Below are 48,016 nucleotides of genomic sequence, written 5' to 3'. Positions count from 1 at the left end.
TGTACGCCGCCAGCAGTTCATCCATATGGTCCTTCCGTCGATTTCGAAGAACAGCGGGGTTTCAGGCAAGGCGCCGAGGCTACGGAAGTGGTCGACTATTCTCGGTGAACCTCGATCGCAGCCCACGCGAAAGCTGAAGAGACCGGACCAGCCTCAGTAGAAGGAGGAAGCGTTCCCCTGCGTCCGAGCCGGTCGAACTCGGCCGCCCCTTCTTCGAGCCCGCTGTCCCGCAACGCCCGCTTGTGGCATCGACCTGACTTTCAGAAGGTTCGCCGCGCTTTCGCGGCTGAGACAATCCGTACGAGCGCTCGAACCGCTGCCGTCAGAGTACAACATCGTAGAAGATCGTACTTTAGCGTACAAAGTCGTTGCCATGTTGGTGGCGATACGACTCGAATCCCGACCCGAACATTCTGGTTTTGGTTCTGCATCAACGGTATCTTTCTGCGACAGACAGAACAGATCGTCCGTTTTGCCCGCTGCAATAGCCCCGCACGTCCGAACAATCCTTGCACCGCATGTAACACTCCAACTCGTGGATCGGCGTCGTCTTCGTTCGTCGCACGAGTGCGCTCACACCGTCTAATGGGACGTAAGCTCTGACAGATTACGACAGGCGCAAGCAGGAGCCAGCGTGCAGCTTTAAACGTTTATGGGCGTGGATCGATCTCGAAGATGATCGACATGGACCGGACCGAGCGCTTCTTTGCCGGATGACTGTCGTGGGCACGATCTGCCTCTGCGCCGCGTTTACGATGTGGATGCTCGTTTGAGCCGCCACTCATGCCGCCAACGGAGGCGCCCTATTTCGGTGGCTGCCATCTTGGCAAGGTCAGCCACTCGGTTACTGACAAGGTCAGCCACTCGGTTACTGAGACGTGATTTCGTTCTGCCGGACCTTCCTAAGCAGACTGTCTCGTTTGTGTCCTGGCGGAAATGACCGGGCTTCATCACGTAGCTGTTGAGCTTCTAGGTCAAGCCGAGCCCACACTTGCGAGATCGCCGCGGCGTTTGCCGCATCCCGGAAAGCGGAACTCCCTATGGTGTTACCCATGCGCATTTCGCAATTGTGCAGCGGGGCGCTGGGACCTAACTCCTAAAACACCCTGAGAGACAACAATTCGCCTCCGAGCGCGTGTGGTTGGAGTTTTTCTTTTGAGCTTGAGAGCTTCCGCAGCTGAATTGGACTTCGGGGCGCGAGGCGTAGGCGGATTCAAACAAAGTTCGAGTTGGCCGCCCTATGACGCTCGAAATGCGATGCGGCGGATCGTTCGAGGAGGCCGCAGTGACGCTTCCCGGCGAAATTGGTAACCGACTTCTGGCAGCACTACCGGCAGCGGACCTCGATCTGCTGGCGCCCGAGCTAGAGATGGTAGCGCTCGATCGAGATGCGGTCGTCTCGCAGGCGGGTGACCAGACCGAGCACGTCCTCTTTCCTCATAGTGGCGTCATTTCTGTGATGATCGACATGGCCAACGGACAGACGGTCGCCAGCGCCGCAATAGGGCGCGAGGGAGCAGTAGGCACTCTTTCCGTGCTAGGGCCGTCCCCTTCGGCCGTTACCGCCGTCGTTCGTGCCGCGGGCATCGCCTCGCGGATCCCCTCATCGCGATTCCACGCCGCTTTTAGCCGAAGCCCCGCGATCCGCCACGCAGTCCAGATTCATTTCAAAGCGATGCTGATACAGCTACAAATCGGCGGCGCCTGCAATGCGCTGCATCCGGCCCAAGCCCGCATGGCACGCTGGCTGCTCCATCTTCGCGACCGTGCCGACCACGACGTCCTCGCACTCACCCAAGAGGCGCTTTCGCAAATACTGGGTGTGCGACGAACGACAGTGACGCTCCTGATGCGCAACCTGCGCGCTTCCGGAGCGATCAGATCTGAACGGCGAGGAGAAATCGAGATTGACCCATTGCGGCTCGCAGCGGTGGCGTGCGAATGCCACGATACCATGCGTCTCGAAATCGAGGGGATCTTCTCTATGAATGCAGCCCGGTCTCGCGCTTTGGTTCTGCCGACGTAGTAACTGAAACGGGGGGATGCCGCAAACCATCGCGCCTTTCGGCGTGATAGCCCGTTATCCCGAACATGGACGATGTGGCCAATGTGCAACGGGCGCCTAGCTTCTCCACGGCAATGTCCGCAACCGAACAATCCCGCTCATGAGGTACGCGTACTATCGGCGCGCCATGTACTGGAGGCCTGTGGATGACCTTTTCAAACGAAAGATCAGACCTTATTGTCTCTTTGGGAAAGCGTGCGGCGACAGGTGTTGGCTGATCGCGCAAATGGCGGACGCTCCCGCGTTGTTGGCGACAATCTGCGCACCTATGCTGAATCGCTCCGTTCGGAAATGGATCGGCGGGAGCTCAAGTACGCCTCAATCAGTTCAACTGAATGAAGCCGAGGGTGCCTTTGGGGCACACAGACGATGAGAGACATGCAAGAGCAGCTGGAGAACCTCCTCAAAGACGCAGCCGACTGCAAATCGATCAGCGATCTGGCCACCGACCTGCAAAAGCGAGAGTTGTTCGCGAGGCTTGCCGATCATCTGAGCGTGTTGGCTTCCGAGGTCGAGCGTGCAATTGCTGCGACAGCCTTTGGCACCAAATTGGAGCGATAAGAGGATATGGCCCGACACCGATGATTGGGAATCAGCATGCGATGAGCGGAGGAGGACATGACTGCGGCGCGGCCTCGCGTGCGAGTGTGCAATCGCGCGCTCGCCTGGCCACTAGTCGGAAGGCCTATCTGCGCGTGCAAGGCAATCAGCTAACTTCGATCGTCAGCTGCGACCGCGGGTAGGCGTACAGCCCTGACCTTGCAGGATATCCCCGGCCAGCGCGCTTTGTTACGAAGGCTGCGTCATGCTCATTCGCTATAGGACCTGCGTTGCCCTGTTTCGGCAGCCTCATTCGAGGCCAAGCAACGCCGCGCCCGCTCGATCTGGGCGCCGGTGGCCCCGTGATTACGGGCATACATCTCAGCCAGGGCCGCCGAATACTTAGCAACGTAGTATTTGACCTCTGAGCAAGAAATCCGCTCTCCCGGTCTGTGCTGGCGCGCAGCATAGGCTTCAGAGCTAAGCGTCATCAGAAACAAGGCAGCAGCGCCAATCGCACGCGTGACAGTCATTGTCATCCCCCGCAGCTACTAGGTTCGTTGCAGAGAGCAGGCCTGAATCGTCCCGATCGCGCAAATTAACAGTGGTGCGCTGGTGCAACGTGTTGTGGACTGTTGCTTTCATGCCCCAGCTTCGTGAGCACCGGCCCGCCTATGCTGGCGAACCCCGTACAAATCCAGGCTCGTCGACACAGATGTGCGACAATTGACGTCCCCATGTAAGCTGCATTGCGCAACGGGACAGGCCGCTCTGATCATCTCAGGAACCCAAGGGCGCGACACGCCGGCCGGCGCCGCTGTTAACGGGCACAAACCTCTCCCGCGCCGCCTGGGGAGGACCTCACGATGCCGACCAGCAATTGAACCCTCTGCGCGGATGACCACCGGTACGATCATCCTCTCTCGCTCCAGTCCATCTGGGCAAGTTTGAGCTACTTTCAGGAAGTGTCCTCGGACGTCGTACTATCTCACAAACGTTCGAACCAACGAACCAACGACACAGCCGCATAAGTGCAAATCAGGACCTGCAACTATCTCAAACTGCTATTTGAGGCTGTGGCCTGCACGGTCGACGGATCGGCCGATCCGCGCACAACATGAGAACCGAAACGCCAGCGCCGAAGCCAATCGACCCCGCGAGATGTAAAGGGCGCTGTCAGCGGCTGGCGCGCCTACATCCGATAGCTCTGAATTCTGAATGATGGTGACATTAACCACGGATTGTTACCACTGAGTAGGATGAAGGTCGGCGACCGGAATCAAAGGCGGTGCGCGTCCGCTTTATGAGCCAATCAGCTCGTGGGCCGCACCGCACAGCAATCCGGTGCCCAGACCACACCTGAGCCGCAGAAGCCGTTCGCATTCGAGCCGGTCCGGACGGCCAGCAGAAGTTGTGGCGACGCATCGGGCAGCATATTTCGAGTTCGATACACCGCTGAATTCGCCCGCCGGCTCGCGCGCGATCACGGTTGATGTCCGGCTAGCGCCGCTTCGGCTTTCTCGCCGTCATCTGCCTGGCGCCGCAGCTTACGCTGGGCAGAACCCCGCTTTTATGGCAGTGTCGATGTGGCCACAGAGCGCAACACAGTACCTCCTCACCTGACATTGGTCACGCGGAGGCTTCGGGGTTAAACCCAGTGTTTTGGGTTGATGCGCATGGACAGCAGGTTCCAAGTGCTATGGGAGGACGATGACCGCATCTTTTGTCGGCCATTGCGCCCGGCTTCCGATGGCGCATGCAGAACTGTATTGGCGGTACTTCCCAAGGCGAAACACGCTTCGTCCGGCCTCCTCGATCGTCTTGATCACGAGTTTGCGCTGAAAGACCAATTAGATGAGACCTGGGCAATGCGGCCGCTCGGGCTGAAGTGCGATGGTGACCGTCCAGTGCTGCTGCTTGAGGATCCTGGTGGCCAGCCGCTCGAACAGTTGCTTGGTGCGCCCATGGACATCGGACGCTTTTTGCAGCTCGCGATCGGCATCGCCGCAGCCCTGAACAAGGTGCACCAACGCGGCCTCGTCCACAAGGACGTGAAGCCGGCGCACATTATGGTGAACTGCGAGGACGAACGGGTCCGGTTCACCGGGTTCGGTATCGCCTCGCGCCTCGCCCGCGAGCGACGCGCCCCTGGGCCGCCGGAATTCATCGTGGGCACGCTGCCCTACATGGCGCCCGAACAGACCGGATGGATGAACCGCTCGATCGATTTCCGCAGTGACCTCTATTCACTTGGCGTTACGCTCTATCAGATGCTGACCGGCTCGTTGCCGTTCTCAGCGGCACATTCCATGGAGTGGGTGCATTGCCACATTGCGCGAAAGCCAGTGGCGCCCGGCGAGCGGGTAAGCACTGTACCGGCTGCAATCTCGACCATAGTCCTCAAGCTGCTCGCCAAATCCGCCGAGCAACGCTACCAGAGCGCTTCAGGCCTCGAACATGATCTACGCCGCTGCCTGATCGAATGGGAAACCGGAGGCCGCATCGAAGAGTTTGCGCTCGCACAATACGACACGCCCGACCGACTGCGGATCCCTGAGAAGCTCTACGGACGGGACCGCGAGATTGAAGCCATGCTGGCCGCCTTTGACCGGATGATCAAGAGCGGCGCGCCGGAATTGATGCTGGTTACCGGCTATTCCGGCGTTGGTAAATCCTCGGTAGTCAATGAGCTCCATCGTCGCCTTGTTCCGTCCCACGGGCTGTTCGCATCAGGCAAGTTCGACCAATACAAACGCGATATTCCCTATTCAACGGTAGTGGAGGCTTTTCAGAGCCTCGTGCGGTTCCTTCTGAGCAAGAACGAAGCCGAGCTGACGCACTGGCGCCAAGCGCTTCATGGTGCGCTGGGCGCCAATGGACGACTCGTTACCGACCTGATCCCTGAATTGCGGCTGATCGTGGGAGAGCAGCCACCCGTCCCTGAGCTCCCCCCGCAGCAAGCACAGAACCGCTTCCGTCTCGTGCTCCGGCGCTTCATAGGGGTGTTCGCACAGTCCGAGCATCCATTGGCGTTGTTCCTCGACGATCTCCAGTGGGTCGATGCCGCCACGCTCGATCTGGTTGAGGACCTTTTAACCCGCTCCGATCTGCAATACCTGATGCTCATCGGCGCCTTTCGCGACAACGAGGTCACTTTCGCTCATCCATTGTGGTACAGGCTTGAGGCCATAAAGAGTGCTGGCGCTAACGTGCAGAAGATCATTTTAGCGCCGCTTGCCAGCTCACACATTTCTCGTTTGATTTCCGATGCTCTTCGCTGCGATTCGAAGCGTGCCGCGCCACTCGCGAAGTTGATTCACGATAAGACGGCCGGCAACCCATTCTTTGTGATTCAATTCCTTCAGGCGCTTGCCGAAGAGGGATTGGTCCGCTTCGATCATGACGCACGGTTCTGGTGCTGGGATCTCGCTCGCATTCGCGTCAAGGGCCACACCGACAATGTCGTGGATCTGATGATCGCAAAGCTGACCCGCCTGCCTGCCGAGACGCAGATCACGCTGCAGCGGCTGGCCTGTCTCGGCAACGTCGCCGACACGAGGACAATTTCGATCGTCCTCGGTCGCTCCGAGCAGCGGGTACACGCGGATCTGTGGGAGGCCATTCGCCAGGAATTGGTCGAGCACCAGCCAGGAGTGTATCGGTTTGTCCACGATCGAGTGCACGAAGCCGCCTACTCGCTGATTGCTGATGATCAACGCGCGGCGCTGCATTTGCGAATCGGTCGGGAGCTACTGGCGCAGACCCCCCGGGAGAAGTGGGAGAAGGCTATTTTCGAGATCGTCAACCAGCTCAACCGTGGCGAGTCCTTGATCACCTCGCGAGACGAACGCGAGCAACTCGCAGAGCTTAATCTGACAGCCAGCCTGCGCGCGTGGGAGGCGGCGGCCTACGCGGCATCGCTCAACTATGCCGCTGCCGGTGCCGCATTGTTACCAGACGACTGCTGGGAACAACGCCAGCAGCTTGCCTTTGCGTTCGAGTTGCATCGCGCCGAATGCGAGTTCGTGACTGGCTCGGTCCTGGAGGCAGAACAGCGCTTACAGGAGCTGACGACGCGAACCGCGACCGCTGCCGACCTTGCTGTCGTCGCGCGCCGTCGGGTGGATCTGTATACGGCGCTCAGTGAGCCTGACCGCGCGGTTAGCGCCGGTCTCAGCTATCTGGAACAACTCGGGATTCGATGGGTAGTCCACCCAAGCGATGATCACGTCCGACGCGAATACGAGCACGTCCGATCTCGGCTCGGGAATCGGTCGGTCGAGGAGCTATTGGATCTGCCGCTAATGAGTGATGCACTCGCACTAGCGACCATAGATCTTTTGACGGCGCTCATGCCGCCGGCGTTTTTCACTGATGCGAACCTTCGCTCACTGGTGGCCCTAAAAGCGGTGGAGATCAGCCTCGAGTGGGGGAACAACGATGCTTCATGCGTTCCTTACGTCATGTTCGGCGCCATTGCCGGCGCGCGCTTCGGCGACTATCAGGCGGGCCTTCGATTCAGCCGTATCGGCACTGAGCTGGTCGAGCGGTGCGGATTTTCGCGCGTGCACGCCAGGACCTACCTGAACTATGGCAACCTTGTCCTTTCATGGACCAAGCACCTCCAGCATGCCCGAGACGCCTTTCAGCGGGCATTTGAGGCCGCGAGCAGCAGTGGCGATGTCACGTTCGCGGCCTTCAGTTGCGCCAGCTTGAATACGAATTTCCTTGCGGCGGGCGATGCGCTTGCAGAAGCGCAGCGCGAAGCCGAGCACGGGTTGCAGTTGAGCAAGAAGGCGAAGTTTGCGTTGGTGGCCGACATCATAATGCCGCAGGTTGCGCTAATCCGTATGCTGCGCGGCCTGACGCGGCGTTTCGGCGCTCTGCACGACGACCCGTCCGACGAGCTTCGGTTCGAACGGCGTTTGGCCGCCGATCCGGCATTCGCGCTGCCCGAGAGCTGGTATTGGATCCGCAAGCTGCAAGCGTGCTTCTTTGCCGGCGACTATTCGCTGGCCGTCGACGCCGCATCGAAGGCACGGAGACTGCCGTGGTCACCACCGCAGCTACTCGAGACGGTGGAATACGAGTTCTATGCAGCGCTATCGCACGCTGCATGCTGGAATTCGGCACACCCCGAACAACGTCAAGGGCACCTTGAGGCCCTGACTGGGCACCACACGCAGCTCGATTTGTGGGCACAGAATTGCCCGGAGAATTTCGCGGACCGCGCTATTCTAACCGGCGCCGAGATCGCCCGTCTCCAAGGCAGAGAACTGGACGCGGAGCGTCTCTATGAACAAGCCATCCGCTCCGCTCGCGACAACGGCTTCGTCCACCACGAGGCGCTCGCTTATGAATTGGCCGCGCGGTTTTACGGCGAGCGTGGTTTCGAAGAATTTTCTGGCATCTATTTGCGGAGAGCGCGCGACTGCTATGTTCGTTGGGGGGCAGACGGCAAAGTGCGGCAACTTGAGGATATGCATCCGCACCTCAGGGAGGCGAGATCAGAGCCAGGCCCGATGAGCACGATTGGAGCGCCGGTCGAGTATCTCGACCTCGCCACTGTCATCAAGGTGTCGGAAGCGGTGTCAGGTGAGATGGTTCTGGAGACGCTTATCGAGACGCTCATGCGCACTGCCATCGAACAAGCAGGGGCTGAACGCGGTCTGCTGATCCTGTCGCACGACACCGAGCCGCGCATCGAAGCGGAAGCCACCACAACCGGCGATAAAGTTACTGTTGAAATGCGCAATACAGCGGTGACCGCGGATCTCCTTCCCGAATCCGTTCTCCATTACGTACTGCGAACTAGAGAGTGCGCGGTTTTCGAGGATGCCACGGTCCAGCCTCCCTTTGCCACGGACCCCTACGTTAATCAGCGCAACGCTCGTTCCATTCTCTGCATGCCCCTGATCAACCGTGCGAAAGTTATCGGCGTGCTTTACCTCGAGAATACACTGACGCCCTACGTTGTTGCACCGGCGCGAATTGCGGTGCTGAAGCTGCTCGCCTCACAGGCAGCAATCGCGCTGGAAAATGCGGCTTTGTACCGCGATCTCGGAGAACGGGAAGCGAAAATCCGACGCCTTGTCGATGCCAACATCATCGGAATCATCATCTGGGAGCTTGAAGGTTCGATTCTGGAGGCCAACGATGCGTTTCTCAGCATCGTGGGATACGACCGTGAGGATCTCGTCTCGGGCCGCCTGCGCTGGACTGACCTGACGCCGCCTGAATGGCTCGACCGCCACGAGCGATGGTGGATCCCGGAACTAAAAAAGATGGGTAGCGTGCAGCCGTTCGAGAAAGAGTATTTCCGCAAGGACGGAAGCCGCGTGTCGGTGTTGATCGGCATGGCTGCGTTCGACGAACAACGAGACCAGGGTGTCTCCTTTGTCGTTGACCTGACGGAGCGCAAACGATCGGAAGTGGCTCTGCAGGAGAGCGAGGAGCGTTTCCGGACTCTCGTACAGTTCTCTTTCGACGTGTACTGGGAATCCGATGCGCGGCATCGTTTCATTCGCCAGGAATTCGCCGAAGGCATGGTCGACGCACCCGCGTCGGGCTCTGAACTTGGTAAGACGCGCTGGGAAGTGCCCTACTTGGAGCCCGACGAGGAGGCTTGGCGCAAGCATCGGGAGACGCTCGATGCCCACCTGCCGTTCCGCGATTTCGAGCTCGCGCGCCCTACGCCCGATGGCGGCAAGCGCTACGTGTCCGTCTCCGGGCTACCGGTGCTCGACAAGTCCGGGCACTTCATCGGTTATCGCGGCGTTGGACGGCACATCACCGAACAGAAGCGGGCCGCAGAGGCGCTGCGCGAGATACAGAAGGAGCTTGCGCACGCTAACCGCCTCGCCACCATGGGCGAACTCACGGCCTCGATCGCGCATGAAGTGAGCCAGCCGATTGCCGCGGCATCCATGAATGCTGGTGCGGCCGCGCGCTTCCTGGACAGAAATCCGCCGGATCTTGAGAGGGTCAGGGAATCACTGGACTGGCTTATGAACGATACCGCTCGGGCCAGCGACATCATCCAACGAATTCGCGATCTCGTAAAAAAAGCACCGCCCCGGAAGGATCGCTTGGACATCAATGAGGCGATCAGGGACGTTATTGAGCTTACCCGCGGCGAAGCGATGAAGAACGGCATCTCAGTGCAGACGGAATTTGCAGACAGCTTACCGCTTGTCGAGGGCGACCGCGTCCAATTGCAACAAGTGGTTCTCAACCTGATTATCAACGCTGTCCAGGCAATCGGCACGGTCGCGAATGGAGCCAAGAAAGTGCTGATCACCACCGCGCAGGGTGCACCGGACGGTGTTCTCGTCGAGGTGAAGGACTCGGGACCGGGGATGAGCTCTGAAACCTTCGAGCACGCCTTCGCCCCCTTCTACACGACGAAGCCCAGCGGTTTGGGGTTGGGACTGTCGATCTGTCGTTCGATTATCGAAGCGCATGCCGGACGCTTGTGGGTGACGCGCAACCAGCCCCACGGCGCAATTTTTCACTTCACCGTACCAGCCCACCCTGCCGACGCTTCTTGATTATGGCCGGATTGCTGGTTCCAACTTCGAGCACGCACCTCGCGCTTTGCGATCGAGAAGATCAAGTCGATCGCAGCCCTGCCGATCCTGGCTGCCGCGACGGGGATTAAATCACCAAGCTGTCGCAGAAACGGTCGAGGGATCACGAGGCGACTAGGCAAAACAGGTTGTGCATTTGCGCGCCTTGGTATCCTATTCTACGACGAGCGCGTAATCGACCTGTGCCGTTTAATCTGCACACCGTATCGCATTGCGCGAAGATGCAGAAACAAAGGAAAAGCATAAATCGCACTGCTATCCGGGGCACGATACGCAAAAAACGTCGCACCAGATCCGCCTTGTTCTCGTCGACCCCATCCGTAATTTAATTGAATACGAACAGTTTTGATATGGTTGGCGCACCAGGGCTCGAACCGGGGATCCGCTGATCCAACATCGCCGCTCGTTCTCATCGCTCTGTTCGCGCTCGTCACGTCAGCCACTGCGGCAATCGAGCCTATGGCCGACTCGGTGCCCGTAAGCCGTGCCTCAGGGACGATCACTGGCAATGGATCGATTTCCGCTCTTCCGAATTGCCCCGGCGAAACAGGGCGCGGTTGGGGCGTGATTGATGCGATAGACCAGCGTGTCGATCTTGGCAGTGGACTTGTTGCTGAGCAACGTCAGGCCGCCCCGCAGCGAGCCCTGAACCGCTCGCGCCAGTGCATCACTTCGTCCTAAGTGCATCCGCCTTCCACTAGATCGAGCATGGAAAGGCCATAGATCACGAGGAGGTAAGGATTAGTGGCCGCTCGCACACGGCTTCGATGGCAAACCACATCGATTCGGGGCACGCCCCCCCAATCATCCTCACGCTGATTGGCGCGCGGCGCTGCAAATTGGTTGATCCGGTAACCCTAGGGCCCATTACGGCGCACATAGAGGAAATTGGCGCCCTGCGCGTCGGGCGCCCCTTGACACTCGTGTCAGTCGCCGGCGTTGCACGGCGCACCACATGGCGCGCGGTCGTAGGCGGCGCGGCCGTTGGCGCGGCCGCGGTTGGCACGGCATGTCTCCGCGTTCTGATTAACGGTCGCTACGGCTGCCGCTGATAGCTGTCGGTTCTAGCTTCTGAAGAGCGCATCCTGCGGGATGAGGCTCATGCAGGATGTGCTGTTCAGGTTTCAGGGCGCTAGCGACAGGGGCCAAGGCGCGACAGAGCAGAGATCGAGAACTCCAGCGTCGCCAGCATCGCGAGCATGTCGCGTTGTCCTGCTCCAGGGCGGCGGGGGTCGGCAGAACATCTTGACGCTCTTTGATCTCTGGCCGAGCCGAAAGGCATGAAGCTCGAGGCCGAGTGATCCATAAAGGTCGAACGCAAATTGCGAGCAAGAAGGAACGACGCGGCCACGGAGGGCTTCTGCTCCTCGTTCAAGACCGAATGGACAGTGAGCAAGATCTATTGCACTGCGAACACCGATATTCGCGCCAATGCGTCCCCTCCGGCAAAGCCTTCGCGGCGATATGGGCCCCATGCGGCTTAAATCTGGCAGCGTGATGGATTAATTGCGGGCCTGGCCTCCGAATTCATAAGCTCACTTTGGCGGCAATACGCGGCAGCGCGCTCAATTAATCGAGCCGTCCACGTTTCGCCGGGCGACGATCCTGTCCTCGGTCCGCGACGCAACCACCCGGTTGATGGGCGACGCTGCGGTAAGATTTGGACCGATCTCCACGCTGGCATGGCAATGTGAAAGCGCAACCGGTCGGGAGACAAGATTGTGGATGTGATGCCGGTCTGCCGGCCTGAGCGAGGGTTGTCTCTAGCACTAAGTTAAATGCTCCGCCACGATGAGTTCGAAGACGACGATCATCGCCACGACGATCCTCGATCGCCAGATCAATGTAGTGCTCCTGCTTCCGCGGCCAATCATGAGATCTGACCGATAGCTATCTACAGACCGTCGCTAGAGCAGGTGGACAAGGGCAAGCCAGCACGGATGCGAATCCCTGCCTGGTGGCAAGCGCCGGAGCCAGGGGCTTGGACGGCTTAGCCGGTTCGTATTTTTGGTTAGTCTCAGCAGCCGCGATCGAGTGACCCGAGACTGAAATGGTCGGCACCGGGTCAAACAGGAAAGTGACAGGCAATCGGACGTTTTTCCGTCTGCTCGCTAGGAGCGGACATGATGGCGCTGGCCCGGCAGGTTGGCTCCGGCCAAAAGCTGCCCCCGCCAAATGCAATTTTGTCCCTTTCCGGCTCCGGACGGCATCCCCGTATCGGGGTCGAGATCCTGATGCTAGATTTCCTTCGTCATCCCGGACAGGAGGACGACACGCCTGATAGCGTCTACAAGGTCATTGAACTGGTCGGTACCAGCAACGACTCGTGGGAGAAGGCCGCCGCAAATGCGGTCGAGCAAGCTGCAAAATCTCTCCGAGATCTTCGCATTGCAGAGGTCGTCAAGCTGGATATGCAGCTCGATGGCAAGGGAAAGGTCGAGGCCTATCGCGCCAAGCTCAACGTATCGTTCAAGTTCGAGGGCTCCTGAGCCTCAGCACCTCGCCCCATGCGCAGGGCGAGGAGGACTCATTGGAAAAGGCGCGTTGCCCTGTTCGCCTAGCCGGACACTGTGGCCCGGTCTCGGAAGTTGGCCCTAGTCCGACCGGGACCGATATGCTTTGATGCGTCGAGGCGTGATGGTGGCCTCATGTACATGGTCATTCGCAAGTACACCAAGGTTCGTTCGGTAGCGGACGCCGCTCGCCGCGCCAAGAGCGGCGTCGGCCAGATCCTAAGGCAATCGCACGGCTTCAGATCTTACCAAGTTCTGGATGCGGGCGACGGCGTTGGTATCGCCGTGATGATATTTGACGATCGCGAAAGCGCCAATGCAGCGAACGACAAGATACTCGCGTTTGTTCAAGCAAGTCTACATGACCTCGATCTTGGAGTTCCCGAAATCACCACCGGCGAGGTTTTGGTGAACATAGAGCCGAATGAGTTCTCGGGCATAAAGTAGCTGAAAACGCCGCCATTTGCGTGCCGGTTGCCCTCCTTTGCTCATGTCGTCGACTTGATGTTTCCATCTCGTTTGCACCGATCGCGCCCTGGACGCGCGTGCCGTCCGCCATGAATATGCGAACTACGCGTATTCTCGAGGAGTAGCAGCCACATGAAGCAACATACCTTCAAAGCATTTTCCACCGCCGCGATCTACTGGACACCGCTTGTGCTTATGGGCACCGCGATGCCGCCAAGAGATCCCGATGAAGACGACGAGGACGACGAAGAGAAAGATGACGCCGACGAACCGCCGGTCGTGCGCGAGCCGGACGAAGACTAGACTGGCGTGTTCGGCAGCCGGCGCTATAATATCTCTCATGGGCTGGGATGCGAAAGACATAGCGCTCCTCAACAGGCTCTGGTCCGCAGGACAGAGCGCGGCGCAGATTGCGCGTCGTCTCGGGTGCAGTCGTAACGCGGTCTGCGGCATGCTGACCCGTCTGGGCTTGAAGCGCGGCCACAAGCCGCCCACAGCAACGCCCAAGATAAGGCCGCGCCCGAAGCTGAGGCCGACCTCGTCGGCTGCCTGCGCCCGTCCAGTCGCACGGAAGGTGTCGCGGAACGCAGTGCAGAGGCAGCCGCCCAAGGAATTCAGCAAGCAGCAGCTCTACTCCATGCTGGCAGAGGCGGTCAGAAACACTGGCTAAGAGCTCACCAAGAATGTGGTTGTGCTCCCGCAAGTCCCTGGCCCAGTTCGACGGGTTCGGCAGTCGTATACCCATCCCAAGGCTTCATCTGCTTGGAGTCAACAGCAGCGGTAGATGCTAGGCTGAACTTACTTGTGGTTTGCCGCCGAAAGCCGACATGTCACCGATTCAAGAGATCTTCGACTAAGCGGCACGAAGTGGAAGCCGTAATGCCGGATCTGGCCCTTTGAATGACCTGCCGTCGATATCGATGACGCCGCAACGTCGATGGCGATCGTCGTGCGCTCGAAAAGCGATGCTTGCCAACGATAAGGCGCTGCTTGCGGCCAACTCACCTGTTCCGCCGCGAGGAACGATTGCATCAGCCGTGCTTTAACCGTCCGCACCTTTAATTGTTCGATCAGCCGCGGGGCCAATCAAGAGTGCGAAGTCATTGGATGTCTCAGCAGGCGGTTGCTGGGCCCGGCCCGGGCCTAGCAGAATCCCGCGCTAGCTTCATTGTATGCGGCGCGCGAACCGTTGGGGCTGACTGACATCAGCGCCGAACTGAACCAAGGCTGGAGCCGAGTGACTTCCGCAGTTTGCCCGAAGCTGCAAATCAGAGTCCTCTGCTCTTGTCGCTGTTTGACCCTGAACGGAAGTGCTAGGCATAAACAGCTGGACGCAGTGTGGTGTGAGGTCTTGGCTTTGGTTTGCTCGGACGTCCGCATCACGGACTGACGCGCTCGCACCAAACCCCTGTCTTACTGGGCTTGATCGCAGGCCTGCAGGATCCGGACAAAATCAGCCATGCTGGATCGATCTTCAGCCATAGCTGCAACCTGAGTATTGGACACGCGTGGGCTTCCCCGTCTGAACCACATCAGGAGGTCGGCGATGTTTCTCATGGCGGACTCTCTGCACAAACTACGGCCGTAAGCGTCAGTTGAGCGGCGAAGCGCCGCTAGATCGGGAGAAGGGCCGGCGGGCGCTACGCCGCCGGTCTCGTCCCGCAACTGCCGGCTCGCAGGGCCGGTTCCGTTACTTTTCAGTCTGGATGTATCAGTAACATTAGCCCTTGGTCGGCGCCATCGCGCGCAGGTATGAAGTGACCATACTTAGGTAGACTTGGGTTAGTGAATCGGGATCGGGAGCCATCCCGACCGGTACCGTTCGAATTGGAGGCTGCCGCCGACCAGGCCATCGCTGCCTGAGGTCGAGACACCCGGGAGGCGGTCAAGGCGCTCATTGTCGCGAACGGCTTCCTCGAGGCGCAGGTCGAGGATTGCGAGCCTCGGTTTCCGGCGGCTACTCGCGCGGCCGGTTCGTCGTCCGCGCGACCGTCCCCCGAATTGATCAAGTAGGCACCTCGAAACCGCCGTCGAAAAGGCGTCCTCGATCAAGCTGCAGATCCGAGCTTCATCCTCCACGACCAGAACTCGAATGGCATTACTCGCCTCGGCGACCGATGCGGTCGTCTCGCGTGACGGTAAGTGCGTTGGCCCGCGAATGTCGTGCGCCTCAGCCGTCGCGAGCCGGCACGATATTTGGAAGTCTACCGGCTGTCGGAATTCTCTTCGCGATGTGCGAGGCGGGTCGATGGCGCGGCTCGGATGCGGCCTACGGCAGTGCCGCCGGGTGCCCGGCTACGACGAGGTGGTTCAATTCTCGACGAGAGCGCCCACGCAAAAATTTGCCATGTGCGCGACGGCCTCGGTGCTGTGATAGTCACCGAATTCGGCAGTGGCCTCCTTGCCAGCGTACATTCGTGCGATTCCAGCGCCGCCAGGGTGATGAGGGGCCCACTCGGTGATGTCATAAACTTTTCCCGAGATGATGATCCAGCAGTCGTTCTGTGTGTTGTGCAGAGCGACCTCTTCGCGCGTGACGCGGCGCGTACCCTTCGCCGGATTGGCGGGCATCCAGAGCTTGATCCCACCGTACCTTACCTTGGCGGTTCGGCGGAAGTCCCACGGACCTAGCCTCTTGGCAGGCAACTCGCTGCCGATCTTGCGGGCGTCGTAGGCGTAGATCCAGGAATCGTCCTCGCCGCCGCGCTTATCGTGGGCAAAGGCAGGACTCACACGCTCATCGAGTCTCTCCAGTAGCGCCTTCTGCTCAGCGGTGTCCTTCGCTCGCAAATGGTCGAAGGCGAATTTGGATCCCAATTGAAAGCGGGTAGCGCGGTAATGCCGCACGCGTTCGTAGTGCAACAAGGCTGTAGGCACATCGCGCTGGTGAAGCGCAAACGCGCTGGCAAGGGCGGCGGCGTCTTCGAAGGACTGAGCAGCTCCTTGACCGAATGTGGGAAGCATCGGGTGCGCCGCGTCACCGAGCAGGCAGATGCGGCCCTGCACCCAGGTTTCGAGCGCATCGCGATCGTAGAGACCCCACTTGGTAGGACGAACGATCGCCCCCGACAGAGCGATGAGGTCGTCTCTGCTGGGATGGCCCGCGAATGCCTCGCCGACCTCGCGAACGATCTCCTGCTGACTGACGGGAAACCAGTCGCCCTCCTCCTGCTCGAACGCGGCGGACTCAGGCTCATAATGCGCGATCCACACGTTCAACAACTCGCCGCCGCGTACCCAGTACGTGGTCGCGCCGCTCCTATCCGCCCGATGGCGGTCCATGCTGAAGGAGTTGATGGGATTGTGGTCCAGCGGGTTACCGTTCGCTTTGCGGAGGGACGCAACCCCCGTCCGCGGAATGAGTCCTCGAAAGCAGGTTACCTCCGTCCAACGCTTGGGACGCGAATTCGGCCACGCCAGCTGTAACGTCGCAGAGTTGATCCCGTCCGCACCTACGAGAAGCTCTCCCGTGGCGGTTCGACCATTCGAAAAGGTCGCTAGTACCTCGCCTGCGGTCTGACGCAGCTGCGTCAGTCTGCAGTCCATGTGCACCGCGATCGGGCATGGCGCGCCGCTGTCGATACCGAAGTCGGACACTCGCTTGTACAGGCACATCAAAAGGTCCAGCCTGTGCATGTGATGAAAGCCGGCGCCGTCGCCTGCGGCGGTGACATGATCGAATGGCCTCTTTGTCACGCTCCCATCTGCGTTGAACTGTCGTGTCGACTCCAGGATTGCCGCGCGGCCGCCGTCAATGACCCCGTCGGGGCCTTTGGAATCTCCCCCATCCAGGTCGACGCCTAGCCAACGACATATTCGCGCCCCGTTGGGCGGGATGTTCAACCCGGCGCCTGCGGTGCTAGGCACCTTCGTTTGCTCGTAGACATAGACCGATGCGAACGCTCCCGACTGACGCAGCGCCAAGGCCGTCATCAACCCGCCCATTCCCGCACCGACGATCACTGCCCTCATCCATCTTCCTTCCGATGCAATCGAACGCCCCTCAACTCGCGGCTGGAATAAGTTTAAGGCGCCTCAATGGGCTCGAGACTAGCGCCGGGCTGATTGGCAATAAAGGATCTTGTGGCACGCCAAATAGAGTTCTGGAGTTCCTCGGTCATCGGCCTCCGTGAGCAAACACGCCGACCGAGCGCCAACTTCCATTGAGGATGAGCCAGTCGCGTCGGCTTGGCGCTGCGTTGCAAACCTCGGTCCTCGTCTACGAACCGACATTTGGCGCCGCCTTCCGAAGGGAGCGACCGGGCAGTGCGAAAGGTCGTCGGACCTACCCGATCCTTTCATTGGCCCTCGCAGCCAGCAGCCAGACGGTGCGGTATACTCGGCGGTACAGGCATCATCGGCAGCACCGGCACGAATGGCGGCGCCCTGGCGCCCGGCAGCGGGTCCGGTACCCTGCGGCCCAAGGCAGCCTGGTATTCACGGCAGCATCGAGCCATTTGGTCGAGGTCTCGTCGGCGAGCAGCGACCGCACCGATGTAACGTGCACAGCTACGCTTCCCGGCATCCTCGACTTCGAACGAATGCGACAGCCGAGGATAAAGCATGTAGCGCCCGGTCGCACAGGCAAGCTCGCGCTCCTGAAGGTGAAACCGCGCATGCGCAAATCGGTCGAAATTGCCGGCGTGGTCGTAGTGCAGATGCGTGAGAATCACGTCCTTGACGTGGGCAGCGTCGATATCGAACGCGGCAAGCGTCTCTACCGGGCAGCGCAGGTAATTTCGCCTGCGCTGCTTCGCGACCTCGGCATTGAACCCGGTGTCGATGACGAAGATGCGGCCGCCTCCCCTCGCCAGCCACACGAAATAGTCCATCGGCATTGGTCCAAACGCGCCCTTGATCATGGGCCGTTTCGCTTTTGCATCACCAGTCGCAGCGGGATGTTATGCAGGTTGGCGCGGCCTCGCACGGCCGGCTCTGTCCTGCCGAGCGCCTGGGCGATCTCGTCGGGTCGGCGCCCAGCCGCCGCCATCACCAGTAGCTGTTGATGCTCTTCCGGTGTCCACCTCCGGATCAACGGATAGCTGTGCCATCGTCCCGCGTCCCCAGCCTGTTGCCAGGTTATCGGGCTGCAATTGCTGAGTCGCGCTTTAACATATGATGCCTATCTCGCAGGACGAGGCGAGCGGATGGCGCCGGACTGAGCGAGCACAGGGCTTGGATGGAGGCTCCACGGCGGGGCAAGCCGGTAGTTTTCCGGGCCGTAAATTTTCGTCGGCTTTAATAATTCGAGCGAATGATCGCTCCGATGACCGGAGACCTTGACCATCAAGCAGAGGCCATCGCCGCAATGCGCAAAGCGGTCGCCGCGACCTGTGCTGCCGAGCGTTTGAAGTGGTTGAGGGCCGCTTTGGCGTGGAAACATCTTGAAAGCTTGGCGAAGGGCAAGTTGGCAGCGTGAAACTCCCCGCGAGCGGCCTGTTCGCTGGTCAAGACCTGGCGCAGTTTTCGATCATCTCCGCGAGCGCGGAGCAGAGGACGGGCTTCTCCAATCGGGGAGCATTGCGGAAGCCGCCCGGCAATCCATCGGATGTGTGGCCGGTCAGGAGAAAAATTGCAACCCGCGACCACGAGTGATCTCCGCCACCAGTTCAGTTGTTTCATCGGCAAGCCTCAGGTCGAGAATGGCCAGATCGAAGTCAGCCACCCGCGCGACTTCGATCGCTTCCTTCAGGGTGCCTGCTTCGGCGATGACCTTGTCGCCCAACTCCTCCAGCATGTCGCAGACCATCATGCGGATCGGCGCTACGTCCTCCACCACGGAAGATTGAGAGTGCGCCCATGCTCCGTCTCGTCGGCCTTGATATCCGCCATGCAGCCGGCCAGCTCCCTGGGGCCCTCGGATCGGCCTATGTTCACTTTTGGACACATTTTCAGGGAACAAAGCGCCGCAACATAGTAGGTTCAGCGTTCCGAGACGGAGTGAACATGACAGCGCCGTCGCCTCTCATCTTGGTGGTGGAGGATGAATACCCATTGCAGGCGGTGTCGAGGAAGCCCTGCTGGAGGCAGGCTTCGCGACTGACATCCTCTCGTCTGCCGAGGAAGCCCTGACTCTCTTCAGAAGCGGAATGAAGGAGTACCGGGCGGTCGTCGCGGATGTGAACCTCAAGGGCACGCTCAGCGGCTGGGAATTGGCCAGACAGCTCAGACAACGAGAGCCGACGTTTCCCGTGGTCTACATGACGGGCGCTGCAGCGAACGATTGGGGTTCGCAGGGCGTCCCAAATAGCATCCTGTTGCAGAAGCCGTTTGCACCGGCCCAGCTTGTCACTGCGGTCTCGAAGCTCCTCAATGAGGTCCCACCGACGCACAAGTAAAAACCGCCGCCGTCACTGGCTCGCACAGCAAGCCAGCGTCCCAACCGTCCATGGCGGCAGGAACGAAGCTCGGCAATGAACATTTTTTAGTCTCAGTTGCCTCGTTCGCTCCGCCTGCAATAGCGCAGGGTATGCTCACGTGCGGCAAATGCGATGAGATCGACAACAAGATCGCGCGCCATAGTCGGTTGTTGTCTCTTGTCACTGACAAGATCGCGAGAGACGGTATCGCCGACTTGATCGAGGAAATGACGACGGCGAAAGCGGCACTTCATCCCAACCAGAGGAGAAGTAAGCTCGCACTCGAACGCGCCAATCGGCGGTAGATCCTCGCCGACAGTTCCATCAACATTCTCTTTCTCGCGGCCGCGACCGCAGATCGATGCGAGCAATCAAACTCTCTCCTGAATTCTTGCAAATCTCTGCCATTTACCAAGGGCAGATTTGCTTCCGGTGAACCGTGTCGATCAAGCGTGTCGCAAGACTGGTGCACACGTCAGGCCCGCTACCGACATGAAATGGGAGTTACGCCATGCAGCATCTGCCGAACGATACCTTCGACGTCATCCTTGACCAGTTTGGTCAAATCGAGACCGTGTACGGAGATCTCGGATTTCCCGCAGCCAAGGACGTCTGGGGCGGCAACGACACCGTGACGGCAACCGTCACCGAGCTCAATACGAGGCTCACGATCTTCGGCGATGACCAATCGATGCTGCTTGGTCACTCGCAAGGCGGAAACGACACATTGTTCGCCGATATCGGCGGCGGCTGGAACACCGCTCTCGTGGTAGGCGATGCCCAATCGATGATCGACGACGCCAACGGCGGCAACGACACCATCGTCGCGGATGCCCATGGCACGGTCTACACCACTGTCTCGGCCTTCGGCGACGTCGCGGGCGACATGTCGGGCAACGCGCAGGGCGGCCATGACGACATAACCGGCTCGATCGCGTGGCGCGGTGGCGCCAACCTGTTCGCCGGCGATGCCGGCGGTTCCATGATGACACCTCGCACGGCGGCAACGACACGCTCGATGTCAGCGTGCTCACCACGACGGCGTGGCGACCGTCAGTGGCGACGCCATCGGCGCCTTGCGCGGCCTTGCGCAAGGCGGCAATGACAATATGACGGTCACCTTGAACGGCGACAGCGCCATAGCCGGCGCGACCTTGTCGGGGGACTCGTCGACGTCCCTGATGGATCTTACCGAGGGCGGCGACGATGTCCTGACCGTCAAGATCGAAGGCCAGTACGCGGATGCGGTCTCGTCAGTGTACGGCGACGCGCCGATCATGGCCGGTCATTCTCATGGTGGCAACGATATCAATGGCGGCGTCGGCCGGGATTTCATGTATGGCGATGCAGGAATCTATGAACCGGCGGCGCCAGGCTCGATCACCGGCGGCAGCGACACGCTGAACGGCGGAGCGGGCGACGACTGGATGTGGGGCGGAGGAAACAGCGACTTCTTCGCCTTCAGCACCGGCTCCGGCAACGACACGATCGCCGACTTCGATCAGGGCACAAGGCCGTCGGCAGCACCGCAGCGGAACACGATCTGATCGATGTGCAGGATTACGGCTTCGCGGACTGGGCGGCGCTGTCGAGTCTGATCAGCGACAATGCTTCCGGCGATGTCGTGATTCATCTCTCCGGCAACGACTCGATCACGCTGGACGGGATTCACGCGGCGAACCTGCATCCGACCGACTTCATCATCTGAGGGAATAAATCAAAGCGGCGATGTCGTACCCCGACGCGCGGGGCGACATCGCAATCGCGAGTGCGCAACGACCAGTTTCGCCGCACGGCGCAGCGAAGCCTGTCGCGAACAAACTCTGTCCCGAATTCCAGCAAATCTCCGCCATCGACCAGAACTAGATTCGTCTCCGTGAAGCGTGGTCACAGCACGTCGCGCAAGAGTTTTGCCGATGTCAGGCCCGCCTCCGACAATGAAATGGGAGTTACGCCATGCAGCATCTGCCGAACGACACCATCGACATCCTGCTCGACCAATTTGGCCAAATCGAAACCGTCATCGGAGATCCGAACTTTCCGACCACCACGGACGCCTGGGGCGGCAACGACACCGTGACCGCAACCATCACTCAGCCCGAAGCAGAGGTCACGATCTTTGGCGACGACAACACGACGCTGCATGGCCAGTCCCACGGCGGCAACGACACGCTCACGGTCAACGTCAACTACGGCTGGAACGCCGCCCTCGTGGTCGGCGATGCCCAGGCGATGACCGACGACGCCAAGGGCGGCAACGACACGATCGATACCCAAGACCACTCGATGTACACCAACGTGCATGCTTTCGGCGATGTCGCCGGCGACATGTCCGGCAATTCGCACGGCGGCAGTGACACCATCACGGGCGCTGTGGGCTGGCGAGGCTTCGACAATGTGTACGCCGGCGATGCCGGTGGCTCCATGAGCGGCACGGCGCAGGGTGGCAACGACACGCTCGACATCAGCTTGAACACCCGGGAGGGTTCAGCGAGAGCCAGCGGCGATGCCATCGGCTCCATCAGCGGCGATGCGCATGGCGGCAACGACAACATCATCTTGACCATGAGCGGCGAAAACGTCTGGGCCGGTGCGTCGCTGTCGGGAGATTCCTCCACGTCCCTGACCGACAACGCACAGGGTGGCGATGACATCCTCACGGTCAAGATCAGCACCGAGTACACCGACGATGCGCGCGATCTGCTGTTCGGCGACGCTCCGACCATGTCCGGCAATGCCCATGGCGGCAACGATATCCTCACCGGCGGAGCGGCCACCGACTTTCTGTATGGCGATGCGAAGGTCTATGATCCCGCAACACCGGGCTCGATCACCGGCGGCAAGGATATGCTCAACGGGGGCGCCGGAAATGACCAGCTTTCGGGCGGCGGAAACAGCGACACCTTCGTCTTCAACACCGGGTCCGGCAACGACCTCATCACCGACTTCGATCAAGGAAACAAGGCGGCCGGCAGCACCGTGACCGAGCACGATCTGATCAACCTGCACGATTACGGCTTTACGGACTGGACGGCGCTGTCGAAGCTGATCAGCGACAATGCCGACGGGGATGCCGTGATTCATGTATCGGCGAGCGACACCATTACACTCGACGGTGTCCACGCCGCGAGCCTGCACCCGACCGACTTCCTCATCTGAGAAAAGCAGGCATCTCGCCCCGCATACAGCGGGGCGAGACCCGGGTTATTCCCCGCCCACAGGATCCCTTCAGCTGCCCCCTGACGCTGGCGACCCGCCTTTGGCCGCGACGAGCCAGTTGATGTCGTCGAACTTCTCCGTCAGGTCCGCGACCAGATGCGTCGTGCCGGGATGTAGCGGTCCTGCCTCATTGGCGCTCACCGTTCACAATCGCAACGAGCTTGCCCCATGGGCTCTCAGAACCGCGGATAGTCTAGGATCGCGGCTCGGTCCGGTCAGATGCCGTGCTTGGTGCCGGGTCCAGTTGGCAAGAGCTAAGAAGCACTTCTAATTGCCCGGCCGACCTTCTGCAGAGCCTCGAAGGCTCCCATGCGCTGATCAACCCAGCCCGCCAAAGCGGCCTGGGGTTGATGGATGTCTCCCAAGACCGACATCGCCTGCATCGCCTCACTGAGGTCGGCATGGTCGCCCGAGGCAACTGATCCAAGCATCGCGGAGCCGAGCAGGACGGCCTCCGGAGAGGCTGGCGCAGCGACCGTCAAACTCGTCATATCGGCGAGGACCTGCCGCACGAGGCGGCTCTTTGCGGCACCGCCGCTGACCACGATCGTATCGACCGCAATGCCCTTGTCTTGCTGAGCGCGAACGATCTGCCGGGCCCCGCAGCCGAGGCCGCAAAGCCCGGCAAGATAAAGCGCGAGCAGACTCTCCAGATCCGAGCGCATATCAAGGCCCGCAATCAGTGCGCGCGCGCCGGGATCGGCGAACGGCGCTCGATTGCCGAGGAATTCAGGGACGACATGAAGCTGGCCGACCAACTCCGGGAGCATTTCGGCACCGCCGCGTGATTCGATTTCCGAGGCAAGCCAATCCGCAAGCGTCTGCTGCTTCTGGCCCGCAGCCTGTGTCGCTTGCGCGGAATTCGGATGCATCTGCAACAGATGCTCGATCGCAGCGCCGGCGGCCGACTGTCCGCCTTCATTGAGCCAAAGCCCAGGCACCATGGCCGAGAAATAGGGTCCCCAAACGCCAGGGACGAAGAAGGGGTCCGGTGTGGTCGACATGGTGCAGGCGGACGTTCCGAATACATAGGCCATGCGCGTGAGCACCGTGCCCGCCGCTCCGCGCGCCCCCACCGTACCAACACCGCCGGCATGTGCATCGATGAGGCCGGCGGCGACCGGCGTACCCATCGCGAGTCCGAGATCGGCCGCGGCCTTCGCCGTCAGGCCCGCTGCCAGCCTGGTCCCGCCGGGCACGATCTCGGTGCCGATCCTGCGGAACTGCTCATCCGGCAGCACGCCGAGGCCAATCCTGCGGAAGAATTGATCGTCCCAGCGGTCTTCGTGGCCCAGATAGGTCCACTTGCACGTCACGGTACAAATGGAGCGGGACAAACTCCCTGTTGCACGCCAAGTGAGAAAATCAGTCAAGTCCATAAACTGCCACGCATGGGAGAACGTCTCGGGCATGTTTTCGGCGAGCCACAACAGTTTCGGCGTCTCCATCTCGGGAGAGATCGTTCCGCCGACATAGTCGAGAACTTTCTCGCCCGTCTGGTTGATACGGCGCGCCTGATCCGCAGCGCGGTGATCCATCCATACAACGACGTTGCGAGCAGGATCGCCGGACGGCCCGACGGGCAGCGGCACACCCGCCTCGCCAAGCACCACCAGCGAGCAGGTCGCGTCAAAGCCTATGCCGGCGATACTGTCCGCCGCGATACCCGCCTGCACCACCGCGCTACGCACGCTGCGGCATACGGCACGCCAGATATCCTCGCTCGACTGCTCGACGACGTCGCCAGCCTCCCGCCAAAGTGCAACAGGGGCGCTGTCACTCGCCAGGAGCCTGCCAGAGCGGTCGAAGAGTCCGGCCCGTGCGCTGCCGGTGCCGACATCGATGCCAAGGAAATGGCGGTTATCGGGTTGCTTGTTCATCTCAGGATCGCCGATCGGAAGATGTTACAGATCGTTGCTCTGCGGCAGAATGACGAGGTCGCGGATGGTGACGTTTCTCGGGCGCGTCAACATGAAGAGCACTGCCTGCGCGACTTCCACCGGCTGCATCAAGCCACCGGCCGCCATTTCCTCCTCGATCTTCTCTTTGGGCCAATCCTTGATGAGCGCGGTCACGACTGGACCGGGCGCAACGGCGCCGACGCGCAAACCGTGTTTCGCGACCTGCCGGCGCAGAGTATGCACAAAAGCCTGCACGGCGTGCTTGGACGCGGTATAGATCGGTTCCCAGACGACAGGCACGAGACCTGCGATCGAACTGGTGACGATGATGTCGCCGCTCTTGCGCTCAACCATGTGCGGCAGCACCGCATGGATCGACCGGAACAGCGCATTGACGTTCAAATTGAGCATGCGGTCCCACGCGTCGGGATCGCCGCCAAGCACCTCGCCGCCGACATAGGCACCAGCATTCGCATGGAAGATGTCCAGTTGACCCGCTTTCTCCAGCACCTGCGGCATCATCGCTTCCATGCTCAGGGGATCGGTGAGGTCGATACGTAACGGAATCGCCTGATCGCCCAGCGCAACGCAGGCGCTGCTCAGCGCCTCTTCCGCCCGATCGATCAGCACCACCCGCGCGCCGGCCCCGATCAATGTTCTGGCGCATTCGAGACCGATGCCCGATGCGGCGCCGGTGATCGCCGCGACTTTTTCTGCAAGTTCCTGGGCCAAGGCTTGTCCTTTTCCTATGAGAGTTGTTCAAGCTCGGCCGTGGGAAAGGCGCGAGCGCCGTGCCAGCGAATCGACGATGACTGCAATGGCAAGGACCGCGCCCGTAATCATGTACCGCAGCGACGAGGAGAGATCGAGCAGCGTGAGGCCGCTCGCGATGGACTGGATGACGATGACGCCGAGGAGCGCGGAATAGGCGCTCCCGCGGCCGCCAAACAGGCTTGTGCCACCGATGACCGCGGCGGCGATCGCGTTGAGGTTCACATCCCCGGTCCCGGCCTGCTGGCTGGAAGATGCCAGCCGCGCTGCGGCCAGAATGCCGCCGGCCGCGGCCAGCGTGGAGCACAGCATGAATGCGGTCGAATAGACCCGGCGAACGTTGATGCCAGCCCGACGGGCCGCCTCGCGATTGCCGCCGACGGCAGACATCGAGCGGCCCCATTTGGTTCTCGTCAATGCGTAATTCATGATCACGCACAAGCCGACGAACAGACCAAACATCCAGGGAATGCCGCGCCCGAGATTGAGATAATAGACAACGAATTCGAGCACGATGGTGACCAGCAGCGCCTTCAGCACCATGCGACCAAGCGAACTGGCCGATAGCCCCGCCGCCCGCCGGCGCGCGGCCGTTCGGTAGCCGGTCACGAACATAACCACGCTCGCGACCGCCGCCAGCACGTAGGATACGATCGACGGCATGACGAGCATCTGTCCGAAATTGACCAGCGCCGATCCATACGGAAGGTTGATCGAGCCGGAGGAGCCGAGCAGATACAGCTGCAGGCCGAGCCACGTTAGCAGGCCGGCCAGCGTCGAGACGAAGCTCGGCATACCCAGACGATTGAACAAAAATGCATAGAGCGCGCCGATGGCAGCGCCCAGCACCAACGCCGTGACGATCGCCACGGCGACCGGCCAATCCTGAGCGACCCAAAGCACGCCGACGAGCGCCGAAGAGAACCCGCTCACCGATCCGACCGACAGATCGATCTCGCCGACCATCAGGATACAGACGATGCCCAGCGAGATCACACCCACTGTCGCGCAATCGAAAAGCAAATTGACCAGATTGTTCGGCGCGAGAAAAACAGGGTTGAGAGTCTCGAACGCCGCGCAGATGACGATGAGCCCGACGACCACCGGCAGCGATCCGAGATCGCCCGACCGCACACGGTCCACAAAGGCGCCGATCGTGTTTCCAAGCGTGTCCGCGTGCTTGACTCGTTCGTCACTGCGGTCGAGCAACCGCGCCGTCGAAACCTGTTGCGTGTCGTCGGTCATCGCCCAAGCTCCGGCGACTGATGGGCGCGGCGCCGCCTGGCGCGGCGCGAGACAGAATTTTCGTCCGCTCCGGTAATCGCCGTAACGAGATCCTGATTGGACACGTCGGGATCGAACTCGCCGTTGTTGCGACCGAGGCGCAGCACCACGATCCGATCGGCAACCGCGCGGACGTCCTCCATGTTGTGACTGATCATGATGACGCCGAGACCGCGTGCGCGAACGCGTTCGACGAGGTCTAGCACCTCAGCGGTTTGGGCAACGCCGAGCGCCGCAGTCGGCTCGTCGAGCAGAATGAGTTTCGGCTCAGTCAGCAGCGAGCGCGCGATCGCCACGGTCTGGCGCTGTCCGCCGGAGAGCGACGCCACGGGCTCTCGCACGCTCGGGATCCGCGCTGACAGCTCGTTGAGCAAGGTACAGGCGCGAAGCTCCATGGAGACCTCGTCGAGCCGCAGCGGGTTGAGCTCGCGGCCGAGGAAGATGTTTGCGACCACGTCGAGATTCTCGCAGAGGGCCAAATCCTGGAAAACGGTGGCGATGCCGAGGCCGAGTGCCATGGATGGGTCGGACAGGACAACATGTTCACCGCCGAACGTGATCGTTCCGGAGGTGGGTTGGTGCACGCCGGCAAGGATCTTCACCAGCGTGGATTTTCCTGCACCGTTATCACCCACAAGTGCCACGACTTCGCCGGCATGCACATCGAGATCAACATCGGTCAGGGCGGACACGGCGCCGAAATGCTTGGAAATTCCGCGAAGACTCAAGACCGGCTTGCGCGGTCCGCCCTGCGCGTCATCGGCATCCGAGATCGTGGTCATGTCCCAATTCGCCCTCTCATCCTTCGTCCCGGCCGCCGGAAGCGGCCGGGACCGACGTCGTCACTGCGTGATGCCAAGCTTCTTGCAACCCGCGGCATATCGGCCCGTGCAGAGCTGATCGGCCGTCTGGATCTTCTTATCGATAATCTCCGCCTTCAGGTTCTCCTGAGTGACGACGGCCGGCACGAACAACTTCGATGGCGCATTGAATAGCGTAGCTTCCGCCTTGGGCATCTCTCCGGAGAGGAATTTCACCGCCGCTTGCGCCGCAGCAGCTGCCACGATCTCACTGGGTTTGGAGATCGTGTTGTACTGATCGCCTGCGATGACGAGCTGAAGCGCGGCAATCGTCGCATCGTTGCCCGTCACCGGCGGCACCGGCTCGATACCTGCGGCCTTGAAGGCGGCAATTGCGCCACCGCCCGTGCCGTCATTGGCAGCTACGACGCCGAGGATCTTCTTGCCGAAGCGGGTGATCTGGCCACTCGCCCATTGCTGCGCCTTCGGCGGCGCCCAGTCCGGCGTGTCGTATTCGGCCAGAATTGGATAGCCGCTCTTATCAAGCCCCTCGTGGATCCCCTTCTTGATGAGTCCCGCAGCGGCATCGGTCGGCGATCCATTGATTTCGAGTACGCCTTCGCCCTCCTTCGCCGTCGCGTTGGCGGCCTTAAGATGCTTGACGAGCGATTCGGAGATAGCCTTGCCGATGGCTTGATTGTCGAAGGACACGTAAAAATCGACCTTGGCGTCGGGGACCGGCCGGTCATAGGCAATGACCTTGATGCCTTGCGATTGTGCCATCTTGACCAGGGATGCCGCGGCAGTGGAGTCGACGGGGTCGAGCACGATTACCTTGGCGCCCTGCGAAATCACCGAGTTGAATTGCTGTTGCTGCCGCGCGGCATCCGCGCTGGCGTTCTGGTAGATCACCTTGCAACTGTCGCACAGCTTCTTCATCTCTGCGACGAAGCCCGGATAATCATGTTGTTCATAGCGGGTGGAGGCCTGGTCCGGCATCAGGAAGGCGACGGTCGCGTTCTTCACCTCTGCGGCCCGCGAAGAAATGGCTGTTGTGCCGAGCAGCGAGAGGGCTATGCCAATTGTGCCCGCATATTTAGCAGAGAACTTTCTCATTTCAGATTTCCTTTCCAGACTGGGTGTCAGGGTGTCGTCGTTGATCCTTCGAAGTCAGGCCCTCGCTGCTTCCGTTTCCGACGGCACGATGAGCGCCGGTGCTCGGAGCCGCGCAGAATTCTGGTCGAACGATTGCTGTCGCGGACCGCCGTCGGCGTGTCCGCGTCATTCTTCCGTAACGATCCTCCTTCTTTGCTCCTATGCGGCTAGGCCGCGTGCGCCTCATCGATGTTGTGCGCCAACAATCGTCTGAAGCGCGAAGGGGGCATGCCTTTCTCGGCCAGGAACTGCCGGTTAAAATTGGAGAGATTGTTGAAGCCGACCTCGAAGCAGATGTCGGTGATGGAAGCCTGCTCGTCGCTCATCAATATCTGACAAGCGAGATTGATACGCAGCCGCTTAACGTATTGCACCAATGACATGCCCGTGTGCCGGCGGAACGAGCGCGAAAATGCGCTTTGCGATTGACCGGCGATCGCAGCAAGCTCCGCTTCGCCGAAAGGTTGCGTCAGATTCTTCCGGATGAATGCGAGTGCCTTGTTCATTCCCACGGACATGTAGCCAGACGGATCGGGCAGATAGTTTGGGCTGGACAGCGGACGCGCCTGTCGCGCGGCGCGACAGAGTATCCCCAAGATCATCAAGAACAGCTCGATCCGGCGCACGCCGTTCGCCGTGACGATCTCCTCCATGAGTGGGACGAGCGCATCGCTCGTGCTGCGGGTGAACAGCGCACCACGCCGGGAAAAATCCAGCAGTGCGGCAAGGCCCGAAAGCTCAGGCATGACCTTCATCAGGTCGCCGATGAATTCTTCGCTGAATTGAAGGATGCGTCCGCGTAGCGGGATGGCGCACTCTGCCGGCAGATCGCTCACCCAATTGTGCGGCAAATTGGGGCCGGTGAGCACGAGATTACCTGGTTCGAAGTCGCCGATGAAGTCACCGACGAAATAGCGTCCGCTGGTGGCCACGACCTGATGGAGCTCGTACTCGGGATGGAAATGCCAGCGGACGGTGTGGAATGGGTAGCCGTGCGACCACGCCTTGAATGACTCGCCGCGCCGTATCTGGACAACTTCCAGGTCCGGTTCCATGTCCCCTCCCTTCAGGCCGGTGCGGCTTGTAATGATCCGCCTCCGCTCCCTTATCGGCTGATTGGTTCAGCGCTTCCTCTCGTTGGCAGAGTAGCGACCAGTACCTAGGCACGCCACCACCATTTCAGATGTGAACTGATACTTTTTTGACGTGCAGCACGCCGTCCGGCCAAGTTCCCGGATTGAAGGCAGCGTTCCGCACCAACGGCACTATTACGCCGGCCGCCTCCCCCGCCAATGCCGACGGCGCCGCGGCTCCCATCCTTGCAAAACGCTGTCTCGCCGATCGCGATGGCCTACCCGTGCTGGCACAGATCAAAGGTCATGCCACCCACGCTGCCAAATTGGTCCAGGGGAGGATCTCAGCCGCGCGCCTTCAAATGCATCATCGGGTAATGCTCATAGTGGCCGGCGCCGTTCTTCACGACAGGATCTTCCGAGGTGACCGCCTCGATGTCGAGATCGTCCGGGATCTGATAGAGCGACACGCCATAACCGCCACGCGGGTCCGTGACGGGACCGTGCGCGACGATCTGCCCCTTTGCGAGCAGATCATCCAGGAACGCACCGTGCTGCTTCATCCATTGTTTCTCAGCGGCGCTCATGGTCGCCAGGAAATCCGCCCGGGGCGGAATGTACTTGCAGAGATAGTACTTCATTGGCCGCTCCTCGGTGAAAACGACATTTCAGCTTGCTTGTCGGCCTGGCCCGCCCCCCCAACTTGAGAGATCAATCGGTCACGCCGATCCGCTGCTCAATGCGATCAGCGAGCATTGATCTCGGCACTGAAGCGCTCGCATGCAAACCTTTGTCAAGCAACGGCGCGCGTGGCCAGATCGGCGACAGTACCGTCAAGAAATCCAGTCAGCCGCTGCCGGATGATCTGCTCGGCTTCCCTCATGATGCGGTCGATCAGCTCCTTCACCGTCGGGATATCGTGGATCAGTCCGACCACCATGCCGCAGCTCCAAGCACCGGCATCCATGTCACCATCGACCATCACCCTGGGGTAGACACCCGCGACCTGCTCATGGATGTCCTCGATCTTGAGGCTCGCCCCCTTCTCGCGCTCGACCTCGAGCAATTGATCGACACCCTTGTTCTTCAGCACGCGCTCGGTGTTACGCAGCGCGCGCATGACCAGCACGGTATCGAGTTCGGTGGCTTTGACGAGGGCCTGCTTGACGTTGGCGTGGACGGGAGCTTCCCTGGTTGCGACGAAGCGGGTACCCATGTTCATGCCGGCGGCGCCCATCGACAGCGCAGCAACGAGGCTGCGCGCATCCGCCATGCCACCCGAGGCCACGAACGGAATCTTCAGTTCATCCGCCGCGCGCGGCAGCAGGATCATGTTCGGGATATCGTCCTCGCCGGGATGGCCGCCGCATTCGAAGCCGTCGACGCTGACGGCGTCGCATCCGATCTTCTCGGCTTTCAGCGAATGCCGCACCGAAGTGCATTTGTGGATCACCTTAATGCCGGCAGCCTTCAGCGCGGGCATGTACGCTTCCGGGCTGCGGCCGGCGGTCTCCACCGCCTTGACGCCACCTTCCTTGATGGCGGCGATATATTCCGGATAAGGCGGTGCAGTGAAGCTCGGCAGGAAGGTCAGGTTCACACCGAACGGCTTGTCGGTCATGTCGCGACAGCGCGCGATTTCCTTCGCCAGCAGCTCCGGCGTCCGCTGGGTCAGGCCGGTGATGATGCCGAGACCGCCGGCATTCGAGACCGCGGCGGCAAGCTCGGCAAAGCCGACATAATGCATGCCGCCCTGGATGATCGGATGCTGGATGCCGAACAGTTCAGTGATTGCTGTCTTCACGTGCGCTTTCTCCGCTTTCCGATCAGTTGACGAGTTCAAATAGGCCGGCCGCGCCCATGCCGCCGCCGATGCACATGGTCACCACGCCGTACTTCGCCTTGCGCCGCCGCCCCTCGATCAGGATATGGCCCGCAAGCCGGCTGCCCGTCATGCCGTAGGGATGGCCGATCGCGATCGAGCCGCCATTGACGTTCAGCTTGTCCGGATCGATGCCGAGCTTGTCGCGGCAGTAGATCACCTGGACAGCATAGGCTTCGTTCAGCTCCCAAAGATCGATGTCATCGATCCTCAGGCCGTGGCGCTTGAGAAGGCGCGGGATCGCCGCGACCGGACCGATGCCCATTTCGTCCGGCTCGACTCCGGCGGCGACGAAGCCGCGGAAGATGCCGAGCGGCTTAAGGCCCTTCTTGGTGGCGGTCTTGTCGCTCATGAGCACGCAGGCCGATGCTCCGTCGGAGAGCTGGCTGGCATTGCCGGCCGTGATGGTCTTGCCTTCGAATACCGGCTTGATCTTCGCCAGTCCTTCCGCCGTGGTCTCGGGGCGCGGCCCTTCGTCCTTCGACAGCGTCACCTGCTGATAGGAGACCTCCCTGGTGTCCTTGTTGACGACGGCCATCGTCGTTGTGATCGGGACGATCTCGTCATTGAAGCGACCGGCCTGCATCGCGGCACCAATGCGGCGCTGACATTCGAGGCTGTATTCGTCCTGCCGGTCGCGACCGATCTTGTAGCGCTCGGCGACAATCTCGGCAGTGTCGAGCATCGACATGTACATCTCGGGCTTCATCGCCATCAGCTCGTCGTCGACGGCGTGGAACCTGTTCATGTGGTCGTTCTGCACCAGGCTGATCGATTCGATGCCGCCTCCGATCGCGATCTCGACGCCATCCAGCATGATCGAGCGGGCCGCGACCGCGATCGCCTGCAGGCCGGAGGCGCACTGCCGATCGATCGTGGTGCCGGCGACGGTGACCGGCAGGCCGGCACGAACCGCCCCCTTGCGTGCGACGTTCATCACCATGGTGCCCTGCTGCATCGCGCAACCCATCACCACGTCTTCGACCTCGTCCGGCTCAACGCCCGCGCGCCTCACCGCTTCGGCCATCACATGGCCAGCCATGGTCGGCCCCTCGGTGTTGTTCAGCGCACCGCGATAGGCCTTGCCGACGCCGGTGCGGGCGGTGGAAACGATAACTGCCTCTGTCGTCATGGCTGCCTCTTTGGTTACGCTGCCGCGTCGAGCTGCACATAACGCAGCAAGTGGTGAGCGGGATCGCCGAACTGGATATTGATCGAGGAGATTCGCTTAAAGTAGTGACCGACGTTCAATTCGTCGGTCATGCCCATGCCGCCGTGGAGCTGCACCGCCTGGTCGGCGATGAACTTGCCGGCATAGCCGACCCTCGACTTGGCGCCGGAGGCGAGGCGCGAGATGCCACTTTCGCCGGCACCGAGGCTGAGACTGAGATGCTGCATCAGGGAAAGCGCCTCCTGATGCGCGATGAACATGTCGACCATCCGGTGCTGCAACACCTGGAAGCTGCCGATGGTGACGCCGAACTGCTTTCGGGCCTTGGCGTATTCCAGCGTCGCAGAGTTCAGTTCGGCCATCGCGCCGACCGCCTCGGCGCAGAGCGCGCCGATGGCCCTGTCGCGGCAGCCTTCCAGCAGGGCGACGCCTTCGCCCTCGCTGCCGAGCAACTCGCCGCGAACATCGCGGAAAGTGATCTCCGCGGCACGGCGGCCGTCGATGGTCTTGAAGCTCCGCAATTCGAGATTCGCCGCCCGGGCGTCGACGACGAACAGGCTGACGCCGCCACAATCGTCGCGCTTGCCGGCAGTCCGGGCGGAGACGATGAGATAATCGGCCCAAGGCGCCGCTATGACGGCGGTCTTCTCACCACTAAGCGTGTAGTCCTTTCCCTCTCGCCGCGCCGTGGCCGCGACATTGGCGAGATCGAAGCGCGAGTTTTTTTCGGTCCAGGCCAGCGCCCAGATCTTGTGTCCGGCGATGATATCGGGAATGAAGGCCTGCTTCTGCTCTTTCGTCCCTGCCTGCTCGATCAAGCCGCCGACCAGCACGACCGTCTCCACGTACGGCTCCACGACAAGGTGGCGGCCGAACTCCTGGGCAACGATCATAGTAGAGAGCGGGCCGCCACCAAGTCCGCCGCTCTCCTCGGAGAATGGCGCGGCGAGCAGGCCGAGCTCCGCAAAAGCGCCCCACTGCTTGCGGCTCCAGCCCTCTTCGCTGGCCACGATCTTGCGGCGCGCCTCGAAGCTGTATTGGTCGCGTAGCATACGCTGTACGCTGGAGCGCAACAGTTCCTGCTCTTCCGTGAACTGGATATCCATCCGATCCTCTTGTTGCGCTGTTGCTAGAGACCGAGCACCGCTTTGGCGATGATGTTGCGCTGGATCTCGTTTGATCCACCGTAGATGCTGAGCTTGCGCGCGTTCAGGTATTTCTCCGACGCTGTGTGGCCGTAATCGGCACCCGGCATGAACTGGTTTGCGCCCGACGGTTGCTCGCGAAGCGCCAGGCCATAGTTGCCGATGGCACGATGTGTGAGCTCGGTAATGCCCTGGAAGATCTCGGTGCCGCGGATCTTGAACAGCGAGGCCGCGGGCCCCGGATCGATGCCGCGCGCCATCTGGGCAACGACCCGCAGCTCGGTGGCCTCGAGCGCGAGCACATCGAGCTCGAGCCGGCCGATCTCCTTGCGAAATTCGAGATGCGCCGGATCGTCCGCTGCGATCTCCGCTTTCACGATCTTCTTCAACCGGTCGAGGTAGCGCGTCGACCGGCCGATCCCGGCCATGCTGGTGCGCTCGTTGCCCAGCAGGAATTTTGCGTAGGTCCAGCCCTTGTTCTCCTCGCCGATCAGGTTCTCGACGGGAACGCGGACATCCTCGAGGAAGACGTCATTGACCTCGTGCGAACCGTCGATCGTGATGATCGGACGCACGGTCACGCCTGGCGACTTCATGTCGATCAGGAGGAACGAGATGCCCGCCTGAGGCTTGGCGCTCGAATCAGTACGCACCAGGCAGAAGATCCAGTCGGCGTGCTGCGCCAACGTTGTCCAGGTCTTGTGACCGTTGACGATGTAATGGTCGCCGTCGCGCACAGCCTTGGTCCGGACGGTGGCGAGGTCTGAGCCTGAGCCCGGCTCGGAATAGCCTTGGCACCACCAGTCTTCACCCGACAGTATCCGCGGCAAGAACTTCTGCTTCTGGGCATCATTGCCGAAGGTGTAAATGACCGGACCAACCATGGTGACGCTGAACGCCAACGGCGGCAGCGTCCCGGCCCGGCTGGTCTCCTGCTCGAAGATGAAACGCCGGGTGATCGACCAGCCAGGGCCGCCAAATTCCTTGGGCCAAAGCGGCGCGATCCAGCCCTTCTCGTAGAGAATTTGGTGCCAGAGCAACGATTGCTCTTTGGTCAGGTCGGTCTCCGGATTAGGGACCCGCATTTCCTTCGGATAGTTTTCGGCGATGAAAGCGCGCACCTCATCACGGAAGGCCGCATCTTCGGGAGACAGTGCGAGTTCCATCTGCGCTTCCTACCACTTCTCACCGAAGGGGCGGATTTCCAGCTCAAAGGTCCAGGCGCTCTTCGGCTGCTGATACAGCTGCCAATAGGACGCCGCGACCGAGGCCGGCGGCATCAGCAGATCCGGATCGTCGAGCGCATTAGGCCCGAGCGCTTCCAGGCGCCGCTGGCGGACCCATTCGGTGTCGACGCCGGAATCGATAACGAGGTGCGCGACGTGGATATTCTTCGGGCCGAGTTCGCGCGCCATTGCCTGCGCCACAGCGCGCAGTCCGAATTTGGCGCTGGCAAAGGCGGCATAGCCGCTGCCACCGCGCAATGAAGCGGTCGCACCGGTGAAGAAGATGTTGCCCTGGCCGCGCGGCAGCATCAGCCGGGCCGCCTCGCGCCCGGCGAGGAAGCCGGAGTAGCAGGCCATCTCCCAGACCTTGCGGAACACGCGCTCGGTCGTCTCGAGGATCGGGAAGTTGACGTTGGCACCGATATTGAAGATGCAGACATCCAATGGTGCGTGCTTGTCGGCGTCGCTCAGAAAGGAGACGATCTCCTCCTCCTTGCGCGCGTCGAGCGAACGTGCGTGGATCTCGCCGCCGGCAGCCTCGATCTCCTTGACCAGCGGCGCCAGCTTGTCGCCGTTGCGGCGACCCGCGAAGACAGTAAAGCCCTCGGAGGCAAATTTCTTGGCGATCTCGCCGCCGATGAAATCGCCCGCGCCGATCACGGCGACGGTTGCATTTCTCTTTTTCAAGGAACTTCTCCCAGTTAGGTTAGGCGCGCTGTGTGCGAAGCAGTTCTATCGGCCCTGGTGGACCACATTTTTTGAGCGAGACCAGAACGATCGGGATTCGCCATCGCGCCGATCGAGGCTACCATGGTCGTGGCGCAGTCCTCGATCGGCCCGATCTGGTCCACCGCTTTGGCAAGATGGCGACCTGTCGATTGGTCGATGCGGCCAGCAAACCGAAAAGCGGTTTGATCGAGACCGAGTGCTTGCGACAGCTTCGCCACGACTAACCGCCTCCCGACTGAAAAACATCGGCGCCATTTTCAGCATTGCGCCTCGAAGCGAAACATGCGTTCTTTTTTAGAACTCGTCAATCGCTATTTTGTTGTCACGATCAGATCAGAAAACGGCAAGCTTACTGCCCTGTTCCAGCGCTCTTGAGAACACCGTTTACAACCGGACTTCCAACCGATACCCCTAGCGTATCAAATAAGAACTTATGGGAGAGGCAGCATGGGAGAAAGTCGCGGGGTCGCGATGCTGGTCGGCGCGGGTGATGCCATCGGCGCTGCCGTTGCGCGGCGGTTTGCCAGCGGCGGCTACACTATTTGCATCTGCAGACGCGATCCGACCAAATCTCAGGCGCTTGTCGACGAGCTCAGGGCGAAAGGCCACAACATCCACGCCTTCAGCGTCGACGCCCGTCAGGAAGCAGAAGTCCAGAAGCTATTCGCGGGCGTCGAGCGCGACATCGGTCCGATCGAGATCTGCCTGTTCAATGCCGGTTCGAACGTCAACAAGCCCCTGCTGGAGACTACCGAAAAGCTCTTCTTCAAGGCCTGGGAGCTGGCCTGTTACGCCGGCTTCCTGGTCGGACGCGAAGCCGCGCGCGTCATGCTGCCGCGCCGATGCGGCACCATTCTTTTTACCGGTGCGACCGCAAGCATCCGGGGCAGCAAGGGATTTGTCGCGTTCTCGTCGGCAAAATTCGGCCTTCGCGCGCTGGCCCAGGCGATGGCGCGCGAGCTCGGGCCCAAGAACATTCACGTCGTCCATCTCATCATCGACGCTGGCGTCGATAGCGAGGCTATTCATCAGCGCATGAAAGCGGCCAGGGGGATCGAGGCCAGTGAGATCCCGCCCGACAGCCTGACCAAGACCTCCTCAATTGCCGAAGCGTATTGGTTTGCCCATCAGCAAAGCCGCGACGGCTGGACCCATGAACTCGATCTTCGCCCCGCCGTAGAGAAATGGTGACATGAGCGACAATCCAGACCTCACTTTGTGGGGCGTCGGGACAAGCCGCACCGTTCGGCCGCACTGGGCGATGCACGAGCTGGGGCTGGCCTACGAGATCAAACCGATCGGCCCACGGACCGGCGAGACCAAGACCGCCGAATATACCAGGCTCAATCCGCGCCAGAAGATTCCGCTGCTGCAGGACGGTGATTTCCGCATCGGCGAGAGCGCCGCGATCGTCGCTTATCTGTCGCGGATGTACTCAACGCCGGAGCGTGCATTGATCCCTGAATCCACCCGCGACTATGCCGCGTGGCTGGAATGGTGCTTCTTTATCGTCACCGAGCTCGACTCGACTAGCCTGTATGTGATGCGCCGTCACAGCGCCGATGCGCTCGGCCCAATTTACGGCGTCGCGCCGGAGGTCGTAGCTCAAGCCGCAGAATACTTTCGGGCGCAGCTGCGCCATGTCGAGGTCGCGCTGGCCGACGGCCGACATTTTATCATGGGCGAGCGATTCAGCAGCGCCGACATCCTGCTGACGACGTGCCTGGACTGGGCGGTCGCCTACGGGGTAGGCATCTGCGACAATGCGCAGCCCTATCTCGAGCGCATGCGAAGCCGGGAGGCTTACCAGCGAGCGGTTGCCGCGAATGCTCCGCGCGCACCAATTAAACCGACGCCTGCCAAGGCCTGAGAACCGTTCGCCGGACGCGCGAAGTGCATCGACCTACATGGCCACGCGTAACGTGCGTGCAGCGACCATATCGTCGATCGCGCCATCATCGTAGCCCAGTTCGCGAAGCACCTCGCGCGAGTGCTCCCCGACGCGCGGGGCCGGTCCGCCGATGGCAGCCTGGTTGACCTCGAAGCGAGCCGCGGGCTTGGGCTGGCGCACACGGCCGACCTTCGGTTGGTCGAACTCCGCGATGATTCCGCGCGCCACGACCTGCTCATTGTGGATGATCTCGCCGCGCCGCAGGATCGGCGCGCAAGGGACATCCGCAGCGTCCAACCGCTCCAGCCATTCGGCGGTCGTGTGCCGGCCGATATACTCCGCCATCTTGTTGATGCGCGCCGTGGCGTTCACCGAACGCGCGGACGGGGTCGCAAACCGGGCATCGTTGGCGAGTTCGGGATCGCCGGACGCGCGGCAGAAGCCCTGCCATTCGGAATCTGAGATGGTGCCGGCCGTGATGTAACCATCGCTGGTCTTGAACACGAGATCCGGGCGGTCGTTGGGATCGGCGGCAGCGGCCTCGGCTCCGACCACCGTGTACTGCATCATGCCTTCCGGCCAGAGGTACGAAATCATCGCGTCCAGCATCGCGACCTGGATATGATCCCCCTGCCCCGTCTTCTCACGCGCGTAGAGCGCCGCCGCCACCGCCTGCGCGGTGAACACGGCGGTGGTCTTGTCGCACACGATGGTGCGGATCATCTGCGGGCGATTGGTGACCGGCTGCGACTGGATATCGGCAAAGCCCGACAGGCCCTGAATGATTGGATCGTAGACGCGCTTCTTCACATAGGGCCCGGTGTCGCCGACGCCGCTGATCGAGACATAGATCAAGCGCGGATGACGCCGGCGCAGTTCTTCGACGCCGAGGCCGAGGCGCTCCATGGTGCCGGGCCGGAAGTTCTGCACCAGAACATCGGCCTGCGCGACCAGCTTGGCCAGCACCTCGTGCCCGGCGGGGCTCTTGACGTCGATCGAGAGCGAACGCTTGCCGCGGTTGGACGAGATGAACAGCGCGGAGAACTCGCCGTCCTTGTCGATGGTGGCCCGGCTGCGACGGGTGATATCGCCACCGATCGGCTCGATCTTGAGCACGTCGGCGCCCTGGTCCGCCAGAAACATGGTCGCAAACGGGCCCGACACCACGCCGGTCAGATCGAGGACACGAACGCCGCTAAGCGGACCAGCCATTTCACTCTCCCTGGATTGTTTTTCTGCCGACGGGCTGAGGATAAACTCCGGCTTACCGCCAGCCCTTCGCCTCAACCCGCACGGACCGCAAGTCGGTAACTAGCCGGTCTTGGAAACGGGCTGCCGGGTCTGTTCGACGATCGATTCCTCGACGTCCCGGAGTTGATCCTTGCCGAAAAACATCTCCTTGCCGACGAAGAATGTCGGCGAGCCGAAGGCACCGCGGGCGACGGCGTCATTGGTCAGGTCAATCAGCTTCTTTTTGACGTCATCCTGCTGCGCGCGCGTAACCAGCCTGTCGATGTCGATCCCCGAGGAGGCAAATGCGGTCCGGAACACTTCGGGATCATCCATCTTCTTGGGCTCCTCCCACATGTGATGATAGGCGGCGCGGAAATAGGGTTCGAATACGCCTTCGAACTGGGCCGCGACGGCGCCGCGCATCAGCATCAAAGTGTTGACTGGAAAGAAGGTATTCTGACGAAATTTCGTGATGTTGTGGCGGCGGATAAACCGCTGGGTCTCGAGCGCCTGGTATTCCGGCTTGTTCTTGATCCCGCGAAGCGAGTCGAACGGGGACATGTTGCCGGTCGCCTTGTAGATCCCGCCGAGCAGGACCGGGACGTACTCGAATTTTACCGCGGTCCGCCGCTCGATCCCGGGGATGGCGACCTCCGCCAGATACGCGTTTGGGCTGCCGAAATCGAACTGGAATTCAACCTTGAGGGTCATGACCGCTTTCTCCCGCAGAGCGTATTGGATGGTCAGGGACCGGCGATCCAATCGCATGGCTTGCCTGTTCTCACTTCTACAGTTCTAAAAACGAACTGTCAAATTCGGCTAGATTTATGCTGGTTTGACCGTTTCATCGGGTATTGTTTGGAATTCAGTACCTATCTAGAATGCAAGGCAAATATGGCGGCCTCGGCAGCGATTCGAGCGGGTCTCGCTGGGATGACTGGAGAATACGGATGAAGTGGAAAGAACTGGAGGAAGAGCCGTGTTCGATGGCCCGAACCATCGGCGTGATCGGTGACCGCTGGACCCTTCTGATCCTGCGCGAATGTTTTTTGCGCACGCGGCGCTTCGAAGGATTCCAGTCGGCGCTCGGAATTACACGTCATCTCCTCGCCGAACGGCTGAAGAAGCTGGTCCGGCAGGGCATTCTGCGCCGCATTCCCTACCAGGAGGCGCCAAAGCGGCACGAATATATCCTGACCCAGAAGGGTCTCGACCTTTATCCGATCATGATGGCGCTCGTGCATTGGGGCGACACTCACATGGTCGACGAGCGCGGCCGGCCGCTGCTGCACCAGCACCGCAAGTGCGGAAAGGACTTCGACCCGGTCATGGTGTGCTCTGAATGCGGCGAGCCGCTCTCGGCCAAGGAGGTTCATACCCATCCAGGCCCCGGCGCCCAAAGCCCGCTGACGACAGCCGCACCTGACAAGCCGAAGGCAAAGGCGCGCCGCAGCGCCGCTTGAGCCGGCCACCGGCGTCAGGCACTGAATCAGACTCGAATCACGGCTGCGTCGGGTTCGTTGCAGTGGAGACGGTCCGCTTGTTCAGCCCGGTGCTTGAGCACAGCACGTTGATTGACATAGGCCTTGTCGGTGATTTCTCCCGCGGCCAATGAGGGCGGATCCTTCAGCAGGGTGAACGTGCAGATTTTTTCGCTGCTTCCGACGGCCTCATTGTATTCCTGCAAACGATGTCTCAGGAATTCGATCACCCTGGGGTCGCAGGTCAAATCCGCAGCCGGCGCGTTCGAAATCCGCGCCGCCTCGGTTGGATTCAGCCAGCACAGCAGCGCGCAGGCATCACGGTTTTCTCCGGCAACGACAATGTCCAGTAGGACGCCGCGCGTTGCGGCCAGGATGGCGGCACGCATATTGCCGATCGCAACCCAGGTGCCGTTCGCGAGCTTGAAGTTCTCCGAAATTCTGCCGGTGAAACGCAGACCGAACTCCGGCTTCTCAGGATCGATAAACGACACGGTGTCGCCGATGCGGTAGAACCCCTCCTCGTCGAAAGCCTTCTCCGTCAGATCGGCTCTGCCGAGATAACCGGGGGTGACGTTGGGGCCCTTGACCCTGGCCTCGTACGTGTCGGAAACAGGGATCAGTTTCAGCTGCACGCCCGGCGCGGGAAGGCCAATCTCGCCCGGCCGATCCGTTGCCCAATGCGTCGTGCTGATTGTCGGCGCCGTTTCGGTCGTCCCGTACCCCGACATCACCGGAATCCGCCGGCCCGTGACCGATGAAGTCAGCCGATAGAGTTTTTCGAGCGTTCCTTGCGAAATGGCAGCCCCCGCGTAGCTCAATCGATCCAGCCGTTTGAAGATGCTGGCGCCGAGGGCGAAGTCGTTCTCGATGGCATCGCACAACAGGTTATAGCCGGCGGGAACGTTGAACATCGCCGTCGGCGAGATCTCCTTGAGGTTCGCCACCGATTTGTGAAAGAGCTGAGGCAGCGGCCGACCGTCATCGATGTAGAGCGTCCCGCCGTTCCTGAGAATGCCGTGAAGAATGACGTTGCTGCCCATCGTATGGTGCCACGGCAGCCATTCGACCTGAACCGGCGCCTCCGGAGGCGACACCAGCAGGCTCCCCATTTGCAGCGAGCTCGCCATCATGCGATGCGTGTTCAGCACGCCCTTTGGCAGGCCGGTCGAACCGGAGGTGAAGAGAATTTTTGCAACGGCGTCGCTGGGGATTGCACCCGACGCACGCGTGAATCCTTCACGGTCCGTTCGATCCGTCAGGACCCGGAAGGGCGTCGTCTCCGGCGCGCCATCGACGCTGATCCAGGTCGAGTCTGCCAATTCGGGAATGGAACGGGCCGCGGAAAAGTCGCGTCCACTCTGAACGAAAACGAAGTTCGGACGCAGCACCTGCGCGATGTCCTTGAGGCGCGCAAGGCCGCCGGGCATCAGCGTGTAGTTCGGCGATATAGGCGCCAGAATGACACCTATCGACATCGCCGCAAAGGAGATCACCGCGTTCTCGATGGAGTTGCCCGAAAGCACGGCCAGCCTGTCAGCCGGCTTTGCGCCCATGTCCATCAGACTCTGGCCGACCGCCTGGACCTGCGACCATGCTTCGCCATAGGTGATCTCGTCCCATCCCCCTTTGGCATTGCGCTGTGCGAGGAATATTCGCTGCGGAGCCGCGGCTGCCCAGCGCGGCAGAAAATCGGTGACGCGCCAGTCACATGGCCCCAATTCGAGCGGCGACCTCAATATGAGCGTGCCGTCGGTCCGGCGCTCGACGGAGAGCTCCCTTGGCGCAAACGTCAATGGCTTCGTCGACATCGAAAACGATCTCCTGAATTGCCGCGGATGGATAGAACGGGCTGCGCCAAGCGTCACTCGGACCTGGCGTCCAGGACGTCTCCGAACGCTTGCCACGTCGTGCCGGTCCAGCGCTGCAGCCGCATCTGCGTCCAGATCATGTTCTCGGTCTCGCTGGTGTTGACCTTGATCCCGGGCAGCACAGTCGGAACGACGACGTCTTTCAGGTTCTTCGCCTGCGCCAGGATATTCTTCCGCGACAGATCATCACCGCATTGCTTGAGGATTTGCTCGAGCAGGACGCCTTGCTGATAGCCGGTCAGATAGCTGCCGTTGGTGATATCGGCGCCCTGCAGATACTTGTCGAAAAATGCCCGGTAAGCCCGCATGCCCGGATCGTCCTTCCATGTCTCGTCCAGGACATCCTTGTTGGTCGTGCCGACCATCACGCCGACCGATTTGTCGAGCCCGGCCGGTGCAAGCGTGCCTCCGACCGATCCGGACGGGAAATTGATGATCACGGTCGCCTTCCAGCCGATCACCGAAGCTTGCCGGATGGCCTGCGCCGCGAACTTCGGCGTCCCGGCGATCACCAAGGCCTCGGCACCCGAGCTCTTCAGATTGGTAATCTGCGAATCAATCGTCGGTTCAGTGACCTCGTAGGAAGCACTGACGACCTTGCGGTCGAAATCCTTGCCGAGAAACGCCTTGAAGGCAGCGAGGTAATCTTTGCCGAGATCGTCGTTCTGATAGAGGATGGCATACTTGGCGTTCGGTAGCGTTCTCGTCAGGTATTTGGCGTAGATTTTTCCTTCGGTGTCGTAGCTGACAAGACCCGTGGTGATCAGCGGGTAATTGGCGACGTCCGTGAACTTGGACGAGCCGCTGACGATGGCGACACTCGGTACCCCTTTGGCCCTAAGGTATTTTGCAGTGGCTGAGATGCCGGGGGTTCCGAGCTGGCCGAACATGAACGACACTCCGTCGCTCTCAACGAGCTTGCGGACGTGCTCCACCGCTTTGGGAGGACTATATCCGTCGTCATAGGCGATGTAGTTGATCTTGCGTCCTTTGACGCCGCCGCGGTCGTTCAACGCCTGAACGTAGGCCATGAGCCCCTTGCCCACGAGACCGATCGATGATGCCGGTCCGCTGAAGGGAAAAACCCCGCCAATCTTGATTTCGGTAGCAGAGATTCCCGGCTCGTCGGCGGCGAATGCGGGACCACTCAGGAATAGAGCCAGAGCCGCGACGATCTTCCATCTCACCAGCATTGCGTCCTCCCAAACTTGCACCCCTTCTCGAGTGTGCGGCTTTGTTTTGTTGCGCCGGTGGCGGCTCGTCGCGCCCTTTGCGAAGAGGCATCGCGCAGAACAGGTCCAGCCGTAAATCCGGCACGTCGCGGCCGTTGCGTTCGGCCATCTCGTGCGCAGCCTACAGTTCTTTTTTTGAACTCGTCAAGCGATTAGATGCTCACGTGCCGTGACTTGGACGACAGGCCCCGTCCTCGTACTTGGAAATAATTTGGTCTAGATCCTGCGTATAAGGCCGCGTTTTCGGCTGTTCTAGGACAGGATCGCTGGCGCATTTCCATGCTGCTGCACACATTCTTTTTTTGAACTATAAGGCCGCCGCGAGACCACGCAGTGCCTGGCTTATCTAGCCAGGCACCCACGGCGCAGCAGGGATAGATTTCGCCGAGCCCTACTCGGCGGCGATTGCTGTTCGCAATTCTGCATCCTTCGCCGAACGCTCATAGGGGGCTGGCTTGATGCGAAACCAGGCCACATAAAGCGCAGGAAGGAACAGCAGGATCAGGACCTTGCCAACTGCCGTGCCGCCAATCAGCGTATAAGCCATCGATCCCCAGAACACGGAATGCGTCAGAGGAATGAAGGCCAGCACGGCGGCAAGTGCGGTCAGGATCACCGGCCTGGTGCGTTGCACGGTGGCTTCGATGACGGCGTGATAGTCATCGAGGCCGGCAGCACGATTCTCCTTGATCTGTTCGGTCAGGATCAGGGTATTGCGCATCAGGATGCCTGCCAGTCCGATCAGGCCAAGAATGGCGTTGAACCCGAACGCAGGATGATGAAGACAGGGTAACGGCCCGTTCGCGAACGGCGATCGCGGAAAGATTAAGGTTCATCTGCTAACTTACAATTGGCTGGGCGGCAGCTTCCTTGAGGCCAGCTGCCGCTTGGGCGGCAAGCCCGCGCGCGGCTTCCTGTGAATCTTGAAATTCCTCGAGGGCATGGACTCTGCCCCACCGCAGGGTGAACACGTGGAGACCGCGGTTGACGTACGAGCCGTCGCCATCGAGCAGCGTTGCGGTGCCGTCCCATTCGACAAACACGGTGGTGTTCCAGGGCCAGCCCTTCACCCAGACGTTGTTGACCCTGATATGGAGCGTGGGCAGGACGCGTCCGAGCCGCTCGAACCAGCGGCGCAGGGCCGCTTTGTCGTGGCGCTCCCCGCCCAACGCGTGATGGCCGGAAACACGGTGATGGATGTGCGGCGCGACCGCCTTCACCGCTTCATCCCAGCGATGGTTGTTGACATGGTCGAAGGTCTTTCGGATTTCCTGCTCGACGATGTAGCTGTACATGTGCTTCTCCAGCGGCTGGGGCGGAACGATTGAGACTCTTCAGTTGCTCCGGCTTTCAGCGGCGGTCCTGACACGAGCGCCCTCCTGCAGGAGGTGAGCGCCGAGCGAAACAATTGGATCACCAGAATTCAAGCCGGAGATCACGGCGGTTTCGTCGGTCACCCGAACAAGCTTGATCGGCCGAAAGCGTACGGTTGAGGTGGCGCTGTCGAGGATCCAAACTCCGGTCTTGCGGCCATCATCGAGCACTGCTCGGAGCGGCACCTGAACTTGCGGCTCGCTCGTTTGGCTCGGTAGCCGAATGGTCACCGTCGCGCCAAGTGGTGCGGCCGCGGCTTCACCGTCCAGGACATACCGGGCTTCATAGGTTCGGGTCTGGGCATCGGCGGCGTCGGACAATTGCCGCAAACGCGCCGTATAGCGCCACCCTTCGGCTACTCCGTACACGCTGGCCTCGGCCACGGAGTCGATTGCCGGCCGGATCGTTTCAGGGAGCGCGACCACCGCCTCGCGAGGACCGGCCTTGGCAATCCGAACAACCGTCTGGCCGGCCGAAACGACCTGCCCGGGCTCGCCAAGCGTTTCGACCACCGTTCCGTCCGCGTCCGCGACCAGGATCGAGTACGTCGCCTCGTTCTCGGCAACCCGTGCATCGGCTTCAGCGCTCGCAAGCTGCGCCTCGGCCGTATCCAGCGCGGCCTTGGCTTGCTCGTAGCGCTGTCGGGAAGCCCAGCCGTTGCTCACCAACTTGGCGTATCGCGGTTCGTCCGCTTCGGTCTGCACGACGGACGCGCGCGCGGCAGCAACGGCGTTGCGCTTCGCCGTGACCGCAAGACGAAGGTCGGTTTCGTCGATCCGGATCAGCGGCTGACCGGCTTTGACCTGCTCACCGGTATTCACAAGCCGCTCCACGATCTTGCCGGGAACGCGAAAACCGAGGCTGCTCTGCACCCGCGCCCCGATGATGCCGGTGAAGCCACGCTCCGATCCGGTCACCCGCGCCGCGGCCGTGATCCTGACGATCGGGGCTTCTTGCCTCGGATCGCTCACGGCCGAGGCCGCCGGCGCGCGAAGCGTAACGAATGCGGCCACCGCGCATCCCGCGATCAGGACGCTCCCCAGCACGATCATCTGTCGCTTTTTCATAACGTGGCCTCATGCCAGATAGATTGCGTTCGAGCTCTATATCGGATAATAGATGTCGAACGCAATCTAAAATGGGGAGACCAATGATGCGAGTGAGTCGCATTCAGGCTGAGGAAAACCGGCAAAACGTCATCAATGTCGCAAGCCGCCTGTTTCGGTCGCGGGGATTTGACGGCATCGGCCTCAAGGACCTGATGGAAGCTGCCGGGCTGACCCAAGGCGCATTCTACAAGCAGTTTGAGTCAAAGGAGGACCTGGCCGCGCAGGCGTCGACGCGCGCGCTGGAGAGCGCCACGCTGCGATGGTCGACCGCCATCGCCGCGGCCCCTGAGGATCCCCTCGGGGCGGTGATGGGGTTCTATCTCAGCACGGATCATCGCGACGAAAAGATGGACGGTTGCCCGATCGTGGCGCTCGGCTCGGATGTGGCCAGACAGAGCAGCGAGGTGAAAGCGTCGTTCGAAGGCGGGATCAAAGCGCATATCGAAATCCTCAGCCGCCTGATTGCCGAAACGAGCGACGAGGAATCCAGGAGCAAAGCCATGGCCATTCTTTCGACGATGGTCGGAGCGTTGACACTCTCACGCGTCGTCAACGATCCCGATCTCGCTCAGGCCTTTCTGGAAACGGCGTCGCGACAGATTCGCGACACTGTCGCCGCTTGAAGATCGGTGCTTGATAACTCACAGGGAGAACGCAAATGCGCAAAGCAGGGATACACAATTTTCCGGCGATCGACCGTGTCGTTTACGGCAAAGCTGCGTCTGAGGCCTTGAACGATGAAGCGGTGCGGCTGGATGCCAAGCGCGTCTTCCTGATCGTCAGCCGCACCTTGAATACCAAGACCGACGAGATCGAGAAGATCCGGCGTGCGCTCGGCGAAAGACATGTCGCGACCTTCGATGGAATTGCAGAGCACACCACGCGCAAGCAAGCTGCCGAGGTTGCCCGTCAAGCCAAAGACGCCGGAGCCGACCTGGTGGTCGCCGTCGGGGGAGGCTCGGCGATCGATCTCGCCAAGATCGTCATCATGGCGATGGAACATGACATCCGTGACGAAGCGGGTTTCGATCCATTTCCCATGGGCCCGGGCGTCACCGTCTCTCCGTTCCGATCGCCAAAGGTTCGACAGATCGCGGTGCCATCCACGCTGAACGGCGGCGAATACAATGCAGCAGCGCTCGTCACCGATGAACGCAGCAGGCTGAAGCAGATCTTCTTCCATTCTCTGATGATGCCGGTGGCGATCATTCTCGACCCTGCCCTTACCGTCCATACGCCCTCGAAGCTCTGGATGGGATCGGGAACGCGCTCGATGGACCACGGCATCGAAGCATTGTGCTCACCCGCCGGCACGCCGCTTAGCGACGAGGTGGTCCTGGCCGGCATCCGCACGCTTCGGGAGGGAATGCAACGGACCTTGCAGCAACCCGATGATCTGGAGGCGCGTCGACTGTCTCAATATGGCGCGTGGCTCGCCGCTTTCGGCCTCCAGGCGCGGGTCCCGATGGGAGCCAGTCACGGCATCGGCCACGTGCTTGGCGGGACCTTCGGCGTACCACACTATTATTGCACACCGGTCATCATGCCGAGCCTACTTCGCTACAACAAGGCGTTCACAGAGGATGCGCAAACGCGCTTAGCAGCGGCTCTTGGCGAGCCGGGCATGGAAGCGGCAGCCGCCTTCGCAGAATTCACCAGGAGACTTGGACTACCCGGTCGCCTTGCCGACGTCGGGATCGGCGAAGACAAGTTCGAGCAGATCAGCAAGATTGCGATCAATCATCGCTTCGTGCAGGCCAATCCGCGGCCTTTTAAAAGCGAAGCCGACATCGTCGATCTGTTGCGAATGGCCGCCTAGCCAAATCCGAATGAACTGATACTTGCCCAAATTGACGTGCGGGAGAATCCAGCCATGACATCAGCTCCGCGCCCACGCCGGCAAGTAGGGCCGGCGACGCGCCGGCAACCGTCTAT

General features: G+C 61.0%; 42 protein-coding genes and 3 pseudogenes. 19 read left to right on the top strand and 26 right to left on the bottom strand.

Features of this window, described 5'->3' with window-relative positions; translation table 11 throughout:
- The first annotated feature begins 1,285 nt into the window (after positions 1–1,285).
- From ACIPUD_RS29045 to ACIPUD_RS29015, 7 genes are all read left to right on the top strand, one after another.
- Entirely contained in the window at positions 1,286–2,026 is a 741-nt protein-coding gene (locus tag ACIPUD_RS29045; protein WP_446481997.1) for a Crp/Fnr family transcriptional regulator, read from the top strand.
- 417 nt (positions 2,027–2,443) lie between these two features.
- On the top strand, positions 2,444–2,626 hold the full coding sequence (locus tag ACIPUD_RS29040) for a hypothetical protein (protein ID WP_018458807.1): 183 nt from the start codon (positions 2,444–2,446) through the stop codon (positions 2,624–2,626).
- 1,649 nt (positions 2,627–4,275) lie between these two features.
- Positions 4,276–10,155 carry an AAA family ATPase gene (locus ACIPUD_RS29035; RefSeq protein ID WP_446481992.1) on the top strand — a complete coding sequence of 1,960 codons (5,880 nt, stop codon included), beginning with the start codon at positions 4,276–4,278 and terminating at the stop codon, positions 10,153–10,155.
- A 2,162-nt stretch (positions 10,156–12,317) separates the two neighbouring features.
- Positions 12,318–12,683, top strand: coding sequence for a dodecin family protein (locus ACIPUD_RS29030; protein WP_094183281.1), 366 nt, complete (start codon positions 12,318–12,320; stop codon positions 12,681–12,683).
- A 159-nt stretch (positions 12,684–12,842) separates the two neighbouring features.
- Positions 12,843–13,154: a hypothetical protein gene (locus ACIPUD_RS29025; RefSeq protein WP_085350876.1), complete on the top strand. Its 312-nt coding sequence runs from the start codon at positions 12,843–12,845 to the stop codon at positions 13,152–13,154.
- Between the two features lie 153 nt (positions 13,155–13,307).
- Entirely contained in the window at positions 13,308–13,478 is a 171-nt protein-coding gene (locus ACIPUD_RS29020) for a hypothetical protein (RefSeq protein WP_377786558.1), read from the top strand.
- Positions 13,402–13,845 (top strand): GcrA family cell cycle regulator, encoded by a 444-nt coding sequence (locus tag ACIPUD_RS29015; protein WP_338014023.1) that lies wholly within the window; start codon positions 13,402–13,404, stop codon positions 13,843–13,845. The genes ACIPUD_RS29020 and ACIPUD_RS29015 overlap by 77 nt, the downstream gene beginning before the upstream one ends.
- A gap of 128 nt (positions 13,846–13,973) precedes the next feature.
- Here ACIPUD_RS29015 and ACIPUD_RS29010 read toward each other — a convergent pair whose 3' ends face one another.
- The 3 genes and pseudogenes from ACIPUD_RS29010 to ACIPUD_RS29000 all read right to left on the bottom strand — a co-directional run.
- Positions 13,974–14,261 (bottom strand): hypothetical protein, encoded by a 288-nt coding sequence (locus tag ACIPUD_RS29010; protein WP_377786556.1) that lies wholly within the window; start codon positions 14,259–14,261, stop codon positions 13,974–13,976.
- 1,224 nt (positions 14,262–15,485) lie between these two features.
- Positions 15,486–17,147, bottom strand: a complete 1,662-nt coding sequence (locus ACIPUD_RS29005; RefSeq protein WP_446481991.1) for a cytochrome b5 domain-containing protein — start codon at positions 17,145–17,147, stop codon at positions 15,486–15,488.
- A 554-nt stretch (positions 17,148–17,701) separates the two neighbouring features.
- Positions 17,702–18,007 (bottom strand): annotated as a pseudogene (locus ACIPUD_RS29000) (MBL fold metallo-hydrolase); the annotation flags it as partial.
- A gap of 434 nt (positions 18,008–18,441) precedes the next feature.
- Here ACIPUD_RS29000 and ACIPUD_RS28995 point away from each other — a divergent pair.
- Entirely contained in the window at positions 18,442–18,594 is a 153-nt protein-coding gene (locus tag ACIPUD_RS28995) for a hypothetical protein (protein WP_157643068.1), read from the top strand.
- A gap of 141 nt (positions 18,595–18,735) precedes the next feature.
- Here the strand turns inward: ACIPUD_RS28995 and ACIPUD_RS28990 are convergent, their stop codons facing one another.
- On the bottom strand, positions 18,736–18,954 hold the full coding sequence (locus tag ACIPUD_RS28990) for a response regulator (RefSeq protein ID WP_018458793.1): 219 nt from the start codon (positions 18,952–18,954) through the stop codon (positions 18,736–18,738).
- Positions 18,955–19,162: 208 nt separating this feature from the next.
- Between ACIPUD_RS28990 and ACIPUD_RS28985 the strand changes: the two genes are divergently transcribed.
- Complete coding sequence (locus tag ACIPUD_RS28985) at positions 19,163–19,513, top strand: response regulator transcription factor (RefSeq protein ID WP_446481996.1); 351 nt, start codon at positions 19,163–19,165, stop codon at positions 19,511–19,513.
- Between the two features lie 92 nt (positions 19,514–19,605).
- Here ACIPUD_RS28985 and ACIPUD_RS28980 read toward each other — a convergent pair whose 3' ends face one another.
- A complete protein-coding gene (locus tag ACIPUD_RS28980) occupies positions 19,606–19,905 on the bottom strand; it encodes a hypothetical protein (RefSeq protein WP_143273925.1) in 300 nt (99 codons plus the stop codon).
- A 140-nt stretch (positions 19,906–20,045) separates the two neighbouring features.
- Between ACIPUD_RS28980 and ACIPUD_RS28975 the strand changes: the two genes are divergently transcribed.
- The 4 genes from ACIPUD_RS28975 to ACIPUD_RS28960 all read left to right on the top strand — a co-directional run bounded on the left by ACIPUD_RS28975 (position 20,046) and on the right by ACIPUD_RS28960 (position 22,693).
- The gene (locus ACIPUD_RS28975; RefSeq protein WP_247370644.1) at positions 20,046–20,639 is read left to right on the top strand and encodes a hypothetical protein; all 594 of its coding nucleotides are present in this window, start codon (positions 20,046–20,048) and stop codon (positions 20,637–20,639) included.
- On the top strand, positions 20,611–21,081 hold the full coding sequence (locus ACIPUD_RS28970) for a hypothetical protein (RefSeq protein WP_018458789.1): 471 nt from the start codon (positions 20,611–20,613) through the stop codon (positions 21,079–21,081). The genes ACIPUD_RS28975 and ACIPUD_RS28970 overlap by 29 nt, the downstream gene beginning before the upstream one ends.
- A 5-nt stretch (positions 21,082–21,086) precedes the next feature.
- Positions 21,087–21,242 carry a hypothetical protein gene (locus ACIPUD_RS28965; RefSeq protein WP_240543190.1) on the top strand — a complete coding sequence of 52 codons (156 nt, stop codon included), beginning with the start codon at positions 21,087–21,089 and terminating at the stop codon, positions 21,240–21,242.
- Positions 21,243–21,490: 248 nt separating this feature from the next.
- Positions 21,491–22,693: a calcium-binding protein gene (locus ACIPUD_RS28960; protein WP_446481990.1), complete on the top strand. Its 1,203-nt coding sequence runs from the start codon at positions 21,491–21,493 to the stop codon at positions 22,691–22,693.
- 69 nt (positions 22,694–22,762) lie between these two features.
- Here ACIPUD_RS28960 and ACIPUD_RS28955 read toward each other — a convergent pair whose 3' ends face one another.
- From ACIPUD_RS28955 to ACIPUD_RS28925, 7 genes are all read right to left on the bottom strand, one after another.
- The gene (locus tag ACIPUD_RS28955; protein ID WP_446481989.1) at positions 22,763–22,894 is read right to left on the bottom strand and encodes a hypothetical protein; all 132 of its coding nucleotides are present in this window, start codon (positions 22,892–22,894) and stop codon (positions 22,763–22,765) included.
- A gap of 113 nt (positions 22,895–23,007) precedes the next feature.
- Entirely contained in the window at positions 23,008–24,633 is a 1,626-nt protein-coding gene (locus ACIPUD_RS28950) for an FGGY-family carbohydrate kinase (RefSeq protein WP_446481988.1), read from the bottom strand.
- 24 nt (positions 24,634–24,657) lie between these two features.
- Complete coding sequence (locus ACIPUD_RS28945) at positions 24,658–25,386, bottom strand: SDR family oxidoreductase (protein ID WP_018458784.1); 729 nt, start codon at positions 25,384–25,386, stop codon at positions 24,658–24,660.
- 27 nt (positions 25,387–25,413) lie between these two features.
- Positions 25,414–26,670, bottom strand: coding sequence for a sugar ABC transporter permease (locus tag ACIPUD_RS28940; protein WP_018458783.1), 1,257 nt, complete (start codon positions 26,668–26,670; stop codon positions 25,414–25,416).
- Positions 26,667–27,491, bottom strand: a complete 825-nt coding sequence (locus tag ACIPUD_RS28935; RefSeq protein ID WP_018458782.1) for an ATP-binding cassette domain-containing protein — start codon at positions 27,489–27,491, stop codon at positions 26,667–26,669. Before ACIPUD_RS28935 ends, ACIPUD_RS28940 begins: the two co-directional genes overlap by 4 nt.
- A gap of 60 nt (positions 27,492–27,551) precedes the next feature.
- Positions 27,552–28,625 carry an ABC transporter substrate-binding protein gene (locus tag ACIPUD_RS28930; protein WP_026233659.1) on the bottom strand — a complete coding sequence of 358 codons (1,074 nt, stop codon included), beginning with the start codon at positions 28,623–28,625 and terminating at the stop codon, positions 27,552–27,554.
- Positions 28,626–28,831: 206 nt separating this feature from the next.
- Positions 28,832–29,719, bottom strand: coding sequence for an AraC family transcriptional regulator (locus ACIPUD_RS28925; RefSeq protein WP_018458780.1), 888 nt, complete (start codon positions 29,717–29,719; stop codon positions 28,832–28,834).
- Positions 29,720–29,889: 170 nt separating this feature from the next.
- Here ACIPUD_RS28925 and ACIPUD_RS28920 point away from each other — a divergent pair.
- A pseudogene (locus ACIPUD_RS28920) lies at positions 29,890–30,057 on the top strand (acetyl-CoA C-acetyltransferase); the annotation flags it as partial.
- Between the two features lie 24 nt (positions 30,058–30,081).
- Here ACIPUD_RS28920 and ACIPUD_RS28915 read toward each other — a convergent pair.
- From ACIPUD_RS28915 to ACIPUD_RS28885, 7 genes are all read right to left on the bottom strand, one after another.
- A complete protein-coding gene (locus tag ACIPUD_RS28915) occupies positions 30,082–30,378 on the bottom strand; it encodes a YciI family protein (protein ID WP_085350863.1) in 297 nt (98 codons plus the stop codon).
- A 152-nt stretch (positions 30,379–30,530) separates the two neighbouring features.
- Positions 30,531–31,541 (bottom strand): NAD(P)H-dependent flavin oxidoreductase, encoded by a 1,011-nt coding sequence (locus ACIPUD_RS28910; protein ID WP_018458778.1) that lies wholly within the window; start codon positions 31,539–31,541, stop codon positions 30,531–30,533.
- A 22-nt stretch (positions 31,542–31,563) separates the two neighbouring features.
- Positions 31,564–32,751, bottom strand: coding sequence for an acetyl-CoA C-acyltransferase (locus tag ACIPUD_RS28905; RefSeq protein WP_018458777.1), 1,188 nt, complete (start codon positions 32,749–32,751; stop codon positions 31,564–31,566).
- 14 nt (positions 32,752–32,765) lie between these two features.
- Positions 32,766–33,896: an acyl-CoA dehydrogenase family protein gene (locus ACIPUD_RS28900; RefSeq protein WP_018458776.1), complete on the bottom strand. Its 1,131-nt coding sequence runs from the start codon at positions 33,894–33,896 to the stop codon at positions 32,766–32,768.
- Positions 33,897–33,919: 23 nt separating this feature from the next.
- Positions 33,920–35,101 (bottom strand): acyl-CoA dehydrogenase family protein, encoded by a 1,182-nt coding sequence (locus ACIPUD_RS28895; protein ID WP_018458775.1) that lies wholly within the window; start codon positions 35,099–35,101, stop codon positions 33,920–33,922.
- Between the two features lie 9 nt (positions 35,102–35,110).
- Entirely contained in the window at positions 35,111–35,848 is a 738-nt protein-coding gene (locus tag ACIPUD_RS28890) for an SDR family oxidoreductase (protein WP_018458774.1), read from the bottom strand.
- A gap of 14 nt (positions 35,849–35,862) precedes the next feature.
- A complete protein-coding gene (locus ACIPUD_RS28885; RefSeq protein ID WP_446481987.1) occupies positions 35,863–36,108 on the bottom strand; it encodes a hypothetical protein in 246 nt (81 codons plus the stop codon).
- A gap of 229 nt (positions 36,109–36,337) precedes the next feature.
- On the opposite strand from ACIPUD_RS28885, the gene ACIPUD_RS28880 reads away from it, so the two are divergent.
- Both ACIPUD_RS28880 and ACIPUD_RS28875 read left to right on the top strand, forming a co-directional pair.
- Positions 36,338–37,081, top strand: coding sequence for an SDR family NAD(P)-dependent oxidoreductase (locus ACIPUD_RS28880; protein WP_026233658.1), 744 nt, complete (start codon positions 36,338–36,340; stop codon positions 37,079–37,081).
- 1 nt (position 37,082) lies between these two features.
- Positions 37,083–37,760, top strand: a complete 678-nt coding sequence (locus ACIPUD_RS28875; RefSeq protein ID WP_204510822.1) for a glutathione S-transferase family protein — start codon at positions 37,083–37,085, stop codon at positions 37,758–37,760.
- Between the two features lie 33 nt (positions 37,761–37,793).
- Here ACIPUD_RS28875 and ACIPUD_RS28870 read toward each other — a convergent pair whose 3' ends face one another.
- Together ACIPUD_RS28870 and ACIPUD_RS28865 are read right to left on the bottom strand one after the other, a co-directional pair.
- Positions 37,794–38,993 carry a CaiB/BaiF CoA transferase family protein gene (locus tag ACIPUD_RS28870; RefSeq protein ID WP_085350859.1) on the bottom strand — a complete coding sequence of 400 codons (1,200 nt, stop codon included), beginning with the start codon at positions 38,991–38,993 and terminating at the stop codon, positions 37,794–37,796.
- A gap of 99 nt (positions 38,994–39,092) precedes the next feature.
- A complete protein-coding gene (locus tag ACIPUD_RS28865; protein ID WP_085351026.1) occupies positions 39,093–39,725 on the bottom strand; it encodes a 2-hydroxychromene-2-carboxylate isomerase in 633 nt (210 codons plus the stop codon).
- A gap of 239 nt (positions 39,726–39,964) precedes the next feature.
- Between ACIPUD_RS28865 and ACIPUD_RS28860 the strand changes: the two genes are divergently transcribed.
- Complete coding sequence (locus tag ACIPUD_RS28860; RefSeq protein WP_018458768.1) at positions 39,965–40,477, top strand: winged helix-turn-helix transcriptional regulator; 513 nt, start codon at positions 39,965–39,967, stop codon at positions 40,475–40,477.
- Between the two features lie 26 nt (positions 40,478–40,503).
- Here the strand turns inward: ACIPUD_RS28860 and ACIPUD_RS28855 are convergent, their stop codons facing one another.
- The 5 genes and pseudogenes from ACIPUD_RS28855 to ACIPUD_RS28835 form a co-directional block, all read right to left on the bottom strand.
- The gene (locus tag ACIPUD_RS28855) at positions 40,504–42,306 is read right to left on the bottom strand and encodes an AMP-binding protein (RefSeq protein ID WP_446481986.1); all 1,803 of its coding nucleotides are present in this window, start codon (positions 42,304–42,306) and stop codon (positions 40,504–40,506) included.
- Positions 42,307–42,359: 53 nt separating this feature from the next.
- Positions 42,360–43,559 (bottom strand): ABC transporter substrate-binding protein, encoded by a 1,200-nt coding sequence (locus ACIPUD_RS28850; protein ID WP_446481985.1) that lies wholly within the window; start codon positions 43,557–43,559, stop codon positions 42,360–42,362.
- Between the two features lie 430 nt (positions 43,560–43,989).
- Positions 43,990–44,373 (bottom strand): annotated as a pseudogene (locus ACIPUD_RS28845) (efflux RND transporter permease subunit); the annotation flags it as partial.
- 64 nt (positions 44,374–44,437) lie between these two features.
- Positions 44,438–44,893 carry a nuclear transport factor 2 family protein gene (locus tag ACIPUD_RS28840; protein ID WP_018458764.1) on the bottom strand — a complete coding sequence of 152 codons (456 nt, stop codon included), beginning with the start codon at positions 44,891–44,893 and terminating at the stop codon, positions 44,438–44,440.
- A 39-nt stretch (positions 44,894–44,932) separates the two neighbouring features.
- Positions 44,933–46,039 carry an efflux RND transporter periplasmic adaptor subunit gene (locus tag ACIPUD_RS28835; protein WP_446481984.1) on the bottom strand — a complete coding sequence of 369 codons (1,107 nt, stop codon included), beginning with the start codon at positions 46,037–46,039 and terminating at the stop codon, positions 44,933–44,935.
- 86 nt (positions 46,040–46,125) lie between these two features.
- On the opposite strand from ACIPUD_RS28835, the gene ACIPUD_RS28830 reads away from it, so the two are divergent.
- Together ACIPUD_RS28830 and ACIPUD_RS28825 are read left to right on the top strand one after the other, a co-directional pair.
- Positions 46,126–46,704 (top strand): TetR/AcrR family transcriptional regulator, encoded by a 579-nt coding sequence (locus ACIPUD_RS28830; protein ID WP_026233656.1) that lies wholly within the window; start codon positions 46,126–46,128, stop codon positions 46,702–46,704.
- A 35-nt stretch (positions 46,705–46,739) separates the two neighbouring features.
- Complete coding sequence (locus ACIPUD_RS28825; protein WP_204510818.1) at positions 46,740–47,900, top strand: iron-containing alcohol dehydrogenase; 1,161 nt, start codon at positions 46,740–46,742, stop codon at positions 47,898–47,900.
- Positions 47,901–48,016 lie beyond the last annotated feature (116 nt).

The sequence above is a fragment of the Bradyrhizobium sp. CAR08 genome (assembly GCF_052871955.1).
Note: the sequence above shows the minus strand (reverse complement) of the source record. Positions and strands in the feature narration are given on the sequence as shown.

Excerpts from the sequence above, each read along its gene's own strand:
- ACIPUD_RS28835 (WP_446481984.1), bottom strand. The coding sequence starts at position 46,039 with ATGAAAAAGCGACAGATGATCGTGCTGGGGAGCGTCCTGATCGCGGGA.
- ACIPUD_RS28940 (WP_018458783.1), bottom strand. The coding sequence starts at position 26,670 with ATGACCGACGACACGCAACAGGTTTCGACGGCGCGGTTGCTCGACCGC.
- ACIPUD_RS29020 (WP_377786558.1), top strand. The coding sequence starts at position 13,308 with ATGAAGCAACATACCTTCAAAGCATTTTCCACCGCCGCGATCTACTGG.
- ACIPUD_RS28880 (WP_026233658.1), top strand. The coding sequence starts at position 36,338 with ATGGGAGAAAGTCGCGGGGTCGCGATGCTGGTCGGCGCGGGTGATGCC.
- ACIPUD_RS28875 (WP_204510822.1), top strand. The coding sequence starts at position 37,083 with ATGAGCGACAATCCAGACCTCACTTTGTGGGGCGTCGGGACAAGCCGC.
- ACIPUD_RS28995 (WP_157643068.1), top strand. The coding sequence starts at position 18,442 with ATGACCGGAGACCTTGACCATCAAGCAGAGGCCATCGCCGCAATGCGC.
- ACIPUD_RS28935 (WP_018458782.1), bottom strand. The coding sequence starts at position 27,491 with ATGACCACGATCTCGGATGCCGATGACGCGCAGGGCGGACCGCGCAAG.
- ACIPUD_RS28960 (WP_446481990.1), top strand. The coding sequence starts at position 21,491 with ATGCAGCATCTGCCGAACGACACCATCGACATCCTGCTCGACCAATTT.
- ACIPUD_RS29005 (WP_446481991.1), bottom strand. The coding sequence starts at position 17,147 with ATGAGGGCAGTGATCGTCGGTGCGGGAATGGGCGGGTTGATGACGGCC.
- ACIPUD_RS28975 (WP_247370644.1), top strand. The coding sequence starts at position 20,046 with ATGCAGCATCTGCCGAACGATACCTTCGACGTCATCCTTGACCAGTTT.
- ACIPUD_RS29030 (WP_094183281.1), top strand. The coding sequence starts at position 12,318 with ATGATGGCGCTGGCCCGGCAGGTTGGCTCCGGCCAAAAGCTGCCCCCG.
- ACIPUD_RS28865 (WP_085351026.1), bottom strand. The coding sequence starts at position 39,725 with ATGACCCTCAAGGTTGAATTCCAGTTCGATTTCGGCAGCCCAAACGCG.
- ACIPUD_RS28870 (WP_085350859.1), bottom strand. The coding sequence starts at position 38,993 with ATGGCTGGTCCGCTTAGCGGCGTTCGTGTCCTCGATCTGACCGGCGTG.
- ACIPUD_RS29015 (WP_338014023.1), top strand. The coding sequence starts at position 13,402 with ATGAAGACGACGAGGACGACGAAGAGAAAGATGACGCCGACGAACCGC.
- ACIPUD_RS28895 (WP_018458775.1), bottom strand. The coding sequence starts at position 35,101 with ATGGAACTCGCACTGTCTCCCGAAGATGCGGCCTTCCGTGATGAGGTG.
- ACIPUD_RS28905 (WP_018458777.1), bottom strand. The coding sequence starts at position 32,751 with ATGACGACAGAGGCAGTTATCGTTTCCACCGCCCGCACCGGCGTCGGC.
- ACIPUD_RS28825 (WP_204510818.1), top strand. The coding sequence starts at position 46,740 with ATGCGCAAAGCAGGGATACACAATTTTCCGGCGATCGACCGTGTCGTT.
- ACIPUD_RS28900 (WP_018458776.1), bottom strand. The coding sequence starts at position 33,896 with ATGGATATCCAGTTCACGGAAGAGCAGGAACTGTTGCGCTCCAGCGTA.
- ACIPUD_RS29035 (WP_446481992.1), top strand. The coding sequence starts at position 4,276 with ATGCGCATGGACAGCAGGTTCCAAGTGCTATGGGAGGACGATGACCGC.
- ACIPUD_RS28925 (WP_018458780.1), bottom strand. The coding sequence starts at position 29,719 with ATGGAACCGGACCTGGAAGTTGTCCAGATACGGCGCGGCGAGTCATTC.
- ACIPUD_RS29025 (WP_085350876.1), top strand. The coding sequence starts at position 12,843 with ATGTACATGGTCATTCGCAAGTACACCAAGGTTCGTTCGGTAGCGGAC.
- ACIPUD_RS28915 (WP_085350863.1), bottom strand. The coding sequence starts at position 30,378 with ATGAAGTACTATCTCTGCAAGTACATTCCGCCCCGGGCGGATTTCCTG.
- ACIPUD_RS28840 (WP_018458764.1), bottom strand. The coding sequence starts at position 44,893 with ATGTACAGCTACATCGTCGAGCAGGAAATCCGAAAGACCTTCGACCAT.
- ACIPUD_RS28950 (WP_446481988.1), bottom strand. The coding sequence starts at position 24,633 with ATGAACAAGCAACCCGATAACCGCCATTTCCTTGGCATCGATGTCGGC.
- ACIPUD_RS29040 (WP_018458807.1), top strand. The coding sequence starts at position 2,444 with ATGCAAGAGCAGCTGGAGAACCTCCTCAAAGACGCAGCCGACTGCAAA.
- ACIPUD_RS28830 (WP_026233656.1), top strand. The coding sequence starts at position 46,126 with ATGCGAGTGAGTCGCATTCAGGCTGAGGAAAACCGGCAAAACGTCATC.
- ACIPUD_RS28850 (WP_446481985.1), bottom strand. The coding sequence starts at position 43,559 with ATGCTGGTGAGATGGAAGATCGTCGCGGCTCTGGCTCTATTCCTGAGT.
- ACIPUD_RS28930 (WP_026233659.1), bottom strand. The coding sequence starts at position 28,625 with ATGAGAAAGTTCTCTGCTAAATATGCGGGCACAATTGGCATAGCCCTC.
- ACIPUD_RS28855 (WP_446481986.1), bottom strand. The coding sequence starts at position 42,306 with ATGTCGACGAAGCCATTGACGTTTGCGCCAAGGGAGCTCTCCGTCGAG.
- ACIPUD_RS28860 (WP_018458768.1), top strand. The coding sequence starts at position 39,965 with ATGAAGTGGAAAGAACTGGAGGAAGAGCCGTGTTCGATGGCCCGAACC.